Origin of the sequence: Neolewinella persica DSM 23188 (genome assembly GCF_000373105.1) — a bacterium.
Lineage (GTDB): Bacteria > Bacteroidota > Bacteroidia > Chitinophagales > Saprospiraceae > Neolewinella > Neolewinella persica.
The window spans coordinates 1-57671 of record NZ_KB890491.1 but is presented as its reverse complement, the minus strand read 5'-3'; the positions used below and the strand labels follow the sequence as shown (position 1 = coordinate 57671).

44 protein-coding genes and 1 tRNA gene (1 of these 45 running past the window's edge) are annotated in these 57671 nt (G+C 49.1%); 20 read left to right on the top strand and 25 right to left on the bottom strand.

The annotated features are described in order from the left end of the window. A protein-coding gene (locus B036_RS0125990) for an energy transducer TonB (protein ID WP_020571656.1) crosses the window boundary here: on the bottom strand, window position 1 shows a 1-nt sliver of it. It extends 431 nt beyond the left edge of the window; only 1 of the gene's 432 nt is visible here; only part of the start codon is in view: it crosses the left edge, with 1 base visible at window position 1; its stop codon lies off the left edge, out of view. A gap of 277 nt (window positions 2-278) precedes the next feature. On the opposite strand from B036_RS0125990, the gene B036_RS31190 reads away from it, so the two are divergent. After that, window positions 279-974 carry an SCO family protein gene (locus B036_RS31190; protein WP_020571655.1) on the top strand — a complete coding sequence of 232 codons (696 nt, stop codon included), beginning with the start codon at window positions 279-281 and terminating at the stop codon, window positions 972-974. A gap of 147 nt (window positions 975-1121) precedes the next feature. Here the strand turns inward: B036_RS31190 and B036_RS31185 are convergent, their stop codons facing one another. After that, the gene (locus B036_RS31185) at window positions 1122-1724 is read right to left on the bottom strand and encodes an HD domain-containing protein (protein ID WP_020571654.1); all 603 of its coding nucleotides are present in this window, start codon (window positions 1722-1724) and stop codon (window positions 1122-1124) included. 135 nt (window positions 1725-1859) lie between these two features. Here B036_RS31185 and B036_RS0125975 point away from each other — a divergent pair, with 135 nt between their 5' ends. After that, on the top strand, window positions 1860-3626 hold the full coding sequence (locus B036_RS0125975; protein WP_020571653.1) for an ABC transporter ATP-binding protein: 1767 nt from the start codon (window positions 1860-1862) through the stop codon (window positions 3624-3626). A gap of 320 nt (window positions 3627-3946) precedes the next feature. Here B036_RS0125975 and B036_RS0125970 read toward each other — a convergent pair whose 3' ends face one another. The 8 genes from B036_RS0125970 to B036_RS0125925 all read right to left on the bottom strand — a co-directional run bounded on the left by B036_RS0125970 (window position 3947) and on the right by B036_RS0125925 (window position 12756). After that, window positions 3947-4720 carry a LytR/AlgR family response regulator transcription factor gene (locus tag B036_RS0125970; protein WP_020571652.1) on the bottom strand — a complete coding sequence of 258 codons (774 nt, stop codon included), beginning with the start codon at window positions 4718-4720 and terminating at the stop codon, window positions 3947-3949. Then, window positions 4717-6651 (bottom strand): tetratricopeptide repeat-containing sensor histidine kinase, encoded by a 1935-nt coding sequence (locus tag B036_RS0125965; RefSeq protein ID WP_020571651.1) that lies wholly within the window; start codon window positions 6649-6651, stop codon window positions 4717-4719. Before B036_RS0125965 ends, B036_RS0125970 begins: the two co-directional genes overlap by 4 nt. Window positions 6652-6984: 333 nt before the next feature. Then, on the bottom strand, window positions 6985-7593 hold the full coding sequence (hisH, locus tag B036_RS0125955; protein ID WP_020571649.1) for an imidazole glycerol phosphate synthase subunit HisH: 609 nt from the start codon (window positions 7591-7593) through the stop codon (window positions 6985-6987). Between the two features lie 86 nt (window positions 7594-7679). Beyond that, window positions 7680-8816, bottom strand: a complete 1137-nt coding sequence (gene hisB / locus B036_RS0125950; RefSeq protein WP_020571648.1) for a bifunctional histidinol-phosphatase/imidazoleglycerol-phosphate dehydratase HisB — start codon at window positions 8814-8816, stop codon at window positions 7680-7682. 110 nt (window positions 8817-8926) lie between these two features. After that, a complete protein-coding gene (gene hisC, locus B036_RS0125945; protein WP_020571647.1) occupies window positions 8927-9961 on the bottom strand; it encodes a histidinol-phosphate transaminase in 1035 nt (344 codons plus the stop codon). Between the two features lie 269 nt (window positions 9962-10230). After that, window positions 10231-11526: a histidinol dehydrogenase gene (hisD, locus tag B036_RS0125935; protein ID WP_026232360.1), complete on the bottom strand. Its 1296-nt coding sequence runs from the start codon at window positions 11524-11526 to the stop codon at window positions 10231-10233. Between the two features lie 65 nt (window positions 11527-11591). Then, window positions 11592-12458, bottom strand: a complete 867-nt coding sequence (hisG, locus tag B036_RS0125930; protein ID WP_020571644.1) for an ATP phosphoribosyltransferase — start codon at window positions 12456-12458, stop codon at window positions 11592-11594. Between the two features lie 225 nt (window positions 12459-12683). Next, window positions 12684-12756, bottom strand: a tRNA-Phe gene (locus B036_RS0125925). Between the two features lie 343 nt (window positions 12757-13099). Between B036_RS0125925 and B036_RS0125920 the strand changes: the two genes are divergently transcribed. Continuing rightward, window positions 13100-14002, top strand: coding sequence for a M90 metallopeptidase family protein (locus B036_RS0125920; RefSeq protein WP_044103865.1), 903 nt, complete (start codon window positions 13100-13102; stop codon window positions 14000-14002). A 179-nt stretch (window positions 14003-14181) separates the two neighbouring features. Here the strand turns inward: B036_RS0125920 and B036_RS0125915 are convergent, their stop codons facing one another. The 3 genes from B036_RS0125915 to B036_RS31180 all read right to left on the bottom strand — a co-directional run bounded on the left by B036_RS0125915 (window position 14182) and on the right by B036_RS31180 (window position 17998). Next, a complete protein-coding gene (locus B036_RS0125915; RefSeq protein WP_020571642.1) occupies window positions 14182-15561 on the bottom strand; it encodes a D-alanyl-D-alanine carboxypeptidase in 1380 nt (459 codons plus the stop codon). A 265-nt stretch (window positions 15562-15826) separates the two neighbouring features. Further along, window positions 15827-16570 (bottom strand): response regulator transcription factor, encoded by a 744-nt coding sequence (locus tag B036_RS0125910; protein ID WP_020571641.1) that lies wholly within the window; start codon window positions 16568-16570, stop codon window positions 15827-15829. Window positions 16571-16597: 27 nt separating this feature from the next. Beyond that, the gene (locus tag B036_RS31180; protein ID WP_020571640.1) at window positions 16598-17998 is read right to left on the bottom strand and encodes a sensor histidine kinase; all 1401 of its coding nucleotides are present in this window, start codon (window positions 17996-17998) and stop codon (window positions 16598-16600) included. Between the two features lie 326 nt (window positions 17999-18324). On the opposite strand from B036_RS31180, the gene B036_RS0125900 reads away from it, so the two are divergent. Beyond that, window positions 18325-19059, top strand: a complete 735-nt coding sequence (locus tag B036_RS0125900; RefSeq protein WP_020571639.1) for an RDD family protein — start codon at window positions 18325-18327, stop codon at window positions 19057-19059. A gap of 44 nt (window positions 19060-19103) precedes the next feature. On the opposite strand, the gene B036_RS31175 is transcribed toward B036_RS0125900, so the two are convergent. Further along, complete coding sequence (locus B036_RS31175) at window positions 19104-21554, bottom strand: alpha-L-rhamnosidase-related protein (RefSeq protein ID WP_020571638.1); 2451 nt, start codon at window positions 21552-21554, stop codon at window positions 19104-19106. A gap of 664 nt (window positions 21555-22218) precedes the next feature. Between B036_RS31175 and B036_RS0125890 the strand changes: the two genes are divergently transcribed. Continuing rightward, on the top strand, window positions 22219-23334 hold the full coding sequence (locus tag B036_RS0125890) for a COX15/CtaA family protein (protein ID WP_020571637.1): 1116 nt from the start codon (window positions 22219-22221) through the stop codon (window positions 23332-23334). 141 nt (window positions 23335-23475) lie between these two features. On the opposite strand, the gene B036_RS0125885 is transcribed toward B036_RS0125890, so the two are convergent. Continuing rightward, on the bottom strand, window positions 23476-23850 hold the full coding sequence (locus tag B036_RS0125885; RefSeq protein WP_020571636.1) for a hypothetical protein: 375 nt from the start codon (window positions 23848-23850) through the stop codon (window positions 23476-23478). Between the two features lie 285 nt (window positions 23851-24135). Here B036_RS0125885 and B036_RS31170 point away from each other — a divergent pair, with 285 nt between their 5' ends. The 11 genes from B036_RS31170 (at window position 24136) to B036_RS0125825 (ending at window position 40661) form a co-directional block, all read left to right on the top strand. Beyond that, on the top strand, window positions 24136-25359 hold the full coding sequence (locus tag B036_RS31170) for an NRAMP family divalent metal transporter (RefSeq protein WP_020571635.1): 1224 nt from the start codon (window positions 24136-24138) through the stop codon (window positions 25357-25359). Window positions 25360-25700: 341 nt separating this feature from the next. After that, complete coding sequence (locus tag B036_RS0125875) at window positions 25701-29042, top strand: DUF4175 family protein (RefSeq protein ID WP_020571634.1); 3342 nt, start codon at window positions 25701-25703, stop codon at window positions 29040-29042. Between the two features lie 208 nt (window positions 29043-29250). After that, window positions 29251-29640, top strand: a complete 390-nt coding sequence (locus B036_RS0125870; protein WP_020571633.1) for an ATP-binding protein — start codon at window positions 29251-29253, stop codon at window positions 29638-29640. Then, complete coding sequence (gene ybeY, locus B036_RS0125865; RefSeq protein ID WP_020571632.1) at window positions 29640-30080, top strand: rRNA maturation RNase YbeY; 441 nt, start codon at window positions 29640-29642, stop codon at window positions 30078-30080. Before B036_RS0125870 ends, ybeY begins: the two co-directional genes overlap by 1 nt. A 269-nt stretch (window positions 30081-30349) precedes the next feature. After that, on the top strand, window positions 30350-32815 hold the full coding sequence (thrA, locus tag B036_RS0125860; RefSeq protein ID WP_020571631.1) for a bifunctional aspartate kinase/homoserine dehydrogenase I: 2466 nt from the start codon (window positions 30350-30352) through the stop codon (window positions 32813-32815). Window positions 32816-32820: 5 nt separating this feature from the next. Then, window positions 32821-33777, top strand: coding sequence for a homoserine kinase (locus tag B036_RS0125855; protein WP_020571630.1), 957 nt, complete (start codon window positions 32821-32823; stop codon window positions 33775-33777). A gap of 83 nt (window positions 33778-33860) precedes the next feature. Then, entirely contained in the window at window positions 33861-35195 is a 1335-nt protein-coding gene (gene thrC / locus B036_RS0125850) for a threonine synthase (protein ID WP_020571629.1), read from the top strand. Window positions 35196-35735: 540 nt separating this feature from the next. Further along, window positions 35736-38069 carry a M1 family metallopeptidase gene (locus B036_RS0125840; RefSeq protein WP_044103864.1) on the top strand — a complete coding sequence of 778 codons (2334 nt, stop codon included), beginning with the start codon at window positions 35736-35738 and terminating at the stop codon, window positions 38067-38069. 283 nt (window positions 38070-38352) lie between these two features. After that, the gene (locus B036_RS0125835; RefSeq protein WP_020571626.1) at window positions 38353-39459 is read left to right on the top strand and encodes a diphosphomevalonate/mevalonate 3,5-bisphosphate decarboxylase family protein; all 1107 of its coding nucleotides are present in this window, start codon (window positions 38353-38355) and stop codon (window positions 39457-39459) included. 162 nt (window positions 39460-39621) lie between these two features. Next, window positions 39622-40080 carry a mobile mystery protein A gene (locus tag B036_RS0125830; RefSeq protein ID WP_020571625.1) on the top strand — a complete coding sequence of 153 codons (459 nt, stop codon included), beginning with the start codon at window positions 39622-39624 and terminating at the stop codon, window positions 40078-40080. Further along, window positions 40071-40661 carry a mobile mystery protein B gene (locus B036_RS0125825; RefSeq protein WP_026232359.1) on the top strand — a complete coding sequence of 197 codons (591 nt, stop codon included), beginning with the start codon at window positions 40071-40073 and terminating at the stop codon, window positions 40659-40661. Before B036_RS0125830 ends, B036_RS0125825 begins: the two co-directional genes overlap by 10 nt. A gap of 229 nt (window positions 40662-40890) precedes the next feature. On the opposite strand, the gene B036_RS31165 is transcribed toward B036_RS0125825, so the two are convergent. Then, window positions 40891-43119, bottom strand: coding sequence for a S9 family peptidase (locus B036_RS31165; protein ID WP_020571623.1), 2229 nt, complete (start codon window positions 43117-43119; stop codon window positions 40891-40893). A 289-nt stretch (window positions 43120-43408) separates the two neighbouring features. On the opposite strand from B036_RS31165, the gene B036_RS0125815 reads away from it, so the two are divergent. After that, a complete protein-coding gene (locus B036_RS0125815; protein ID WP_020571622.1) occupies window positions 43409-44362 on the top strand; it encodes a lipid A-modifier LpxR family protein in 954 nt (317 codons plus the stop codon). Here B036_RS0125815 and B036_RS0125810 read toward each other — a convergent pair. Beyond that, window positions 44331-44720, bottom strand: coding sequence for a rhodanese-like domain-containing protein (locus tag B036_RS0125810; RefSeq protein WP_020571621.1), 390 nt, complete (start codon window positions 44718-44720; stop codon window positions 44331-44333). The two genes, B036_RS0125815 and B036_RS0125810, sit on opposite strands and share 32 nt — an antisense overlap. 300 nt (window positions 44721-45020) lie before the next feature. On the opposite strand from B036_RS0125810, the gene B036_RS0125805 reads away from it, so the two are divergent. After that, the gene (locus tag B036_RS0125805) at window positions 45021-45590 is read left to right on the top strand and encodes a hypothetical protein (RefSeq protein WP_020571620.1); all 570 of its coding nucleotides are present in this window, start codon (window positions 45021-45023) and stop codon (window positions 45588-45590) included. Between the two features lie 230 nt (window positions 45591-45820). Here B036_RS0125805 and B036_RS0125800 read toward each other — a convergent pair whose 3' ends face one another. Continuing rightward, the gene (locus B036_RS0125800; RefSeq protein ID WP_020571619.1) at window positions 45821-46174 is read right to left on the bottom strand and encodes a rhodanese-like domain-containing protein; all 354 of its coding nucleotides are present in this window, start codon (window positions 46172-46174) and stop codon (window positions 45821-45823) included. Window positions 46175-46357: 183 nt separating this feature from the next. Between B036_RS0125800 and B036_RS0125795 the strand changes: the two genes are divergently transcribed. Continuing rightward, the gene (locus B036_RS0125795; RefSeq protein ID WP_020571618.1) at window positions 46358-48820 is read left to right on the top strand and encodes a zinc-dependent metalloprotease; all 2463 of its coding nucleotides are present in this window, start codon (window positions 46358-46360) and stop codon (window positions 48818-48820) included. Window positions 48821-49020: 200 nt separating this feature from the next. Further along, the gene (locus B036_RS0125790; RefSeq protein ID WP_020571617.1) at window positions 49021-49485 is read left to right on the top strand and encodes a GNAT family N-acetyltransferase; all 465 of its coding nucleotides are present in this window, start codon (window positions 49021-49023) and stop codon (window positions 49483-49485) included. Here B036_RS0125790 and B036_RS0125785 read toward each other — a convergent pair. The 7 genes from B036_RS0125785 to B036_RS31155 form a co-directional block, all read right to left on the bottom strand. Continuing rightward, window positions 49482-50372 (bottom strand): haloalkane dehalogenase, encoded by an 891-nt coding sequence (locus B036_RS0125785; RefSeq protein WP_020571616.1) that lies wholly within the window; start codon window positions 50370-50372, stop codon window positions 49482-49484. The genes B036_RS0125790 and B036_RS0125785 overlap by 4 nt on opposite strands. A gap of 9 nt (window positions 50373-50381) precedes the next feature. Continuing rightward, a complete protein-coding gene (locus tag B036_RS0125780; RefSeq protein ID WP_020571615.1) occupies window positions 50382-50741 on the bottom strand; it encodes a VOC family protein in 360 nt (119 codons plus the stop codon). A gap of 12 nt (window positions 50742-50753) precedes the next feature. After that, window positions 50754-51086 carry a hypothetical protein gene (locus B036_RS0125775; RefSeq protein WP_044103863.1) on the bottom strand — a complete coding sequence of 111 codons (333 nt, stop codon included), beginning with the start codon at window positions 51084-51086 and terminating at the stop codon, window positions 50754-50756. 52 nt (window positions 51087-51138) lie between these two features. After that, window positions 51139-52776 (bottom strand): S41 family peptidase, encoded by a 1638-nt coding sequence (locus B036_RS0125770; RefSeq protein WP_026232356.1) that lies wholly within the window; start codon window positions 52774-52776, stop codon window positions 51139-51141. Window positions 52777-53055: 279 nt separating this feature from the next. Continuing rightward, window positions 53056-53691, bottom strand: a complete 636-nt coding sequence (locus B036_RS0125760) for a VOC family protein (RefSeq protein ID WP_020571611.1) — start codon at window positions 53689-53691, stop codon at window positions 53056-53058. A gap of 57 nt (window positions 53692-53748) precedes the next feature. Beyond that, a complete protein-coding gene (locus tag B036_RS0125755) occupies window positions 53749-54153 on the bottom strand; it encodes a hypothetical protein (RefSeq protein WP_020571610.1) in 405 nt (134 codons plus the stop codon). After that, a complete protein-coding gene (locus tag B036_RS31155) occupies window positions 54150-57563 on the bottom strand; it encodes a Ser-Thr-rich GPI-anchored membrane family protein (RefSeq protein WP_319922334.1) in 3414 nt (1137 codons plus the stop codon). The genes B036_RS0125755 and B036_RS31155 overlap by 4 nt, the downstream gene beginning before the upstream one ends. Window positions 57564-57671: the final 108 nt, after the last annotated feature.

Here is a 57671-nt window from a genome sequence, read left to right as displayed (position 1 = left end):
TGGTGGATGGTGTTTTATCTAAAGACGAAGGGCTTAGCGAAATTCCATATGGTTTTTCAGAAATAACGGTAGCCTGACACCCTTCCTTTTAAAAGGGTGTTTCTTTGCCGGGCGTAAACCCAATTGTTGCTTATCGAAGGTTTGGCAAATTAGAGGTTGACCTTATGGAGGACAAAGCTCTACAAGCTAACAGGATGCCCGCTACCCCTCGTAGCGGCCACCACCACAGTCTAACAATTTGGTTTACGTCCCCTTTGCCACCGCTTAACCGTATAACTATGCGCCTTCATTTCTTTGTCTACTTCTCCTCTCTACTCTTTTTTGTCAGCTGTGGAGACCCTGGCCACGCTTCGGTCGAGAGCGATGGCAAACCGGATTTCTACCGTCGGCACGCTCAGGATAAAACGACTGGCGAGTACCTCGTCGACTCCCTGACCTACCCTGGGAATCAGCCTATTGATCCCGTAACTGGAGAAATAGATCCGCAACCGGTTCCGGACTGGACGTATGTTGATCAACTCAACCGCCCCTTTGGGAATAAGGACCTTTTGGGGAAAGTGTACGTCGCAGAGTTCTTTTTTACTTCATGCCCAACCATTTGCCCGAAAGTGAAAGGCCAAATGCTGCGTTTGGAAGAAGAATTTGCCAACGAACCGGATTTTGCTCTCGTCTCTTTCACTATAGATCCGAAAAGAGACACACCGGAACGAATGAAGGACTACGCTGAAAAATTAGGCGTTAAAGACATGGATCGGTGGCGCTTCATCCATGGTGATAAATTTGAAATTGCTGACCTCGACCAACATTATCTCAGCATTGCAGAAGAGGACGCAAGTGCTCCAGGTGGCTTTAACCACAGCGGCTACATCGTCCTGGTAGACCGGCAGGGCTTTGTTCGCTCCTACGCCAGCGGACTGGACCCCGAGGAAGTAAATTACTTAATGGACGACATTAAATTACTTCTTAACAAGTGATAAAAAGTTAAAAAACGGTCACAAGTTGCAAAAAACGAGTGACGGAAGTATCTTTCGGATGCAGCTCGGTAACTGGCCGGTTAGTCTGTTTTTTTATGAGAGACAATTAAACCAATGGCGTCAGCCCCGATAGGGCTGGCGCCTTTTTTATAGGTGCTCAATTTCCCGCATCAGATTTTTTCTTGCGGGGCCTTCCCAGCTTTCTCGAAAATAGGGATGATAATAAATATTTGGCTGGTTGATAAGGTGCAATAATGCTTTTTTGCGCCCCGGCCGATATAAGAACCCAGGATATAAGGAGAACTCTTCCCGGATGGCGTGGGCGTAAGCGTCGTAGCCGTCGGCTGGACGAGCCAATACCGCCAGGTCGAGATCGACGATTAGTCCCTCATCTTTATTCTGGGGCCGGTGCGTCTTGGTCGCCATGATCAGATCGCGGCAATAGGCTTGTCCTGCAGTGCCGACCCCGGCAGCTTCGAGGGCGACAACTGCCATGTCTGCACTACGGGCTTCGTTGTCGGCACGTCCTGCGCGATAGACAATATCATGATAAATAAGGGCGATGCCGAAGATGGGCGGGGCCGCGGGTGCAAGGTCTGTTGGAATACCGTGGTAGTGGCCCAGCATTTCCGTCAAATGATCGAGGTTGTGGTAGGCACGGCCAGCGTACGCACGGGCAATGTCTGGCCAGGCAGACCTTGCTTCAGGGTTGATGGCGAACAGACAATCCTTGTAAAATTTATGGAGCATAATTTTTCATTGATCCGATGCTAAGTTACCTCCACTGCCTAAAAACCTTTTCCTGCACCTGCGGCCGCGCCCAAATAAGCCACTTTATTCCCTGGTTTGCTTCATCTTTATCCGCCAACAGGCGTTACTCCAAAGATGGCCCCAAAAGACGATTCCAAAAAGTTTGACCTCGACACCCTCATGCGGGTGCTCACCCTGGCATTACCGTATAAAAAAGTAACGGCCCTTGCAGTGCTTCTCGCAGTGCTCCTGGCTCCATTGGCCATTGCCCGGCCCCGGCTGATTCAGAAGATGATCGACGACTACGTCTTTGTAGGCGATACCGACGGGCTAACCTTCTGGGCACTGGTTATTGCCGGCCTTCTGATCATCGAGTCGCTCTGCCGCTACGCCTTCATCTACAGCTCTAACTGGCTGGGCCAATCCATCATTCGCGACCTCCGGGTACGTGTCTTCAGCCACATCAACAGCCTTAAATTGTCTTATTTCGATAAGACCCCGATCGGCACGTCCACTACTCGTACCATCAGCGATATCCAGAGCATCAACAGTATTTTCTCCGAAGGCATCATTACTATCCTCGCCGACCTGCTCTCGATTATTGCCGTACTGGCAATTATGATCTCTACCAGCTGGCGACTAACCCTCATCTGCCTCACCACCATGCCTTTCCTAATGCTGGCCAGCTATATATTTAAAGAGGCGGTTAAGAAATCGTACCAGCAAGTCCGGACCCAGATTCAGAAAATGAATGCCTTCTTGCAGGAGCGCATCACCGGTATGCGGATCGTCCAATTCTTCAATGCCGAAAAACAGGAGCGGGAATCTTTTGCCGAAATCAATGGCGGTTTACGCAAGGCCAACATCAATGCCATCCTTTACTACGCCGTATTCTTTCCTACAGTCGACCTCATTGCTGCCGCCTCCCTCGCGCTGATGGTTTGGTGGGGCGCGCAGGATGTGGCTCGTGCAGGAGGTGTCACCCTCGGTGCCCTGGTCGCCTTCCCGATCTACATCAACATGCTTTTTCGCCCGATCCGGGTACTTGCTGATAAATTCAACACCCTGCAGATGGGCCTGGTGGCCGCCGAACGTGTGTTTGGGGTACTGGACCGTACGGACCAGATTGAAAATACCGGCACCGTGGTGCCCGAAAAACTGGAGGGCCACGTCAGTTTCAAAAACGTTTGGTTTGCCTATGTCGGCAACGACTGGATATTGAAAGACCTGAGTTTTGAGCTCAGAAAAGGCGAAACCCTCGCCATTGTGGGCAGTACCGGTTCTGGGAAGACCACAATTACCAACATCATCAACCGCTTCTATGAATACCAGAAGGGGGATATTTATGTCGACGGAACTCCGCTACGTGATTACGAGATGTATGCCCTACGCAGCCGAATGGCGATGGTACTACAGGACGTATTCCTTTTCACTGGCACGGTGCTCGACAACATAAGCCTTCGGGACCCAGATATCACCCGGGAGGAGGTAATTGCCGCTGCTAAAATGATCGGTGCTCACGAGTTCATCGAAAAATTGCCTGGTGGCTACGACTATGACGTGCAGGAACGTGGTGCGACCCTAAGCATGGGCCAGCGTCAGTTGATCTCTTTTGTCCGTGCCCTCGTCTTCGACCCCGACATCCTGATCCTTGACGAGGCCACCTCCAGCGTTGACCCCGAAACGGAAGGTGTGATCCAACACGCCATCGAAAAACTGATGGATGCCCGCACGAGTATTGTCATCGCCCACCGGCTTAGCACCATTCGGAACGCCAATAATATTATGGTGTTGGAAAAAGGAGAGATCAAGGAGATCGGTCCACACGACGAACTCGTTGAGAAAGAGAACGGACGGTACCGGGAGCTGTACGAAATGCAGTTTTTGGAGGCTGCGGAGTAGCTTTAGTCCGGTTCTTCTGCCTTACTACTTAATACCGGGAGCGTTTGTCTAAAATACAGTAGCCCGCTACTTGCGTTACGGGCCACTGGTTAATAGGAAAAGGTGTTTATTTCAAATGGTGGCTTAAATGCCATAACAGGGTCTTAGAAAAAATCGGACTCTTTTTATATTAGCCCATAAATAGAAACACACTAAGAACAACACACTCGTATAAGCGAGGGATTGTCCGAACGTGACCGACTTTTTCTATTTTTTTTAAAAAAACCCAATTCCTTTTCCTCAGCGATTTACTACTCACGCCTGGCCTTGGGGAAGTGCTGCTAAAAAAGCCTACGGTTTTCTTTTATCCTGGATTCCAATTCCAGCCTTTTGGCTTTCGCAACGGGTAGCGCTTTATCGTCTTCCATGACAATGGATCCCCCTCCTGTCCTATCTATGCGTTTGATAAACCGTAAGTTCACCAGGGCCGTATTATGACCGCGAATGAAACTGTAGCCTTTGAGGAGGTTTTCGTAGTATTTGAGGTTCTTGGAAACAATTAGGACATCTCCCGAAACAAAATGGAAGTGAGTATAACTTCCGTCTGCCGTACAGTACATTATGTCCTTGATGTAGACCATTTCGTACCCATTCTGCGTTGCCAGAGCGATCTTGTGTTGACCGCGATTAAAGTTCTGAACGTGCATCATCATTTCCTCCATCGATAAGTGAAGTGATTTTTGTCCAATGCGGCTTACCGCATGGGTTACCGCATTTCTTAGCTTATCAATTTCGATTGGTTTAAGTAAATAATCAACAGCCATGAACTCAAATGCCCTTAAGGCAAAATGATCGTGGGCAGTGACGAAAATGATTTCAAAATCGATGGTATTTAGCCGATTGAGTAAGGTGAAGGCGGTTTCAGCACCCAATTGAATATCAAGAAAAACCAATTCTGGTCGTTTCCCTTTAATCAGGTTTTCGGCCTCCCGAAGATTGGAAGCAACACCGATGATCTCTACTTCGGGGCAAAATTCCTTTAGTAAAATGTTGATGTTTTCTCTACCATTTGCTTCATCATCAACAATGATAGATTTGATACTTTGAGATATCATAGAAGGTTATTTTCAGCACGAAAGGGTAAGTAAATACAAACACTGGTTCCGGTAGCCTCATCGTTTTCATAATGATCCAAGACTTCAATTCTGGCACTATTATACCCCAAACTCCGAAGAAACTCCAGCCTTTCTTCGCTGTTAATAGAGGCTATTGAAAGGTGAATATTTCCTTCTCTTTGAGAAATCTTGTTTGCGGCAACCCGGCCCCGGCCATTATCGCGGACCTCACATTTAAGGCCATCCTCGTAAGGCGTTAGGGAGACAATAAGTTCACCTTGTCGTTCCATCCCGGAAATGCCGTGAATGATCGCGTTTTCAATAATTGGCTGAATCATCATGCTTGGTATTTCACTATTGATGTTCAGCAAACTATCCGCAACTTCAACCTTATAAACAAAGGCTTCGCGAAAGCGCATTTTTTCCAGTTGCAGGTAGGTCTTTATAAGGTCGATTTCTCGATCTAGTTCAATATGTGTTTCGGTAGAAGTCCGGGTAATGATTCGGAGTAGCGCGGCAAATTTCCCCAGGTAATTGTAGGCTTCCATCTTCTCTGACCTCAGCACATAGTTTTGGATGCCCGCCATGGCATTGTAGATGAAGTGTGGTTTCATCTGTGATTGTAGCACTTGTAGCTTAGTTTCTGCAATGACCTTTTTTTGTTCGGCCATTTTAATTCGGTTACGGAAATAAATGAACGCGAAGCTCCCTCCAAGAATACCAAACACTCCAACGCCCCAATACAGGCGATTAAGGTAAGTTCGCTGTCTTTTAACTTCTATCTGTTGAAGACGCTCAATCTCCCGATCTTTTTCGTTGATCGTCTGCTGCGTTTTCAATACCTGCAGCTCCTTCTGCTTTTCGGCTCCAAACTGTTTCTTATCAACTTCGTGAAACTTTTTAAAAGCCTTGAATGCAGCTTTATAGTCCCCTTCCATCTCATAATACTGCGACCAGCTCTTTTCACAAAAAGATTTACCGAAACCGAAATCCAGTTGCTCTGCCTGCACACATCCTTTTTCTAACGAAAAAAGGGCATTCAAGTAATCTTTTTTACCAAAATAAGCTTCGTACAGGTTAAAATTCAGCACACAGGAAGCCATCGATACCCTATCTGCCCTAATGCTTTGCTCCCCCGTAAGCTCGGCAATTGCCTCATCGTATTTCTTAGATGAAATTAGAAAGAAGGTATAGTTGAGTTTCCCTAATGCTTCTACTTCATAAAATTCGTTATCCCGGGCCATCCGCAGTGCTTCTTTCATGATGATCATGGCAGAATCCTGTTTTCCCGATAAGGAATAATAAGCAGACAGCGTTATCCTACCCAGGCAACGTATTCCCGGATCGTCTATTTCTTCACCTATATCTATTGCTCTGAAGAGGTATCCTTTTCCAGTTTCAACATCTTTTGCGTTGAAGTAAATACTGGATAATGCCCCCAGTGCCCACCCCATGGCCATTGAATCTTTCGCCTCCTGGGCAAGACCGAGTGCCTGTTGTTGGTACTCAATGGCAACGGTGTAGTTGCCGATAGCGTAGTTAATTCGACCAATTGCCGCCAGAACTCTTGCGGCAGCAGATAGCTCCCCTGCTGCTTTAAAGTCCCTAAAGACAACTTTGGCGCAATGCAAAAGGGTATCCGAGGAATTGAATGCCGGCTCCCAGACTCCCTTTGCATCAAACCAGACTTCTAACTCTCTTACCGCCGGCCCCGACAGCAACAGTGGTCTGAGTACGCTCAATAAAGAATCAGGATTTTCTAAATCTGCAAGAATCGGATCCTCCAAATCAACAGATCTGCCTTGGTTGACAGAACTGGTAGTAGCCCCAACCTCCATTGCGCTTTTTCCCTCATTCTTGCAACTAGCAAGAAAGATGAAGAGTAGGCAAGACAGGCCAATCCCGATTATTTTGTTGAGGCTTAGTTTCATGTAGGACAGTAGAGACAATGCATAGTTAACGATTCTAAAAGTAATAAGGGTCAAAAAAAACAACCGTTCCCTCATCAAAAACACTCATTTCTATCTAAAATAGTACCTGAGTGAACCCAAAGTACACCTCTATGAATTGGCTATGATACAGGTAAAATACTATCTCCATATTTACATCGCATTATTGTTAAACAACAATACTGTTTTTGAATTCCACTATGAACAGTGTTTAAATATGAGAGACATTTTGACACACTCAGTGGCGATCCTCCTTCGGAAGATCGCCACTGTTTTTTTAGGTATGCAGCAAAAACAGGCTTAATTTAGTTTTCACTAACGCTTCGCCTGGAGCTTTACTTTCAGGAAATCCCGTAGAATAGCTTCCCCTGCTAAGGCCGACTTCTCCGGATGAAATTGGGCCGCAAAGAAATTTTCTTTCCTCAACATTGCCGCATAAGTGATGCCACAATAGGTCGTTGTCGCGATTGTGTGCGGTCCAGGCTCCACGTAATAACTGTGGACATAGTAGCAGAAATCACCGTCTACTTCATTACTTACCCAATCATTATTCTCCAACAGTTTTACGTTGTTCCACCCCATATGAGGTACTTTATCACCATTTGTGGGCCGAAACAGCTTCACTTTTTCAGGAAAGACGCCAATGCAGGGAACGTCTCCTTCTTCACTATGACTACACAGGAGTTGCATGCCTACACAGATTCCAAAGACCGGTTGCTTTAAAGAGCGAATAAGGTCCGCCAAGCCAGTATCATTAAGGTGCTTCATCGTAGAAGCAGCTGCGCCTACACCTGGGAAAATCACTTTGTCCGCTTTCCGGATCACTTCATGATCATCCGTCAATACGTGTTCCACACCGATACGCTCCAGCGCGTAAAGGACAGATCGGATATTGCCGGCATTGTAATTAATGACTGCTACCATAGTAAAGGAAGAAAGGGTTAAAGGGAAGAAAAGGTAAAGAGGAAGAAAGAAGAGCAACCTTTCACCTTTGCCCCTTTCCACCTTAATTAAAGCATGCCCTTCGTACTGGGCAATCTCATGTTGTCCACATCCCGGCGTTTAGCGGCTTTAATCGCCTTTGCCAACGCCTTGAAGGTCGCTTCAATTATGTGGTGTTCATTTTGCCCTGCGGCTTTAATTGCCAGGTTGCATTTAGCGCCGTCGCTGAAGGACTTAAAGAAATGATGAAACATCTCGGTAGGCATATCTCCAATCTTCTCGCGCTTATAGTCGCAGTCCCAGACTAACCACGGGCGACCACCAAAGTCCAGGCGGACATCAACGGTAGCTTCGTCCATCACCAGGTTAAAACCATACCGTTCGATGCCCAACTTATCGCCCAGCGCTTGGCCGAAGGCCTCGCCCAAAGCGATCGCAGTATCCTCAATGGTATGGTGCTCATCGATATGGAGGTCTCCGTCAACCTTCACCCTCAGGTCACAGCCCGAGTGGCGGCCCAACTGATCAAGCATATGATTGAAAAAGCCCAGACCGGTATCCATGTCTGTTTTTCCCGTACCATCAAGGTCGAGCTCAATCCTGATGTTGGTTTCTTTCGTGGCCCGATGGATGTTTGCCGTACGGCTCTCCAGGCGCAGCAGCCGGTAAATGTCTTCCCAGTCGGTAGTACGTAAGGCAATTGTTTCATCCAGACCAGCTAATTGGTCAGCATCCAGCTCCTCTGTACCAAGTTCAGGGTCCGTAGCAATCCATATGCCCTGCGCGCCCATATTCTTAGCCAGTTGGATGTCCGTCAGCCGATCCCCAACCACGTAGCTGTTGGCCAGATCGAAATCTCCCTGCATATAATGCTCGACCAGCTTGGTTCCCGGTTTTCGCGTAGGTTGGTTATCTGCCGCAAAAGTACGGTCAATAACCTGCTCTGAAAAAGTAATCCCCTCTGCTTCCAGTGCTCGCAGCATGGCATTATGGGTCGGCCAGAAATTCTCTTCCGGGTAGCTGTTGGTGCCCAATCCATCCTGATTAGTTACCATCACCAAGGTGTACTCCAGTTCACGGACAATCCGGCCTAACCAGCGAAAAACACCGGGGTAGAAGTTGAGCTTGTCAATGTGATCTACCTGATAATCAGCTGGCTCAAGAATGAGGGTACCGTCACGGTCGAGGAAGAGAACTTTTTTCATACTGTATTGACCGACCTGAGCCGATATGTTTAATGGGGCGAGAACGCAGGATGCAAAGAAAGGAGTTATAAAGAGCAAAGTGACCACTAAGTTCAATGGCTCTACAGCACTTATAGTGTTCGCAACGCTTCTAACAACCGATCATTCTCCTCCTTTAACCCTGCAGTGATGCGCAGGCAATTAGCGGCGTTAGGTTGGTAGCTTTGGTTACGAACAACGATGGCATTGTCCAGCAAGTGCTGGTACACCTTGTCCGAATCCTTAAATCGAATCAGCAGAAAATTAGTAACGGAAGGGAAGATATATTCCACGCAATCAAGCTTAGGCAACTCTCTTTCCAGTCGTTTACGTTCTTCGATCAGGGTACTGACTTTTGCTTTCATCTCCTCCGGTTTGCTGAGTGCTTCCAGTGCAACGCCCGTCGTTAGCACGTTGATGTTGTAGGGCATTTTGATGGTGTTCAGCATCTGGATGATAAAAGGCGAGGCAAAAGCGGCGCCACAGCGGATGCCGGCCATGCCCCAGCCTTTGCTCAGGGTTTGGGTGATGATCAGGTTAGGGAATTCTTCCAGTCGGGGGAGGAAACTCAGCTCTGGGACAAAGTCAATGTAGGCTTCGTCAAGGACCACGATCCCGGGAAAGGTTCTAATCAAATCCTCGAGGACGGCGCTGTCCATGGCGTTACCACTTGGGTTATTGGGGCTGCACAGCCAGAGAATTTTGCTGCGATCATCCCAGCTTGCCTTCAGCTCTTCTACGGGGATGGTAAAATCTGGTGCCAGATTTGTGGCGCGGAACTCGGCGTCGGCAATCCCGGCGGCTACTTTGTACATCCCGAAGGTGGGGGGTAAGGCGTGTACCGCATCTCCGGCGTTGCAGAAGATGCGGGTGATCTGGTCCACCAGTTCATCGGAGCCGTTGCCAAAAACGATCTGGTCGGGGTTAAAATTTTTGAACGCGCCCAATGCCTGGCGCAGTTCTGTGGACAGCGGATCGGGGTAACGGTTGCGGCCAGTTGGCCAGGGACTTTCGTTGGCGTCCAGGAGGACGTCGGCCCTGCCTTTGAACTCCGAGCGGGCACTTGAATAGGCTTTGAGGGTGAGGAGGTTGGGGCGGACCAGGTTTTTTATGTCTTTGTTTGCCATGATGATGTGGGGAGGGGGGGCTCCCCGGACTTCGCTCGACCCTTTGGGTCTCACTGCGTCCGGGGTGACTATGGTTTGATCCCTACGGGATCGGATGTGGTGAAAAAGTAATGTACTAATCGTCACTTTTTCCTTTATCCACCAGCACTTTGGCGAAAAACTCCGAACGGCCCGTAGGTTCGTTTTCTTCTCTGAAGCAAATCATTTTTTTCAAAATTTTTATCCGGCGCGGACGCGGGTGCAAAGATGGTTGTTTAGCGGCAATGGCTTTAGCCGTTTTTGTGTAAATCTGCCAACCGCAACGTCACCGCCCGAGCATGCCCCAATAGTTCCTCTGCTTCAGCCATTATTTCCACCGCCGGGCCAAGTACTTTCAGCCCCTCCGAGGTCAACTCCTGAAAGGTAATTTTTGTAACAAAGCTATCGAGACTTACGCCAGAGTAGTTGCGGGCGTAGCCGTAGGTTGGCAGGGTGTGGTTCGTCCCGGAAGCGTAGTCTCCGACCGACTCCGGCGTGTAGTAGCCCAGGAATACGGAACCTGCGTTTTGGATACCGGCTGCAAAAATGCGCGCATTTTCCATGCTCAGTATCAGGTGTTCGGGGGCGTAGGCATTGATGTAGTCGAGTTGATCCTGGACGTCTGAAAAAACAAGGATCAGGCTATTGGCGATGGAAGCACCCGCCATTTCCCGGCGCGGCAGCTCCGCCAGCTGGCGTTCAACTTCTGCCCGTACTTCCTTTGCCTGCTCTTCCGTATCTATTACGAGAACCACCTGGCTGTCTGCTCCGTGCTCCGCCTGGGCGAGCAGATCTGCGGCTATCCAGGCAGCCTTTGCACCTGCGTCTGCGCCCACCAAAACTTCCGAAGGCCCTGCTGGCATGTCGATCGCCAACCCATCCAGCTGCGCCAGCTGCTTAGCTACGGTCACGTAGGCATTCCCCGGGCCAAATAGCTTGTATACCGCCGGCACACTCTCCGTACCATAAGCCATGGCCGCGATGGCCTGGGCGCCACCCAGCCGAAAGATCTTCGTCACGCCGCACAAAGCCGCCGCGTAAAGTACCGCCGGGTGAATCTCCCCCATCTTCCGGTTCGGCGGAGAACAAAGCACGACCTCCTTACACCCCGCTATTCTGGCCGGTACCGCCAGCATCAATACCGTGCTGAACAGCGGTGCCGTGCCGCCGGGAATGTACAGGCCTACCTTATCGATGCCCCGTGTTTCCCGCCAGCAAGAAACGCCGGGCATGGTCTCAATCTCCGTCACCTTCGTTTGTTGCGAAAGGTGAAAGGTCTCAATGTTTCGCTTTGCCAGCTGGATGGCCGTGCAAAGTTCCGGTGTTAACTTGTCTTTGGCCGCTGCAATTGTTGCTGCGTCTACGGCCAGTTCGGCCAATTCCACTTTATCAAACCGGGCGGTGAAATCCCGCAGGGCGGCATCTCCACCGGTTTTTACCGCCTGCATGATCTCGGCTACGGGGCCACGAAGGCTGCTGAGGTCTTTGGCGGGGCGCTGGAGGAGGGCGGGCCAGTCGGAACGGAGTGGGTTGTTGTAGATTTTCATGTTTACTTTGTTCCGCAGCATGGCTGCTGCAAGTGAAATAAAACGGCATGAATGCCGTGGAACAATTAAAGAATCATCTTGTCAATTGGTACGATCAGAATGCCTTCGGCGCCTTTCGTCCGCAGCTCATCGATGATCTCCCAGAAGCGTCCTTCTTCGATCACGGTATGTACGCTGCTCCAGCCTTTTTCTGCCAGCGGTAGTACGGTGGGGGAGCGCATCCCGGGAAGCAGGGCTGCAACGTCGTCAACTTTGTCCGTCGGCACGTTCATCAGCAAATACTTCTTATTTCGGGCGGCCAATACTGATTTTATCCTGAACAACAACCGGTCCAGCGTCTCCCGCCGCTCGGCGTCAATCATCGGACTGGCGGCAATCACTGCCTCGGACTTCAGGACAACGTCCTGCTCCTCCAATCCATTTTTAAAGAGGGTAGAGCCGGTAGATACCAAATCGCAAATGGCATCCGCCAGGCCAATGTTCGGGGCGATCTCTACAGAACCGGAGATCTCGTGAATGTCTGCCTTAATGTTATTGCGATCAAGAAAAAGCTGCAGACTTACGGGGTAGCTGGTCGCAATACGCTTGCCGTTCAGATCTGCCGGCCCTCCGTAAGTCATCTCCTTTGGCGTTGCCAAAGAAAGGCGACACTTGCTGAAGCCCAACTTCTGGACTATTTCCACCTCCTTCTTCTTTTCGATGATGGTATTTTCTCCAATGATACCAATATCTGCAACGCCATCCTGAATGTATTGCGGGATGTCGCTGTTACGAAGATAGAGCACTTCAATCGGGAAGTTTCTTGCCGCAGCCTTCAACTGGTCACGCCCATTATCAATTTTAATGCCGCATTCTTTCAACAGCTGGATAGATTCGTCCAACAAGCGGCCCTTTTTTTGAACGGCAATGCGGAGAGGTTTTACGGTAGACATGTTTACGTTAAGTTATTGGGGTAAAATAAAAAAGGCCCGTTGGCGCTATGCCGACGGACCTTTAAGAGATAATTCTTGGTGAATGTTCACTTCCATTCACGCATTTACCGCTCGCCGGCGTGGCAAGAGAAAATTGCGTGATGATGATGGAGGTTGAACATGTATACTTAAGTCTAAAATGCAAGAACGGAAACTGGCTGGGCCAGTTTCCGTTCTTTACTTGGGTGGTGTAGGGCGGAATCGAACCGCCGACACATGGATTTTCAGTCCATTGCTCTACCAACTGAGCTACTGCACCAAGTTAATTTATTCAAATATTTTTTGCCGCCTTTAGATTCGTGAATGATAGCGACAAACTCTCCTTTTGGTCGACTTTACCGCTATCATTCACGAATCGCGGCAAAAAATATTTGAATGTGCTCTTTACAAATAACCGAACCGTGAATTGCGATCATGTACCACAGGCATTCCTGCTAGAGCGACGCAAAGTTACGTTCATCAGACTGACTTAGGCAAGCTATCAGCGTTTTATTTTACGTGCCGGTATTGTTCTAATACCTGAAACCGGGGATAAGTTCCGGGGAATGATAACTTTATGGCCGCTAACGCTGCTGTTTGGTTTTTAGATAAAATTTGCCGTGATGGCACGTATTTTTCGACAGAATGCGTTTTCTGTGTATCTCGGTTGCCTTTTCAACCTACTCATCGGCTTTTTTTCACTACCTCCCCATATGGATCCCGTTCGTGCTATTACTATTTCCGGGCTTTGTCTTGCTGCTCTTGGCAGCATCCTGCGGTACACCACCAGAAGCGGTCAGTATGATTGGATGATCCTGCTGCCGGTCATCATGATCGGAGGAGCTCTGGCACTGGCTCCGCAGCTACGTTGGTGGTATTGGAAAAAACATGCCCCAGACCTGCCCATTGAGCTAGCCCCGCTACTGGAGCGTTTTGACTTGTACCGGCGACTGGGCCTTGAAGATAAACGAGAGTTTCGCCGACGCACTTTTTTACTACAGGAACGCTTTCATTTTCACGGGCAGGCCATTGAGGAGATTCCGCCCGATATAATCACTATGGTTGCAGCATCCGCGACAACCGTAGGCTTTCATCGCGAGGATTTTTTGCTGGGAGACTATGAAACGGTTGTTTTTTACCGGCACTATTTCCCCACACCAAAGCACGAAGTACTTCACTGTAGTGAACTTCACCCCGAAGACGGTGCCATCATCTGGACCCTCAATGTTTTTCTCCGTTCCTGCATCGAGCCAAAAAAGTACCTGCACCTTGGCCTATACGAGTATGGTCGGGCGATGCTCAGCCTGGAGCCTGAGTTGAAGGAAAAATTTGATGCCCTGGCACTTGATTACCCCGGCGTAACAAAATTGTCAGGCTTTTCGGAAGACATCCTCAAGAAATATATTGGTCTACCAGAACTGGACCTTTCGGCCATCACCCTGGTCTTTTTCTTTACCCATCGGGTAGAGATGGAAAAGCTGCGGCCGGAGCTGGCTGTGGAAATTTCTGGTTTACTGGAGAAGTGAATTAGAGAATGGGGGATTGAGAGAATGGGGGGAATACTACTCGCTTACGCTCGCAGGGTACTCCAACATTCATTACGAGCGTAAGCGAGCACGTAACCGCGGCAGCTATTCTTCCATTCTCTAACTCTCGCATTCTCTTGGGCGCGGCCGCAGGTGCAAAGAAAGGTAACCTCACCTGCCTACAAATTCTCGTAGCACCACCCAAGTGTTTTCTCCATCTCATCGTAATATCCCCGGTTGCTGCCAACAAAATTATTATGCATAAAGCTGAAGGCCAGCCATTTTCCCCGTTTTGTTTGCAGCAGGCCGCTAAGGCAAACCACGCCACTAAGGGAGCCTGTTTTGGCCCATACGTATGGTTTTCCCTTGTTATTGAAACGTTTTTCCAGCGTTCCGGAAACACCTCCCTGGGGCAGTAAGCTCAAAAACCTATCGCGGCCGACCTCTCGATCCAGCCCCATCACAACCCGCGCAAGGTTGCGGGGCGTCATCAGGTTATAACGGCTGAGGCCACTTCCGTCAACCCAACGAATATCTTCCACACCAATGGTTGGCAGCAGCGTGTCTTTGGCATAATCGATTACAGAGGTGATCCCTGGGCGACCGTACCGACGCGCCGAAGCTTGTACGAGTAGTTGTTCTGCGATGAAGTTATCACTATTAAGCAGCAGTTTCCTGAACACCGTATCGGGTAGGGAAACGTCCAGGCTGTTGAAGGTACCGGAAACAGGGTAGGGGGCTTGGCCGTACGAAATACGCTGTTGCGGAAAAGTGGCCGCCAGTTCGTTGGAAATCAGCTGGTCAGAAAGGTGGAGGGGGCGTTCGACAGGAAAGTCGCTCGCTTCCATAAAAATTGGATTGACGGTAAAGTCATTACCAAATTCAGAGCGACGAATTCTTTCGTCCTGGTGATCCACCTGACGGATGGCCCCGGCGATGGAAATGGGCGCGCCCATCAATATTTGCCGGCCTTCGGCATCTACCGGGGAGAGGTCAAGAAATAACCTGTTTCCGTAAACGGGCATAACGGATCGCTCATAGACGTAGCCATCATTGTAATCGTCCCAGCTCCAACCGGCGCCATACCTGGGTATATCTTGCCCCTCACCAGCCGGAAAATGTAAGACTACCGGCTTTGTTTGATTAGCGAACCATGGGCCAGCTTCATCAAAGGAAGCAAAAGAAGGGTGCATGAGTAAGGGATAGCCAGTACCCCATACTTCAAAGTGATCGTTATACTCCTGGTAGAATAATGCCGGTGTCCGGTGCCCCAGTATTTTGTTGGCCAGATAAAAGGTAAGCAGCTTGACGTTACTGGCCGGGACGAAGTGCCGATCGGCATTGTGCCCATAGAGGGAGGTTTGGAAATCTAGGTCATAAAGTACAAAGCCGGTATGCCCCTGAGCAAAGACTTCACTGTACTCCACCAGTTCCTGTAGCTCGCGGGTATCCCGGCCGCTAAGTTCCTGCTGTGCCTGCACCTGCGTCCCCGCCCAGAAAAGCAGGAAAAAAGACGCGGCTAATTGAAGTAAATTTTTAAATCGTTTGGTTGAAAACATCGGTAGTGGGAAAGTAAAAAGTGAAGCAAGACCAGCCAAGACCGGCCCAAAAATTTAGTGTTATTCACTTCAAGTGCTGCTACTCAGTAGCCCATAATAAAGGAGCCGGAGACTAAGCCCCGGCCCATAAATCATAATCCCAAAAACTAAAAATATGCGTGCCGCAAATTGGGCACAGTGTCTTAATTTGGTCCAAATGTAAAAACTTTCACACGTTAGCCGGCCTCCGGGAGCGATTTTTCTGATGTAGGTACCCTAAAAAAAATCAAGCATCCTCCTTTTCGCTCCTGATTAAGAGCTGAAAACCGTTGCCATGAATATTGACAATTTCAATGTTTTCGTCGGGCTTAAGGTACTTCCTCAGCTTCGTTACGAAGACGTCCATCGAGCGGGCGGTGAAGTAATTGTCTTCGCCCCAAATCTTGGTCAACGCTTCATTTCGGCTAAGGATGTCATTTTTATTGATGGCAAACAAGCGAAGTAGTTGCGCTTCCTTCGGACTGAGCTTATCCTTACTTTTTTCGCCACCGTTATCGGTGTGGGTTAAAATACGTAAGGGAAAATTGAAATGGAACTGCCCAAATTCAAATTCGGTCTGTTCTTCTTTGGGGTCTGCCGGAGCCTGGCTGCGCCGGAGAATCACGTTCATACGTGCGAGCAGTTCTTCGCTGTTGAAAGGTTTAGTGATGTAGTCATCGGCTCCGATCTCAAATCCGTTGAGGATATCTTCTTTCATTGCCTTGGCCGTCAGGAAAATGATCGGTGTGTCCTTGTCGCTCTCACGTACTTTTTTGGCAAGTTCGAAGCCGCTTAAGCGTGGCATCATCACGTCAAAAATACAGACATCCCATTTACTTTGGCGGTAGGCTTCGAATCCGGCAAGGCCGTCGGTTGCCAGGGTTACGTCGTAGTCGTGTACTTCGAGAAAGGAGCGGAGAACGTCGCCGAAATTGCGATCATCCTCAACCAGTAAAATCTTGGGGGCAATTGCCAGGGTAGCGTCACTCATGATAAAGGTCGATTTTTAGTTATGGGGTTATTTTGTTCCTTGGCGGTAAGGAAAAGTCACGATGAAGCTACTTCCTTTACCTAATTCACTTTTTACATTAATGGTTCCGTTGTGTACCTCCGTGATGGTTTTTACGTAGGAAAGGCCGAGGCCAAATCCTTTCACGTCGTGCCGATCACCGGTATGCACACGATAGAAACGATCAAAAATGTTTTTTCGCGCCTCACGACTCATTCCGAGACCATGATCCTTAACAGTAACCTCTACACCCTTCGATACATTGCGCGTAGACACCAGGATTTTTGGTGCATCCGGCGAATATTTATTGGCATTGTCCAATAAATTATTGATCAGGCTCGAGATGTGGGTCATGTCACCCTCCACAATTGCGGGCTCTGCCTGGAGGTCTGTCTCTATTGTTCCGTCCCTGGGTTCCACTTGCAACGAGATGTAAACGGCGGCATCAGTAATCACATCATTGAGATCAACAGGACTTAGGTTAAGGTTAAGTTTAGATTTATCGAGCTTGGCCATTTGCAGCACCTTCTCGACCTGATCGTTCATCCTTTTATTTTCCTGTTTAATGATGCTCGCAAACCGTTTTACTTTTTCCGGATCGCCGGAAACCCGTGGGCTCACAATACTGTCCGTGGCTAAAGAAATGGTCGCAATGGGCGTTTTGAACTCATGTGTCATATTGTTGATAAAGTCCGTTTTCATCTCTGAAAGCTTCTTCTGAAACAGAATGACGTAGATCGTGTAGATGAAACACCCCAGTATGATGCTAACGAAGAGTAGACTAGCTCCCAGGTTGTACCAAATGGAGTTAAAAATTACTTCCTCTTTTCGTGGGCTGTAAGCAATGAGATACCCTCTTACTTCAGCATCATCGTCAAAAAGGGACACCCGGTAAACGCTGCGCATCAAATCGGTATGCCGACTGGTATCCGTGCCGATTTCGGAAAGCCGACGCCCGTTTCTAATGATGAACTCTTTGCGCCGATTATCAAAAACGCCGTACTCCAGCTTTTCATCAAGATTAGCGTTGGCAAATTCTGTTTTCAGCTTTTTATCGAGCAAGTCACGGTCGATCCGGTCGATCAAGTCGTAATTGGCATACTGCGCCAGTGCCTCCAGGCGTGGCGCAACGCTGCTGCGGCCAAGCAACCCGCCGGGTCCACCCGCCAAGCCGGTATTGAGGCCGCGACGAAGATCCTTAAAACCCGAATTCACCTGAGCATCGATCAACGCAGCTTCCTTTTCATACTGTTCTTCGGAAGCTGCTTTAAGGGCATCTTGTACAGCTTCATCATACCGCTGTTCGTTGACCTTCATGGCCGTTTGTATCATGTCCAGCTGCAACAGTAAGACGCCGCCAATGGCCGTGATGATCAATCCTATGATCAGGTAGATAGTTTTCTTACTCATGAATATTGAGGTCAGCGTGCCAGTGATAGTTGTCAATTGGTTTACGGCACTGAGCGCTTGTAAAAGCTTGTGTAAAGACAAAGTACGTTGTCGATCAAGAAAAATTACATTTCCTTACTCGTTTTTAAGGGTTCATTAAACAATAACTTTCCTGGTTGAGAATGAGTGATTGTGGTGCTGAGCGAGTCGAATGAGCGAAAGCATAGCCTTAGCTATGGTTTTGACCGCACGGTGAAGCCCAGTGTAGCAAGCGCCATTCGCAAACCGGAAAGTTATTGTTTAATGAACCCTGTTAGGTATCCTAACGGTATTCGTACCTTGCTGTCATGGAATCCGTCACGATTCAGACTACCCAAAACGTCAGCATTGATTACCCGCTGGCCAGCGCTGGCTCAAGAGTTGGTAGCTTCTTTATTGATGCCACCATTTATCTGATCGCCTACGGCATCCTGACGGTATTACTTTCCAGCCTCATTAATAGTTTTGATGCTTTGGCCATCATTGGTCTTTTTATCACCTTTCTATTCCTCGCTTATTATTTTTTTCTGGAAATGTTCAGCCGTGGACAAACCTTGGGCAAGCGCATCATTGGTCTGCGGGTGATCCGGCTCGACGGCCGGGACCCCACCCCCGCAGATTTTCTGACCCGCGCCATCTTCCTGCTTCCTGACGTTATTTTTTCTTTGGGCATCCCCGCCGTCCTTCTCATCGCCAGCGGCCGGTATAATCAGCGACTCGGAGACATTGTGGCCGGTACCGTAGTCATTCAAACCTCCATCGCCACCACCTTCACCCTCGAAGAAATCATGGCCATCACCAACCGGGAAGATTATGATCCGGAATTTCCCGGGGTACAACGCTTCACCAACAACGACATGATGATCGTGAAGCGTGCACTGCAGCGCATGCGCCGCTACGGTAATACCGCCCACCGGCAGGCAGTCCGCCAGCTGGCCGTTAAAATTGCAGATCAATTGGAATTAGATAAAAAAGAAGTCAAGTATACCCCGGAGAAGTTCCTGGAGGTGGTATTGATGGACTTTATTGTACTGACGCGGTAAAAGAGAAAAAGAGAATGGGGGAATGGCGGAATAAAGCTCGTCCATTACTCCATTCGTATTTTCACTTTATTCAGGCCAGCATTCAAGGGGAGTGGCTCGGTAGTAGCAGTAAATTCTCCCCTCACTCCTTTCGGTAGGGTGATATCGTAGAAAATTTCCTTTCCTACCGTTCTGGCCTTCACCATAATCTCACCCACCGGATGAGCCACGGTAGCCGTATAATCCAGGTCAACCTTCGCAGGCCGTATGGCAACTTTACTGAAACCCGGAGCTGATGGCCGAATTCCCGCCAGGGTGGCCAGTAAGTCATAATTTGGGCTGGCGCTCCAAGCGTGACAATCGGAGCGGGTTTCTCCTGGTTTCTCGGGGAAGGTGGTAAACCCCTGATCAAGGTAAGCCGCCCAGACCTTGAGTTGATCAACGTAAAGATCCGCCCGGCCAGTTTGGTAAAGGGCCTGAATGAGGTAGAAGCGGAAGTATTCCGATACCTGGGTGAGGGATTTGTCGGAAAGGACTTTATTGAGAAGGGCTTGTTGGTAAGTTGGTATTCCTTCACTTCCACTTAACATAATTTGTGGCGCGGCCGCAGGTGCAAGGTCGGTTAAGAGGGCCAGTATATTGGCGTGCTGACTGAAGCTTTTTCCCTTTGGGGTATCACTAAATATTTCCCGGTCAGCATTCCAGCAAAGTCGGGTAACCGCCCCGGCAATTCTGTCGGCCTGGTAGCTGTAAGCATTGGCCCGGCCCTGATCTCCGAAGTATGCAAAAAGCTTTGACGCCGTCCGCAGCGCACTGACGTACTGCAAACTGAGGATACTTGAACCACCCTCCAGATCGGGGACGCCGCCGTCGCGGCGTACATTGTTCCATGGCCATTCCGGGGTCCAGTCCACAAAATTCCAGTAGGGCGTTGGGCCGACCAGGCCGTTGGGCAGCAGTTGCTGATCGTACCAATTGAGCACCGACCGGACACCCTCTAGCCGTTCGCGGACAAATGCCGTATCCGGCCGGTGCATCCAGTAATCGCCCACCATTTCCACCCAACTCAGGGAGTACGGCGGGATGACCTGCGGGACGTTGCTGGGGTACCGGCTTTGGGTCAATCCCTCCGTCATCCGGCTTTCGTCGAACATCTTGATCGCTTTGCGCATCAACCGGTCATCTCCCGAAACGTAAAGACTGATCAACGCCTGAATTCGGGTATCACCCACGTACTGCAGCTGCTCGTAGTAGGGGCAATCGACGTACGTTTCCTGGGCGCACATGCGGGCGGTTTGCCAGCCTACTTGCCAGATTTCGTTGGTGCGGTGGGTGTTGTTGGGGTCGGTGAAAGCAGCTATTGGTACAAAAGGGTAGGCAAACTCTTCCGAAAGAATATCTTCTATAAATAGGGTATCCTCTGCAGTCTTAATGGCCAATTCTAGGTAGCGTCCAGTCCTGAACCAGGGAGTACTGTAACTTCTCCTGTCCCCCGCTAAGATAAAAATGTCATAAACCCCTTTGATCTTTTTACCTTCAATTTCATCGCGGTTACCCTTGTCCCCATTTTTATCAAATAAGCTTTCAGCATAAGTAACTTCGACCGTTGCCCCCTTCCCTTTGTTGAATTGAAAAGTGTGAAAAGCATTCACCAACTGAGGAAACTGAAAGAGTATACGACGTTCGCTATTGGGTAAAATAACGTTGAGTGGTACTGTGTCAGGCGTCGTCGGGTGGTTAGTAAACTTTTCATCAACCCTTACGGGGAGCGGCTGATCTAATTGGCTGCGAATAAACTCAGGTATCTCCCGTTCCACCAACCCCCAGTAAATCTCCGTCCCCCCAGCCGCCGGGCTCCCCCGGGTGATGGTTTTTGCCGGTAGCCAATCTCCATCCTCATAGTTTTCACCTTCCCAACCCCAGGGCATTTTTTCCCCATCGATCCAAAGTTGGGGCCCGGCGACGTAGTAAGCGCCCAGTCGACTACCCGCCCCGGTAATGGGGGAGTAGGCCTGGTTATGGTACGTTTTCCACTGCTCGTCCGTCTTCAATTCCTGCAGAACGGATGATTTTGGCTGAAACAGGAACCCCAGCCGGTAACTCTCCTGGCTGTAGGGCCGGTCGATTCCGTAATTCCAGACGATGGCGGCGATGACATTTTTCCCCGTCCTTATATATGGTCTCAGATCGTAGGTCTCGTAACGCCAGTGGGCGAGGTCGCCGCGAGAGGGGCCTTCGCCTACCCACTGGCCGTTGACGAACAATTGGTAGCGGTTATCGGCGGATACCATGACCGGGAGGCTGTCGGGCAAGACTTTCAGTTCAAACGTCCGGCGAAAGTTGACGACGGCGAATTCGGTGGCGGGCGCAGTGGGGTGGGTGATCCAGCTGGCGGGCCAGGGGTTAGCCGTCCAGTTTTGGGCGGTGCCGGAGTTGCTCGAAAAGCCCAGGATCAAGATCACCAGCACTTTCCATAAATACTTGAGTCGGGAGGAGGGGTCAGCTTGCTTTATCATACCATTAAGATGCGAAAAATGAGAAAAACTAACGGAGGAAGGCCAAGTCCGTCATTAACAAGAACTCCGCGTTGCTCCTTTTCTCCTCTGCTCCGCGCGCGAACTCTCAGACATTTTCGCGCGGAGAAGTAGGAGCACCGGAGATGCGCGGAGAAAAAAAGATAGTGGACTGAGGGCTTCAGTAGATCGATCAAGGCCAACAATACCCAAATTCGTTCTCCACACTGCCAACATTACCCATACGTAAAGGCCTTGTTAACCAGTGGTTTACTAAAACCCGTTTTCCCCACGCTGCGCGTGGACAACTGTGCACAACCCTGCACTTATCCACACCTTGCACCTGCGATCGCGCCAAAAGGCCGAGTTATCCACATTTCCACAATTTTACCGAGGTTGAGTCCACACCATACTGACATAGTGGGGTCATAAATCCACACTCCGACGCGAAAAAGTTATTCTGTTGACAATGCAAACCGACAATGTGGATAATTTTGTGATCCCGCATCAATCAGGGCTTTACGTTGTTAGGCCGACGTGGAAAAGCCCCGTGAAATGGGCATAACTAAAGGGAAGAAGAAACGGAGACCTTTTTCTCCCCGTTTCCACAGCCTTAATAACGATAAAAGGATTTAAATTTTAAAAAAGTATTAATAACTATTAAGAGATGGGCGAAACGGAAAATATCCTGGAAGGAAACGGAAAAACGAAAGGAGGAAGTTATCCCCGTGCGGTAAAGATTTGGTTGATCGTGGGGCTCATCATGGTGGTGGGCCAGATCGTGATTGGGGGAATTACCCGCCTGACGGAGTCGGGCCTTTCCATTACCGAATGGGAACCGCTGACCGGGGCAATGCCGCCACTAAACGCGGCCGACTGGCAGACCGAGTTCCAGAAGTACCAGGCCAGTCCTCAGTACGAAAAGATCTTTGCTGATATCTCCATGGACGATTTCAAGTTCATCTACTTCTGGGAATGGTTCCACCGGCAGTGGGCCCGCTTCATGGGATTGGTCTTCGTGGTGGGCTTCCTGGTCTTTTGGCGTAAGGGATGGCTCGACCCTCCGCTGATGCGTCGATTGGGCGTTGTGGTGCTCCTGGCGGCCACCGCAGCCAGTTTCGGATGGATCATGGTAGCGAGCGGATTGATCGATCGCCCCTGGGTCGATGCCTACAAATTAACGCTACACTTAAGCTTGGGAATTATTCTCTTTTCCTACCTTTTGTGGACAACGTTGAAGGTTGTGCAGCCTAACGTCCCTACTTTTCCACAAAATAATGTGGACAAGTGGCGCTGGCCCATAAATATCGTGCTGGGCGTACAGCTTATTCTGGGTGGAATTATGAGTGGTGCAAGGACCGCATTAGTCTACCCAGAATGGCCACTTATGAAAGGAAAGTTTGTTCCTGCTGCAATAACCGACATTTCTGCATGGAGTGTGGATAACCTTGTGTACTACGAGGCATCTCCCTTCCAACCAGCCTTAATTCAATTCTTGCACCGCATGACCGCTTATGGTCTGATAATCATCGTTTTAATCTACTTATACCAAGCCTTTACTAAGGTTCGTAGCCCATTGTTAGTAAAAACTAATACCCTGTTGATAATCCTGTTGATAACTCAAGCTTTACTTGGAATTGCTACGGTAGTCAACAGTTCAGGGCAGGTTCCCGTCGGCCTCGGCGTCGCGCATCAGGTTGGTGCCATTGCCTTGGTGGGAATCGTCGTTTATTGGAATTATATCCTCCGTCCTGGTACTCTGTTAAGAACTGTGGATAAATAGGTGGAAAAAGGCGATTAATAAATTTGTAAATGTTAAAGCCGGTCCGTATGGAGCGAAATTTCGCGCTTATTTCAGCCCTATATTATCTGTACGCAAATAGTGTGTGAAGCTCATTTGGGCACGATAACATTGTCTTTACGCTTACGCTGCATTTTCGGCCCAATCCCCTTTTCGCACCCGAATGAAACGACCACCGAGCAAGATCAGGAGGAGAAAGTGTAAAAGCATGGCACGGGAGTCTGAATTGTAGATGGCCTGAATCACGGTCATCCCAAGATGGAACACCGTCAGGCTTCCGAGGATCAGGCCGACGAATTCCTTATTGCCTTTTTTCAGGTAAGCGAGTAATGAAAGTCCGGCCAGGAAGCAGGCGGCTAATCCGTACATCTTCATCAGCATTACGTAACTCTCTCCTTGTCCGTCGGCAAAACCGGGAATGAGTTCTGCGGCTCCGGGGTAAAATAAAAGCAGGAGGCCTACGCTGGCTTCAATTAGTGTGTGTAGCAAGAGGATCATGGGAATTAGCGATTGAGCTGAAGATCAATATGACGGTACAGTAGCGGTAACAAGTGTTAAAAGACTAAGTTTGTTCCATGCACCCCGACGCAAACATAGCATTTTACCACCCTGGCTTCGCTCGGTGAACGGCGGCAATCAAGAGGACCCGTCCGGCCCAGGGCCGGACGGAAAGGCTATGAGAAACCGGCTCCCGATCGGAGTCGGGGGGCATAAGTGTCGCGGTGTGATTTTGTCCGCACCGCTGCAGCAGTTATTCCATCATTCTTTCTTCAACTATTCACTATGTCTTCCTGGTCTCGTGCCGTCGTCTGGTCCCTCATCGCCGCCGCCTTTATTGGTCCGGGTACCGTTACTACCGCCGCGCGGGCGGGCAGTGAAGGCGGCTGGGGGTATTTACCTTTCGTTTTACTGGCTGCCTTTGCCGGTTTTTTGCTGATGGAAATGGCCGCAAGGTTGACCCTGGTGAGCGGGCAGACCTTAGGGCAGATACTTGGCACGCGTCGCCGATGGTTGGCCATTGCATGTTTCGTGGCGGTGCTGTTAGGGTGCGTTGCCTACCAGGCGGGAAACCTGGTGGGCGCATTGGGTGGTTTACAGCTCTTTTTTGGGCTGGAGCGCTGGTGGGTATTGGTGTTGGGGGCCATTGCCGGGGTCGTATTATGGCCAGGAGAAACGAAATGGATCGCCCGGGCACTGGCCGGTGTGGTTATTATCATGGCGGTCGTATTTATCGTGGCGGCCATACAGTTGTTTTTGGGTGGCGCATCGTTTGCCGGAAATAATACGGTGGCGACCGGTACGGTGATTGGTTTGGTGGGCACTACGATTGTACCCTACAATTTTTTCCTGGCGGCGGGGCTCAGCAAAGGGCAGCAATTGGGCGATATGCGGAACGGCTTGTTGTTGTCCTTTTTAGTTGGTGGCATCATCACGTTGTGTATTGTTTTGGTGGGGAGCGTGGCTACGTCGTTTACCAATTTTTCCGATTTGGCGCGGACGCTGGATGCTGTATTGGGAGATTGGAGCAAGGTGGTGTTGGGCATCGGTCTTTTTGCTGCTGGCTTTAGCTCTGCGGTGACGGCGCCGTTGGCAGCGGCCATTGCCGGCCGGGAATTGCTGGTTCGGGAAGCAGGAGAACATTCCGTTGTGAAACAAGTCTGGTTCCGAATGATCTGGGGTGGGGTGCTGGTCGTCGGCTTATTGGTTGCGCTGCTGGAGATCGACATTATCACCGTCATCCTGGCGGCCCAGGTTGCCAACGGACTTTTGCTGCCGCTCATCGCGGCCATTGTTTTGGTCTTTGCTAATGACCGGTCGTTACTGGGGGGTAAGGTGAATGCGCACTGGCAAAATGCGGCGGGGTGGCTAGTTGCTTCTTTCCTGGCGTATAAGAACTTTGAACTGTTATTGGAAAAAGTTCTGGTATCCGGTATTGGGTTCTGGGCTGAAGCCTTGACCCTTGTTTATGCGGTCGGTCTGACCTACTTTATCTACCGGCGCCGGTGAAAACAAGCTTCACCCCGGTCGGACGGCTACCCGCCAGGGAACGCAGTTCCCCAGCGGGGGCCGTCGGGCCGGCGATGTGCCGCAAGTTCTGACCCCGTCCGACGGACCTGATTTGAGCGCCGCAGGCGCTAACCAGTATCCGTCCGACGGGACCCCTGCTCCTTAACAACTCCTTTGCACCCGCGCCCGCGCCCGCTAAAAACCCGTCTTTTAACGACAAAACCCAATATCTCACCCCAAAATTTTAACACGCTATCCACCGTTCTCTTACAACAATACTACAGTTGTAATCTTTTCCTTATTTTGGAGTTCTTTTCTCTGTGTACAGTAAGCTTTTTATTATGCCCCAAACCAATCACTACGATCAGTTGATCCAGAAGCTCGACAGCTTCACTCGGAAATACTACCTCAATTCGGTTATCCGAGGCTTGCTGTACACTACCGGCCTGGTGCTGGCCTCTTTCCTGTTGGTCAGCTTGCTGGAGAGCCAGTTCTTTTTTGAGACGGGTACCCGCAAGATGATGTTCTACGGGTTCGTCGGCCTTAGCCTGGTCGCCTTAGGTGGCTGGGTACTGCTGCCGTTGGCCCATTACTTCCGTTTGGGCGAAGTGATTAGCCACGAAAAAGCTGCGGAGATGATCGGCAGCCATTTTACGAACGTGAAGGATAAACTGCTCAACGTACTTCAGCTGCGCCAACAGGCGAGTGCCGGTGGCGATACCAGTTTGATTCTGGCATCCATCGACCAAAAAGCATCGGAGATCAGCCCCGTATCCTTTCCCTCCGCCATCGATCTGAGCAAAAATCGCCAGTACCTGAAGTATGCGCTTCCCCCCCTGCTGCTGCTCTTGGTTATTCTATTCGCGGCTCCGAGCCTCATTACTGATGGCACTAACCGCTTGCTGCGGAACAACGAAAAATTTGAACGTCCGGCGCCCTTCTCTTTTGTGGTCGACCAGGGCGACGAGTTGGAAGTGATCCAATACGGTGATTTCCCGCTGACGGTCAAAGTTGAAGGAGATGTCCTTCCTTCCGAAGCCTACATTGAGGTTGATGGCTACCGCTACCGCCTGCAGAAAGAGAACGCCAACACCTTCAGTTACCAGTTCAGCAACGTACAGGCTGATACTGAATTCAAACTGTCGACCTCGGAAGTAGAAAGTGACGAGTTCACCCTATCCGTATTACCGAAACCCAACATCGCCGCTTTCACTGTAGAGTTGGATTACCCGAATTACCTCGGTCGGCGCGACGAACAGCTGGCTAATATCGGTGACCTGACGGTTCCTGCCGGAACCAAGATCAAGTGGTCTTTTGACACAGAAAATACCGACAACATCGATCTTCGTTTTGCCAACGAAGCGGAATTCACCCCCCTTCGCCGCGACGGCTCCGACCTCTACAGTTTTGATAAGCGGGCGATGAAGAATGATCGTTACACCCTGTACATCGGTAACGAACGCCTGCCGCTGGCCGATTCTGTCAGCTATGGCCTCTCCGTCATTCCTGATCTTTATCCCCAGATAACGGTAGAATCCTTTCCTGACAGCACCGACGAAAAACTTCTTTTCTTCCTTGGCGAAGCCTCCGATGATCACGGCGTAAGCAAACTCAATTTTGTTTATCGCATCAAAAACGGAGAAACCGGCGCTGAAGGAGATGAGCAGCGCGTCTCCATCAGTGGCCCGGCCGGGAAGCAAACCCGCTACGACTACGTTTGGGATTTAACCAACGACCTGGCGTTGAACCCCGGCGATGAATTGACCTACTACTTCGAAGTATTTGACAACGACGGTGTCAACGGCGCAAAGTCTGCCCGTACCGGTGTCATGGCTTTCCGCAATCCAAGCAAAGAAGAACTGAAAGAGCAGGAGGACCAGAACGACAGCAAGGTTAAAGAGGAACTGAAAAAAGCCCTCGAAGCAACCAAAGAGCTGAAAAAGGATACAAAGGAACTGCGCGAGAAAATGTTGCAGGAAAAGGAGTTGGACTGGAAAATGAAAAAAGAGCTCGAGAAGCTCGCCGAGCGTCAGCAAGAAGTGCAGAAGCAAATCGACGAAGCACAGAAAGCATTCCAGGAAAACATGGAAAAGCAGCAGGAACAGGACGAGCAGATCCTTGAAAAGCAGGAAAAACTTCAGGAGATGTTCGAGAAGTCGCTCGATCAGGAAATGCAGGACCTGATGAAGCAGATCCAGGAATTGATGGAAGAGCTCAACAAGGAAGAGGCCCTCGAAAAGATGGAGGAGATGGAGCTCGATGACGAGCAGACCGAAGCCGAGCTGGATCGCATGCTGGAACTCTTCAAGCAACTCGAAGTAGAAAAAGAAATGCAGGACCAGATCGATAAACTTGAGGAACTGGCAAAGGAGCAGGAAGAGCTTGCTGAGCAAACGGAGAAGCAGGAAAAGCCTCAGGAAGAGCTGGAAAAAAAGCAAGAAGAGATCAAGGAAGAATTCGAGAAACTTCAGGAGGAAATGAAGGAGACCGAAGAGAAAAACGAAGAACTCGAGAAGCCGATGGACATGGAAAATGACCAGGAAAAGCAAGAAGAGGTCAAGAAAGACATGGAAGGTGCTCAGGAAGACATGGAGAAGCAGGAAAACCAGGAAGCTTCTGAAAAACAAAAGAAGGCCAGTAAAAAAATGAAAGAAATGGCAGAGTCCATGGCCGCTTCCATGCAGAGTATGCAGCAGGAAGGGATGGAAGAAGACATCGCTGCCCTTCGTCAGTTATTGGAAAATATTGTCGACCTCAGCTTCGATGAAGAGGAGGTGATGGAACAACTTGATATTACGACCGTCAATACCCCACGGTATGTAGAATTGGTGCAGGATCAGTTCCAGATCAACAACGACTTTGAATTGGTAAAGGATTCCCTGAACGCACTGGCGAAACGAAATTTCCAAATCGAAACATTCATTACCGAGAAGGTCACTGAAATCAAAGGAAATCTGAAAGGTACCGTTAGTGAACTCGAAGAACGGCGTACCCCTCAAGCCCGGGCTATTCAACAACGGGCAATGACTGGGCTCAATGATCTGGCGCTGATGCTCAGCGAAAGCATGGAAAACATGCAGCAGCAAATGGCCGGAATGATGGCGGGTGACCAGCAATGCGAGAACCCCGGTGAAGGCAAAGGTAATAAGCCGGGTAAGCCAAGTAAAAACCCCGGAAGTGACAGTCAACGTAGCCTCAACGATGCCATGGAAGGCATGAAGGAAGGCTTGGAAAAAGGAAAAGGTGAAGGCGGTTCGGCTAAAGAATTCGCTGAAATGGCCGCCCGGCAGGCAGCCCTGCGCAAAGCGCTGGAAGGCAAGCAAAAAGCCAAACAGCAAGGCGGTGAAGGCACCGACCCCGAACTGCAGGAAATGATCGACAAGATGAACGAAGCAGAAGAAGACCTTGTAAATAAGCGGCTCACCAGTGAGATGATGAAGCGCCAGCAGGAGATACTGAGTAAAATGCTTGATCACGAAAAAGCGGAACGTCAGCAGGAAATGGACGAAAAACGTAAATCTGAAACGGCGCAACAACGCCGCAAGGAATTACCCCCTAGCCTGGAAGAGTACATGAAAAAACGCAGAGCTGAAATAGAAATGTTCAAGCGGGTAACGCCTGAATTGAATCCATATTTCCAGGGATTGGTTGACGAGTACTTCCGGTCTTTACGAGGGAATTAGTAGCCATACTTCTTCACATTTTGTTTTTCGCTTTGCGAACCTTATACTTGTTTTTACGTAATTAGGATGATAGTCAATGTGACGCTTATGAATTTTAGCGTCTATATCTTGTAAGTCAACCAATTACAACCTTTTCCCGTGGTTGTGATGTTTACATTAAAAAGTCTTCCCCTTGTCATCAGTCAGAAATCAAACAGCTCAAACATATATGCTTCAGCTAGCTTCGGATCCCAGCAACATTAATAAGGTGGAAGGTTATGTGAATCAGATTGCTGATCGCTACCAACTTGACCAGGAAAAGCATGCCAATCTTTTGATTAGCCTGACGGAAGCGGTTAACAATGCCATCATTCATGGCAACAAACAGGACCGCACTAAAACAGTAAGTATAAAGCTGGCTCAAACCCGCAACGGCCTTGCCGTGCAGGTAACTGACCAGGGGCGTGGTTTCAACTACAATAAATTACCAGACCCTACGTCTCCCGAGCGCCTTTGCGAATGCGGCGGTCGTGGCGTATTTCTGATGAACCAGCTTTGTGATAAGCTACGCTACATCAATGGCGGTACCACCGTCGAAATGCAGTTTCGCCTGAAGTAATGGCAACCGAAATTTTGTTCCACCTTGAAGAGGGAGGCACTCTGCTTCCTGAGAATCTTCATGCGGTAACTAGCAAATGGATCGAATCGGTTATCGTAGAACGGGGTGGACAAGCCGGTGCGATCAATTATATTTTCTGCGGCGATGATTACCTCCTTCAAATGAACGTGGAATACCTGAACCACGATACCCTGACGGACATCATTACCTTTCCTTACGAACACTTTCCCCTCGTTTCCGGAGACCTTTTTATTTCTACCGAGCGGGTTACCGATAACGCAACTGATCGGGCAATCAATTATTCGGAAGAACTGCACCGAGTCATTATTCATGGGGTCTTGCACCTTTGCGGACAAGGAGATAAAACCGAACAAGAAGCTGAAGAAATGCGGCAGCTTGAGGATTGGGCCTTAAGTCTACGACCTGATGCGCTTTTATAGAGTCACAGATCAGCACTGGTTTAAACTCTGTGCATCCGCTTAATATGGGATGCTATCCTATTGATAAGGCGGGTACGCAGGATGCAAAGCAAGTTTTAAAAAGCAAGGTCCCTGCAACGCCTAACTGATCGTAAATACCCAAACCCTTGTCCACCATATACCCACGGATTTTCCACATCTTTGCGTAATTTCTAAGCAATTACCCCAAGTGTTCTGTCAATAGTCAATGTTGACCGTTTACTAGTACGGGAGCCAAGTGATAAATTCCCATGAAAGTCCTTAAGTTCGGCGGTTCCTCCGTCGCTAAGCCAGAGCGGATTCGCGGCATCGTTGATATCCTCAAAGATTACTACGCAGCCGGTGATCACTTCACCGTAGTCTTCTCCGCCTTCGGTGGAGTGACCGATAGCCTGATTGAGATGAGCCGCCTGGCTGCAGCCGGCGATGACCGGTACGGAGAGGCATTCCAGGCTTTCGCTGACCGACACCAGAAAGCCATTTCTGACCTGTTACAAGATGGCCACCTGTTGGAAGAAACCTCTGCCCAAATGCGGAAGTCCCACGACGTACTGAAAAATCTACTCTACGGCGTTTTTCTCGTCCGTGAAGCGAGCAGCCGTACTATGGATTATGTGCTCAGCTTCGGTGAGCGCTCTTCTGCCTACATCATTTCACAGACCCTGCAGCAAGCTGGTATTCCTGCTGAATTCCTTGATGCGCGTAAGGTTATCCGTACGGATAAAGCCTTCAGTGCAGCGAAGGTTAATTTTGACAAGTCCTACGAACTAATTAATAAATACTACGCAGAACACACTAAGGTTCAGGTAGTTACAGGTTTTATCGCTTCTGCTAAAGGAGGGCTGACTACTACATTAGGCCGTGGAGGGTCAGACTACACTGCTTCCTTGATTGCTGCCGGACTCAACGCCGATGCGATCGAGATATGGACAGACGTAAGTGGTGTACTGACGGCTGATCCCCGCCGGGTGAAGAAGGCGTTCACCATTCCGAAACTTACTTATGCGGAGGCCATGGAAATGTCCCACTTCGGGGCTAAGGTAATCTATCCGCCCACCCTGATGCCCGCGTTGAAAAAGCGTATTCCACTCTACATCAAGAACACGTTTGATCCGAGTTTTTCGGGGACCAAAGTCAGTGAAGAAAACAACCCCGACGATGGAGTAGCCGTAAGGGGAATTAGCTCGATTAATAACGTTGCCCTATTGACTTTGTCCGGTAGCGGCCTGTTTGGTGTTCCCGGCATCAGTGCCCGCCTGTTCAGTGGGCTGGCGCAGAAAGGAATCAACATCATCCTTATTACCCAGGGCTCCAGCGAGCACGCCATCAGTTTTGCGGTGCAACCCTCTGATGCAGATCGGGCTAAGGAAGCTGTAAGAGATGCTTTTGCCTATGAAATCGATCGAGGCGTAGTGAATGCAGTGAAGGTGGAGCGTGACTTAAGCGTCATCGCCATCATCGGTGAGAACATGCGCTACCAACCAGGTATTTCCGGCCGCCTGTTCCAGGCGTTGGGGAAAAACGGGATCAATGCCGTTGCCATCGCTCAGGGCTCCAGCGAACTCAACATAAGCGTAGTTATCCCGAAGGAAGATGAGAACAAAGCACTCAACGCTTTGCATGAAGCTTTCTTCCTCTCTGAGTATAAAACACTTCACCTCTTCGTGGTTGGTGTCGGCTTGATCGGTGGAACTCTCCTACAACAGATCCGGGAACAGAACGAATACCTTCGTACTAAGCTTGGAATGGAAGTTAAGGTAGTTGGCATGGCTAACTCCCGTAAGATGATCTTTGCTGAAGATGGCCTTGACATCGACGAAGAATGGATGGACCACCTGATGGCCAAAGGTACGGACGCCGACCTGGCCGTCTTCGTCGGCCGGATGCGTGACCTAAACCTCAGCAACAGCATCTTTGTAGATAATACGGCCAACGATAAAATTGCCAGCTATTACCCCGGTATCCTCGATGAGAGCATTAGTATTTCAACACCGAACAAGGTAGCCAACTCATCAAGCTTTCTGCAGTACCAGCGGTTGAAAGCAATCGCAGCCAAACGAGGCGTTCAGTTTCATTACGAAACCAACGTTGGTGCTGGCTTGCCGATCATTTCTACTTTACAGGATCTACTGGATAGTGGGGACCGCATTCGGAAAATAGAAGGCGTACTCAGTGGATCGCTTAGTTTCATCTTCAATAACTTCGATGGTAGTCGCCCTTTTCATGAGATAGTTAAGGAGGCAAAAGAGAAAGGCTTCACGGAGCCAGACCCCCGCGTAGACCTCTCGGGCAAAGACGTAGGTCGTAAGATCCTCATCCTCGCCCGCGAAACCGGAATACCGATGGAGACGGAGCACATCAAGCTGATTGGTTTCTTACCCGAAGGAGCAATGGAAGCAGAGAGTGTCAACGACTTTTTTACGGTACTGGAAAACAACGCCGATTATTTTTCTGGCCTGCAGGCCGATGCGGCAGCTGAAGGAAAAGTACTTCGCATGATTGCTACTCTTGAAGGAGAGGAAGCTAGCGTTGGTATTCAGGCAGTAGATTCAGATAACCCATTCTACGGACTGAACGGCAGCGACAATATGATTGTCTTCACCACCGACCGCTACCGTGAGCGTCCTCTTGTCGTACGAGGCCCGGGGGCTGGGGCTGAAGTAACGGCCGCCGGCGTTTTCGCCGAAATAATTAAGATCGGTAAATTCTTAAGTTAATCGCCATGAGTAAGGAAGTACGTGTATTTGCTCCGGCTACGGTAGCCAATGTTGCCGTAGGTTATGACATTCTTGGCTTCGCCATTAATCGGCCGGGAGATGAGATTGTAGCCCGCTTCAATCCGGAGTTAAAAGGGCTTAAGATTACGGCGATTACCGGTACAGGAGATAAGGTCCTGCCTTTCGATATTGAACAGAATACCGCCGGTGTTGCCGCTCAACGGTTACTCGAACACCTTGGTATGACCGATATTGGTATAGAACTGGAGGTGCACAAGAAGATGCCTTTTGGTTCCGGCTTAGGGTCCAGTGCGGCAAGCTCCGCTGGTGCGGTCGTTGCTATTAACGAATTACTTGGCGCTCCCCTCTCCCGTGAATCACTCCTGTATTTTACTGTTCTCGGTGAGGTAGTTGCTGATGGTAGCTTCCATGCTGACAACGTTGCACCTTGTTTAGTAGGCGGTATTACGCTGATTCGCTCAAATGAATCGCTGGATATTCACCACCTGCCGGTTCCGGCTAATTTACATGTTGCGGTTATACATCCGGAGCTGGAGATACTTACTAAGGATGCTCGTGCCGTACTTTCTGATACCATACCGCTGAATACAGCGGTACACCAAATGGGAAGTTTAGCCAGTTTCATTGTCGCGCTATATACCAATGACCTTCCTTTGTTGGGCCGTTCTCTTCATGACTTTATCATCGAACCCCAGCGGAAGCAGTTGATCAAAGGCTTTGATGATGTGAAAGCAGCAGCTATGGCACGTGGTGCTTTGGGGTGCAGCATCAGTGGTGCCGGCCCTAGTATGTTTGCTATTTGTGATTCTGGTTACCTCGCACAGGCCGTCGGTCAGGGAATGATCGAAGCTTTTGCCGCACACGGAATAGATAGCCAGCTCTATGTTTCGCCGATCAATCAAGAAGGCGTTGTCGTTCTTTCCTCAGAAGCAACCTCTTAACTAATTAAGTTCAAGTAGATATTAGTGACTCCGTCTAAGGAGATTACCCAACACTCACTATCTATTACCCCACTCCCACTAATATGCAGTTCTACAGTACTAATGACCCCTCGCATAAAGCAAGTCTTTCCGAAGCCATCTTTCGTGGCTTGCCTGCTGACAACGGCCTGTACATGCCTGAGCACCTTGATCCCCTACCCCAGGAGTTTTTTAAAGAGTTGCCTTATATGTCTTTTGCTGAGATTGGTTACCGCGTTAGCCGACACCTACTCGGTGATGATGTGCCCGATGCAGAGCTTAAAGCACTGGTGTATGATGCCGTCAACTTCCCCGCTCCGGTAATAAAACTGGACAATCAACGTCGGGTACTTGAGCTCTTTCATGGTCCAAGCCTGGCCTTCAAAGACTTTGGAGCACGGTTTATGTCCCGGCTCATGGGATACTTTAATAAGGGGAATGATAAAGAATTAGTGATCCTGGTCGCTACTTCTGGTGATACTGGAGGTGCAGTAGCTGCCGGGTTTTATCAAACACCCGGTATAGAGGTCGTTATTCTTTACCCAAAAGGGAAGGTAAGTTTACTGCAGGAAAAGCAGCTGACTACCCTGGGACATAACATCCATGCCCTTGAGGTAGACGGTACTTTTGATGATTGCCAGGCCATCGTAAAGAAGGCTTTCCTTGATCAACAGCTGCGCAAAGAGATACGCTTAAGCTCCGCCAACAGTATCAATATATCCCGGCTGATCCCGCAGACCTTTTATTACTTCGAGGCTTACAAGCAGCTGGGCGCTAACGGTGACCCCATCGTGTTCTCTATACCTAGCGGTAACTTCGGCAACCTTACCGCAGGATTACTAGCCCAAAGAATGGGACTTCCGGTCAGTCATTTCATTGCAGCAACCAATGAAAATAATGTAGTTCCGGAATTCCTGGAGTCAGGAATTTATACCCCGAGGCCTTCCGTAGCAACGCTTTCTAACGCAATGGACGTAGGCGCTCCCAGTAATTTTGCCCGGATGTTGAATTTGTATGGACACATCAATGGTCTGAATCCGCTATCCCCTTCTACCCATGCCGATATGCGCGAGACCATTACAGGCTATGCTTACGATGACGCAACCACCGAACAAGCGGTTCGTGAAGTAAAGGATCGCTTTGATTACATCATTGACCCTCACGGTGCAGTTGGTTACTTAGCGCTTACGGAATGGCAGAAAACCCACCCAAATACTCGTGGCGTGATCTTGGAGACGGCCCATCCTAGTAAGTTTAAGCCTGATGTTGAACGAATCCTTGGCCATGAGATTGATGTGCCCAAGAGGTTGTCCGAGCTGGAGCACAGGGAGAAAGTGGCTATTCCAATGGGTGTTTCCTATGAACCAGTTAGAGACTGGTTGCGGGAGAAGTATGGATAAGCAAGATTAACTTGTGCTTGATAAGCCCGATGTTCCACGTGGAACATCGGGCTTCTTGTTTGTAATTCAATCATAATGTTCCACGTGGAACATTGCTTTTTTTGTGGCGGGTGCGCAGGTGCAGTGGAATGTATTGAGGAACAAGGAGGGGAGTTTGTCCGACTGGAGTCGATACTATGTTAGAAAGCTACTGCGAGCTAAATGTGTCTCCACTTCTGCTCGTTCCGTCCGTTTAGGTTGCGTTCTCTCCGTATTGCCTCTGTGCCTCCCTCGGTGCAGTCCTTCTGTGAGAACCCCGCCTCGTACTGCTGACCAAGCTGTAAATAGTCCAGTTGTTTGGTGTCATCGCTCATATTCGGACTAGCAATCTTCAGCCTTAAGGTCGCTCTTTGCTTAGGATATTTCCTTTGCACCTGCGACCGCGCCATCTGATTGCAAAAATGTAGACTAAAAGAGTAATTCACCTGACCGAAAACACCTGGGCTGAATTCATGTTGTAGGGAGTAGCTATCTTAGCATCCTTAATCAATACCCACACAAATGACCAGATTTAGTCTATTATTCTTGTGCCTGTTTCTCGTTGGCGGCCTTAGTGCGCAGACGGAGAACGTGAACAAGAATCCATTCCGCCAACTCTATACCGAGTTGCCTACGCCCAATGTTTACCGTAATGCAGCTGGTGCACCAGGCCATGAGTACTGGCAGCAGCAGGCAGATTATGAAATGGATATCCGCCTCGATGATGCGAAACAACGGATCTACGGTACTTCTAAGATTACCTATCATAATAACTCTCCAGACGCCCTGGACTACCTATGGATTCAGCTGGACCAGAACGTACGTGCACTAGATAGTGACACCTACAAAATCGGTACGAGTAACGTCAATGAACGAATGACGCTCAATGCGCTCTCTCGCCTGGAACCTACGTTTGACGGTGGCTTCAAGATCGATTACGTAAAGGATGGAAGCGGTAACGCCGCCAATTACACCATTGAGAAAACGATGATGCGCGTTGACCTTGCTAAAGCATTGAAGCCCGGTGAGTCAACCGAGTTGCAACTGAAGTGGTGGTACAACGTCAATGATCGCATGAAAGACGGCGGTGGTCGCTCCGGCTCCGAGTACTTCGAAGAAGACGACAACTACCTTTACACCATTGCTCAATTCTACCCTCGGATGGCAGTGTACATCGATAACGAGGGCTGGCAAAACAAGCAGTTCCTTGGTAGCGGTGAGTTCACCCTGACCTTTGGAAACTACAGCGTGAAGATCACGGTACCCGCCGATCACCTGGTAGCCTCTACCGGTACGCTGCAAAACCCAAATGATGTACTGACCAAACAGCAGCGCAATCGCCTCGAAGAAGCAAACAAGGAATTTGTTCAGCCAGTCATCATTGCTACACAGGCAGAAGCCGTTGAGCGGGAAAAGACTAAAGTAACAAAGGAAAAGACCTGGCACTTCCAGGCCGAGAACGTACGTGACTTTGCCTTTGCTACCAGCCGTAAATTCATTTGGGATGCAATGGCCGTAAAGCAAGCTGACGGAAGTACCACCATGGCCATGTCTATGTACCCCAAAGAAGGTAACCCACTCTGGGAACGGTTCAGCACAAAGGCCGTAGCACACACCCTGAAGTGGTACAGCCACTACACCTTTTCTTACCCCTACCCCGTTGCATGGTCAATCAACGCCGCCAGCATCGGTATGGAGTACCCAATGATTTGCTTTAACTTCGGCCGTGTCGAAGATGATGGCACTTACAGCGAACGGACCAAGTACGGTATGATCGGCGTGATCATCCACGAAGTTGGCCATAACTATTTCCCGATGATCGTCAATTCTGACGAGCGGCAGTGGACCTGGATGGACGAAGGCCTCAACACCTTCCTGCAATACCTGACCGAGCAACAATGGGAACGCGACTACCCTAGTCGTCGTGGCCCTGCACATAAGATCGTTGATTACATGAAGGGTGATAAAGCTTTTATCTCTCCGATCATGACCAACTCTGAGTCCATCTACCAGTTTGGTAATAATGCGTATGGTAAGCCTGCTACCGGCCTGAACATTCTTCGGGAAACGATCATGGGCCGTGAGCAGTTTGACTACGCCTTTAAGAAGTACGCTAATCGTTGGAAGTTTAAGCACCCTGCTCCGGCTGACCTGTTCCGGACAATGGAGGATGCCTCTGGCATTGATCTCGACTGGTTCTGGCGCGGTTGGTTCTTTACGACCGATCATACGGACATCGCACTTGCCAGTGTTGAGCCTTTCCGGGTAAATACCCACAACCCAATGGTTGAAAATGAAATGGCGAAGAAGGCGATAATGGATGGACCTGAAAATATCAGTGACATCCGCAACCGGGAAATTGCTAAAACTTATGACGAAGAAGATCCATCTCTTCGTGATTTCTACACCGACTATGATCCCCTCAAAGCAACCGTTCTCGATACCGAAGAGTACGAAGCTTACCTACGGGGCCTCAGCGATGCTGAACGGGCAGTACTGGATGCTAACAAGTTCTACTACGAATTGACTTTTGAGAATAAAGGTGGCTTGGTAATGCCGCTCATCGTTGAATTCACTTTTGCTGACGGTACCTCAGAAGTACAACGGATTCCTGCCGAAATCTGGAAACTTAACTACAAGAAGGTAAGTAAGGTATTTCCTTTCGCTAAGCAAGTGACCAATATTGAACTTGATCCTTTCCTGGAAACGGCTGATACCGATCGTAGCAACAACTACTACCCTTCCCAAACTGAAACCAGTCGTTTTGACCTTTTTCAGAGCCGTAGTCGTGGCGGAGGTGAAAACCCCATGCAGCGTGATCGCCGGGCTAAGGAAAAAGAAGGCTCAAACCGCTAACTGATATTTTGTAGCAGTTAGCTACAAGAGCATGGCTCGATATTTTACACATTCGAACTCTACGGCCGCGTCCGTGAATAATTGCGAAGCGAAGGTTCAAAGTTGTTGAACCAAAGATGGATAAATAACCTACTTCAATTTTTATCCCTTAGGGTCGGGCTTTTTGCCCGGCCCTTCGTATTTAAAGTAAAAACTTTATTGTGGATATAATATTACTGTTACTTAAGCAGACGGTAACAACTTGTCCGTATTTTGCAGACTTAGGAAATCCAGCCTCCAGCATATGACCGATTATAAAAACTCCAGCCTTACCCTCATTACCAGTGAGATCATTCCCAGTGCCATTCGCTGGCGGAGCCCCTCTAATATCGCACTTGTCAAGTACTGGGGAAAGCATGGTAATCAGCTCCCCAGAAACCCGTCAGTCAGCTTTACCCTATCTGGCGCCGCTACGGATACTACGTTGGAGTATAAGGCGCGTATGGAATCAGGAGAAGGCGCTGATGTGGTACTGTACCTGGATGGGGAGAAAAATGATGGATTCACCAAGCGTACGAAATTATTTCTGGAGAAGCTGTTTCCAATTTATCCCTTTTTGAAACAACTTAGCTTAACTATTAAGACAAGCAATAGCTTTCCGCATTCGGCTGGTATCGCTAGTTCTGCTTCGGGGATGAGTGCCTTAGCGTTGTGCCTGGTCAGTTTGGAGGAAACATTGTTTGAGCCCTTTACGGATCGCGCTGAGTTCCTGGCCAAGGCCAGTTACCTCGCACGATTGGGCTCAGGGAGTGCCTGCCGGTCGGTATATGGCGGAGCAGCCGTGTGGGGTGCTCTGGCGGCCCTGAAAGGCTCCAGCGACGAGTTTGCGGTGTCTGTGACGGAAAATCTGCATCCTACGTTTCAGGACTACCACGATGACATCCTGCTGATCTCTAAGTCGGAGAAATCGGTAAGCAGCCGTGCAGGGCACGGCCTGATGGAAGGTAACCCCTACGCAACGGCCCGTTACGCCCAGGCTACGCGCCGAACGGACGAAATGCTCACCGTATTACGACAAGGAAATGTAGACCGTTTTGGTGAGATCCTGGAGTCGGAAGCACTGACCCTGCACGCTTTGATGATGAGTAGCCACCCACCTTACGTACTGATCCGACCTAATACCCTGGCGGTGATTGAGCGCATTCATCTCTTCCGGGAGCAGACCGGCCACCCACTTTACTTTACGCTGGATGCTGGACCAAATTTGCACCTGCTATACCCTCACTCCATTGCTGAGCCGGTGAAACACTTTATCCGCGAACAATTGCTCTATTTCTGTGAGGATAAGATGTACCTGGCTGATCGGGTAGGTAAAGGGCCGGAGCGGCTGGAAGTGAGTGATCAACGGTAAGATGGTGTCCAGAATTGGATAGAAAAGTAATCTTAAGACAAGGTATAGATTGACTTAATTTTTATTTAGTCAAGCTTTATCTTGTCTTTTTATTATATTTGTCAAGTTAAAACTTGACTTTTAAGCTTATTTGTCAAGTTATTAGTTGACTAATAATTCTAAATGAGTAATAAATTACTGGTTTTGAGGGTGATAAGTGAAAAGCTTAATCAATACGCTTCGCTTCGGTCGGTGGTACCCCCTGATGTGGGTTGGATATCCAGTATAAGACAGTCGTTAAACATGACGATGGAACAACTAGGCCGTAAGCTCAAGGTCACGAAGCAAGCCGTCAGTCAAATAGAAAAAAGAGAAAGTGAAGGCACACTCACTCTTAACGGATTGCGGGATGCGGCTAATGCAATGGACATGCAGTTGATCTATGCGATCGTACCTAAAACGGGAACACTGGAAACGTACGTGGAACAGCGGGCCTTCGAATTGGCCAGGGAAACCTTATTGGAAGTAAATCAGCAAATGAGATTAGAAGCTCAGGCCGTGGATGATGAACAACTCAGCGCGGTAATTGCTGAGGCGGCTGCAGAGTTGGTCCGCAGCGTAGACCGTCAGTTATGGGACTAATGGACCCGCCGGAGGAAGGGCAGACTTTGGTCAGTGAGGAAGAGAAAGCTGGATTAAAAATCAAGATGATCACCTTGCAACGTGAGTTGGATGTATTTGAGTTACAAAACATTGCTAAAGCCCGGAAATGGGTGAAAAAGAAAAAGGTGAGTGCAGTAGATGTATTGAACGAAGCCTTTCTGAAAAAGCTCCATCAGCACATGTTCGACGATGTATGGAAATGGGCGGGGAAATTCCGGCAATCGGAGAAAAATATCGGTGTACCGTGGGTCCGGGTTGCCCGCGAAGTAAAGGTACTGTGCGATGATGCTCAATTTTGGGTAGAACACGAGACTTTTCCCCCAGAAGAGATTGCGCTACGGTTTAAACACCGTTTGGTCAGTATCCACTGCTTTCCGAATGGAAACGGCCGGCATGCCAGGATGATGGCCGATGTTTTGATGGAGCAGGTTTTCGGATTGGCTGTATTCAGCTGGAGAGCCGGTGACCTGATAAGTGCCACAGAGGAGCGAAAAATGTACATCGCTGCCCTACGCGCTGCTGATCGGGGAGATATTGGGCCGTTGTTGGATTTTGCTTAGAATTATCAAAAAGGTCTTTGCCCGGAAGCAGCACGGGGCAGGCAACCATGTTACCTGCCCCTGCTTCTTAAACCATTATTTGCACCTGCGCCCGCGCCCCTTTAAAGTATTCAGGAATAAGAATTCAGAATTTAGTATCCAGTACTCAGATTTCAATATTCAAGAACCAATGTCTGAAACCTGAATACTAATGCCTGAAATCTAAATACTAAACCCTGAATACTGAAACCTAATTATCGCTTGGCACAATCTGCAGTTCCATCTTCTCCTTCTTTACGCCTGGGCCAATGCTTTCCAGCAAGAAATTGGTCATCTTGGTGTAGAGGTGCTGCCGGGTCGGGCCACCGTAGATACCGTGATTGCGGTTGGGGTAGAAGTAGGTGTCAAATTGCTTGTTGTTCATGATCAACGCGTTGGCCATCTCCGCCGTATGCTGAAAATGAACGTTATCGTCGCCCATACCGTGCACCAAAAGCAGGTCACCCTTCAGGCGGTCTGCATAGTGAATGGGGCTGTTTTTATCGTAACCATCCTTATTCTCGGCGTAGGTACGCATGTACCGCTCGGTGTAGATGCTGTCGTACCACTTCCAGTTGGTAACTGGTGCTACTGAGATGGCAGCGGCAAATACATCGTTGCCCTGGAGGATGCCATGCAGGGCCATGAAGCCTCCGTATGACCAGCCGAAAATTCCGATTTTATCCTTATCAATGTAATCGAGCTCACCAAGGTACTTGGCAGCAGAAATCTGATCTTCGGTTTCCTGCTTACCCAGCGTTAGATAAGTTTGCTTTTTCATCAATTCGCCACGGGCACCGGTACCCCGGTTGTCCACTACGGCTACTACGAACCCTTGCTGAACCAGCATCTGGAACCAGGCCATATTCTGACCACGCCAATTATCCATCACCTGCTGGCTGCCGGGGCCACCATAAACGTGCATCAACAGTGGGTGCTCTTGTCCGTCGCGCATGTTGCCCGGCTTAATCATGTAGCCATTAAGCGTGGTTCCTTCCTCCGTTTTAAAGTCGAAAAACTCAACGGGTTGGTAGCCGTAAGTCTTCATTTTTTGTTGGAGTTCCATATTGTCGACAATCTGACGAACAGCGTCGCCTGCGCCGTCCATTACCGTCACGGTGCTGGGGGAGTTTATCGTAGAATGGGTCAGCACGAAGTAGTCGTAGGTATCAGAGAACTGAGCAGAGCTGACACCGGGCTGCGCGGCCAGCGGACGGGGTAGGTCCCTGCCTTTTAAGCTTTTGATGTAGACTTCCCGGCGCATCGGACTGTTTTTTGCTGCCTGGAAATATAGGTTGCCGTCGTGGAGGCCGTAAAAATCGGTAACCTCCCAGTCTCCGGAAGTAATCTGAGAAGACATCCCTTTCTTCATTTCGTGCAGATAAACGTGGTTGTAGCCCGTTTTCTCGCTCGTCCAGATGAATTCTTTGCCGTTGGGCAGGAAGGTAAGGTTGTCGTGTACGTCGACGTAGTATTTGTTCTCTTCTTTTAGGAGGGTCGACTGGCGATCTTCGGTCAACTCAAAAAGCAGTAGTTCCAGCTTATTCTGGTGGCGGTTCATGCGCTGCGCCGTGAGCTGATCTCCTTTGGTGGTCCATTGCACGCGGGGGAGGTAATGCCACTCGTCTTCCGGGGAGGTATTAACGGTGACCAGGTCTTTGGTTTTGCCGGATTTAACGGCATAAGCATGCAGGCTTACGGTACTGTTTTCCTCTCCTACCTTCGGGTATTTGAAGGTGTTGTATTCCGGGTACATTCCGTTATGGAAATCGGTGTAGGTAAATTCCTTTACCGCAGATTCGTCGAACTTAAGGTAAGCGAGGTAGCTACCGTCGGGGCTCCAGTGAATGGCACGGCTGAAGGAAAATTCTTCTTCGTAGACCCAATCGGAAGCGCCATTAATGACCTTGTTAGTTTCGCCGTCAGAAGTTACCTGGGTCATTTTACCGTTGGCCAGTTCTTTGATCCAGATATTGTTGTCGACGACAAAGGCCACCCGCTTGCCGGTAGGGTCCAAAGTCGCCAACCGGTGCTTTTTATCGTTGAAAACCGGTGTGAGTTGCTTCGATTTAAGGTTGTAAACGTAGAAGAATGACTGTGAACTACGGCGGAAGAGCTGCTCCGTTCCGGTAGCGAGGAGAAGCTGTGATTCGTCAGTACTCAGCTGGTAACTTTGAATAGCACCGGGGAACCCGGCGGCGGTCAGGTCCGCACCGTCAACCAGAACACCGGAGCGGTTGCCCGATTTCAGGTCATAACTGATCACTTTATTGCTTTCCAACCGGGCGAAGGAGCTTCCGTCCTGCAAAAAATTAAAGCCACTCACACCGTCTCCGGAAAAGACATAGTTCTGCCAGATGTCGGCAACGGAAATGGCCTTTGTTTGGGAAAATGTGGTGGAACTCAGAAAGAGTAGTAAAAGGAGAGGGAGGTAACGCATTTGGTTAGCTTGAGGTTAAGTTGCCAAGATAACGCTGAAGGAAGGAACTCTATCGTTAGGGGTTCTTTAAAACTGTAGATTTTTCATCCTACGCCATAAGCTATACCGTCATCAGATCGTGGAACTCCAGCTTTGAATTTAACTGAAGGGAGGTATCCGGCTTCGACAATAATACCGGTCCACAATTCCCATATTATTTAATTTCTTTATATTTAACGTTCAAATCCCTACACCTCTACAGTTACGTAGGTTAGTTTTTTGCGGGTCTTCCCAGTTATCCTCCCGCGGTATGTCAAACGTATTATTCCGAATCGGAATGCTCATTGCGGTGTGTTCTTCTTTTCTGACGGGTCAGCAGACCTGGGGTGGAAGTTATCTTTCATTGGACGTGGCCAACGACGTTTTCTACCTACCAATCAAGACCGATCAATATTTCACCAGTGGTATCAGCCTGGAGTTAGGCAAGCAGGAAGCCGGGCGGTCACCATTTCGTCAATTAGGTTTGGCCACCCGTACGCAGTACTGGCGGTTTACCCAGAATATTTTTACGCCCAGGGAAATTATTTCTCAGCAATTACAAGCTAACGATCGACCTTTTGCCTCCTATTTAGTCGCTACCCGGGGCAAGACTTATACGGACGAAGACCTTGGGTTTCACCTTGGTCGGTCAATCACCATCGGGGTATTGGGAAAGTACTCTGGCGGGGGAAACATGCAGAATGCGTTCCACGAGATGGTCGGCTTTGCTGATCCACTGCCGGGCTGGATCAACGAGGTAAAACCAGACGCAATAGTCAATTATCGCCTGGAAATTCGTCAGGCCTTTCGGCCAGCTGGCCGTGTAAGCCTGACCACCGGCGTTGTTGCCCGCCTTGGCACACTGCATACGGATATGACGACTGCTTTACAGCTTAGGCTGGTGGCGATCAAGCGTAATGAGCATCGTTTTCTGACCTTCAAATTATCGGGAGATGCCCGCCTGGTCGGGTACAATGCAACACTTACCGGAGGATTGATCAACCGGGATGAGCGGTACTTCGGTATCATCCGCCCTACCCGCATTGTTGGGCAGGCAGGTTTTGAAGGCGCTCTGAATTATGATGTCCTGGAGCTGCGCGGAGGTATCCGTCACCTTAGTAGAGAATTCGATGGCGGGCTATCGCACGCCTGGGCCTGGATTGGGATAACGGTGATGCCGGGCTGGCAAAGTATCAAGGATTCCAGGCGGAATAACCGCCTTTGAGGTTATACACTTTTGCGAAGCCGGCATCGTTGAGCATCCCGCAGGTCTTTCCGCTGCGGCCACCAACGGCACAGTAAACTAGGTAGGTTTTGGTGGGGTCAAGCTGTTTTACCTGCTCGGCAAAATCGGGCGCACGGAAATCCATTTCAATCGCTCCGGGAATAATTCCTTTAGCCGTTTCGGCGGGGGTGCGGACATCGAGTAAAACGGTGTTCGGGGCGCCGATCTTTTCGGCAAACTCTGCGGGGGTAAGGTCTTCGTAGGCCGGAGCTGCTTCTTGCGCGGCGGCGTTTTCTGGGGCGGGGGCGCAGGTGCAGAGGAAGGTTAACAGGAGCAGGGGGAGGAGACGTTGGAGCATGGTTTGGGGAGTTTGGCCTTTTGGGGCTGGGTGTACGGAGGAAAAGGCTGCGTTGGTTATTCCCTGGTTTTGGGATACCCGCGCAGGTACGCGTAATGCGTGTAGCCCATTCTTCTGCACAATTCTATTTTGATCCTATTGATAACAACATTCTTTGCTGTCTGTTGCCGCTTATTTGGAAGATTTACTTAGCAGCTTTTAGGTAGGAGAAAGTTTAAATTCAAAATAATTTATAAAGAAGGGTAAGCTTATCGAAACACCAGCAATATAGAAACGAATCATTTAACTAAAAACAACAAAATGAAAACGATTTATTTTTTTGCTACCCTGGCAGTTTTTGTATTATTTGCCTGCGAAAAAGAACCACAGGTTGAAGAGTGGTCAAATTCCATTGCTTTCGAGATGGAAGCAGATTCCGACAAGCGATTTGTTCAAATCGATGAGATAGGAGAAACCCGATTACTCAACGAAGAAGAAGCCTTTAATTCAGATGTGGCTATTGATTTCGTATGGGAATTAAATGAAACAGGAAAGAAGGTAGTTCTACTCTCGCCGAACCACCCAAATGTAAAAGAACGCTACCCCAATTTGGCTGATAAATTAAGTGCAACGGCTGAATTCAAGAGTAATTTTTTGACAGAAACAGAAGTACTGGATCTAAGAATAAACGGCTCTAAAAAGAAACTCCAAAGTATTTATAACGGAGCTGAAGCATCACCAATTGAAGGCCTTATGGAGGTGGATGATAACACTGGTGTTTCAATGTTGATGGATAAATACAGAAACCAGGTTTTAATTTGGAAATATACCTACGACAGTCAGGGAAGAATGCTCTTCGCTGCCGTAGTAGGTGTAGAATGGCGTCCGTAAGCCAAAGAGGTAATGTATACCTGAACAAAAGCCTTCCTCGATCTTGTATTGAGGAAGGCTCTTTTTATAGCAGAAAGCATGAAGTGTTTTATTTATATAATCTTAATTCAGCTTAGGCATGCTCCTAAAAGAACACTCAGAATCACAAATGAGCAGCTCAATGGACATCCATGCCTCTCAATCGAGCAGCGAGTCCTGCGGGTTCGTTACACGTAATTGCAGGGGAACCCTCACTCCGAATAAGCATTTATCCCCCCATCCAAGTGAATCAACTTTTCAATCCCCGCATTGCGCATCAGCGTACAGGCGCGTACGGATCGCCGGCCACTGCGGCAATACACCAGATATTCGGTAGCGGGGTCAAGGGATTCGAGCTGTTCCAGAAAGTCAGGGCCCAGGTAGTTGTAATTAACTGCGCCTTTCAGGTGGTAGGCGGTGAACTCATCTTCAGATCGTACATCAATCAGGGTACCCGGAGGTGCCTGTGCCCGGAGTTGGTCAAACTCGGAGGGCGAGACATTACGCAATTGCTGCTTGAGCAATTGCCAACGGGGAATGGGGCAGGCGGGAGGGCCGTCGTTCATGATGATTCTTTAGCTTTTATTAATGCTCAAGGTAACGCTTTGGGTAGGCTTCTGGTTATTTTGTTCCCCGACGGTGTAGTGAGAGATGGCCTTATAATTGTCAGACGACCGCCGTACGGTTGGGAAGGGGTTTTGCTATTGCACTAAGACAGCGTACCTTCCTTCAATAATTACATTAAACCAATGAGAACCACCCTCCTCCTTCTTTGCTCCTTAATCTTCCTCCCCTGCACCAGCGTCCGCGCCCAAAAAAGCGAGGCTAAGAAACCGCCTACCATAGCTGTTAAAACCGAAGGCCTGGAAAAAATGCCCGGCTACTTCGATTTTTACTACAGTGATGAGGAAGGGAAAATTTATCTGCACATTGACCGCTGGGAAGATGATTTTCTCTACGTTAACAGCCTGGCCGCCGGTTTGGGCAGTAACGATATCGGATTAGATCGTAACCAATTAGGTAGCACCCGCGTGGTGAAGTTTGAGCGCGTTGGGGGGCAGGTTTTACTGAAAGAACATAACCTGGATTACCGGGCGGTGAGCGACAACCCCGACGAAGCCGCCAGCGTCCGGGATGCCTTTGCTCAATCCATCATCCACGGATTCAAGGTGGAAGCCAAAACCGGTGACGCGGTACTGATCGACCTTACACCCCTCTTGCTTTCCGACGCCCACGGCGTGGTTAGTCGCCTGAAACGAGGGAAACAAGGCACTTACAAAATCGACGCCAGCCGCAGTGCGGTCTACCTCGATAAGACAAAAAATTTTCCGCTGAACAGCGAGTTCGAAGCCTCCATCACTTTTACTGGTGAGGCAACTGGCCGCGAGCTTCGCTCCGTAACCCCCACCAGCGGAAGTTTCACCCTGCGCATGCACCACAGTTTTGTGCAATTGCCGGACGACAACTACACGCCACGAATATTTGACCCACGATCCGGGTACAATTCCCGCAGCTACGCCGACTACGCTACCCCGATCAGTCAACCACTCATTAAGCGCTTCATCCCCCGGCACCGGCTGGAAAAAAAGGATCCCTCCGCCGCCATGAGCGAACCAGTGGAACCCATCATTTATTACCTCGATCGTGGAGCACCAGAACCCATTAAATCTGCCTTGCTCGAAGGCGCAAGTTGGTGGAACCAGGCGTATGAGGCGGCGGGCTACAAAAACGCCTTTCAGGTAAAAGTGCTGCCAGAAGGTGCTGATCCGCTGGACGTCCGCTACAATGTTATCAACTGGGTACATCGCAGCACCCGGGGTTGGAGCTACGGCAGTTCCGTTACTGATCCGCGAACGGGTGAAATCATTAAAGGACACGTATTGCTGGGAAGCTTACGCGTTCGACAAGATTTCCTGCTTGCCCAGGGCCTGATCAAAGCTTACAAAAACGGGAGCACGCCCGACCCTCGCCTGGAAGAAATGGCCCTGGCCCGACTGCGCCAACTGAGTGCGCACGAGGTTGGCCATACCATCGGCCTGGCGCACAACTTTGCGGCTTCCACCAATGACCGGTCTTCCGTAATGGATTATCCTCATCCCTACGTAACCCTCAAGAATGGGGAAGTTGATTTCAGCGATGCCTACGAGGTGGGGATCGGTGCGTGGGACAAACAGACCATCAAGTATGGTTATTCCGACTTCCCCGCAGGAACCGACGAAGCAGCTGAACTGGCAAAAATCCTCGCCGAGAATGAAAAGATGGGTTTACGCTACATCAGCGACTCCGATGCCCGGCCACAAGGTAGTATGCAACCCGAAGCGCACTTGTGGGAAAACGGCGCGGACCCAATCGCGGAGATGGATCGCCTGATGGACCTGCGTGAACATGCACTTAATAACTTTGGCATGGACAACATCCCGGACGGTATGCCGGTCTCTGAACTCGAAAAAGTACTCGTACCGGTTTACCTGATGCATCGCTACCAGGTAGAAGCAATTGCCAAGCAGGTTGGTGGCTACCACTACTCCTACGCGGTGAAAGGAAGTGGCGCTAAAAACCTTGTTCGCCCCGTTGCTGCCGGGCGCCAGCAGGCGGCGATCGATAGGTTGCTGAAGTCAATGTCGCCAGAAGCCCTGAAGCTTCCAAATGATTTGCTGGGCCTGATTCCTCCGTCTGCCATGGGGTATTCCCGGGACCGTGAGCTGTTCAAAACACATAACGGCGGAGCCTTCGACCCATTAGCAATGGCCGAAACGGCGGCAGATAATAACCTGACGTTTTTGCTGCACCACCATCGGTTGGCACGGGTTGGAGAACAGCACGGACTGTATCCGGAGGTGGGAACGATGTCTCTCGAGAATTACCTGAATAAGGTACGGGACGAGATATTTAAGCAAGTGTGGAAGGAACAATCTGAGCACGAGAAGCAAATTGCGGAGGTCGTTGAAAAGCGGCTGGTGGCGCATTTGCTCGGGCTTGCAGCTAATAAAGAAGCAGCTGAACAGGTGCAGGCTGGTGCGCTATACGAGCTAAAGCGGATCAGAAATGCTTCAGCAAATGCTCGGGTAGAGAATGACGAAGGACACACTTCTCACTATTTATACATTACTCAGCAAATCGAAAATTTTCTGGCTGATCCTACGAGCGTAACTGTACGCTCAGCTCCGGGCTTGCCCGATGGTTCCCCGATTGGATGCGAGGGGCTACATTAAGAAGGTCGGGTGGAGCGACTGTGTACGACTCCTTCAAGAAAATTCGCGATCCATCCAAGAAGGTTCGTGACACAGTCGCTCGAGCCAGCTGATTAGGCTTATGAAATAATCTGTTGCTTCTTTTTGGGCGCGGCCGCAGGTGCAAGGAAAGTAACCAGCCCAATCTTTTATTGCTCATTTATTATTCGATCAATCAGGCAATGTCTTTATCTACCATTACGCTTATTCGTACGAACGCTGCTAGCCCGGATTTTCAAAAATTGATCAAACTTCTCGATGCCCACCTGGCAGTAACTGACGAAGACGAGCATGATTTTTACAATCAATATAACGGAATTGATTCCATCAAGTATGTAGTGATGGCTTATGCTGGGGAGACCGCTGTGGGATGCGGCGCGATAAAACATTATGATAAGCAGACGGTGGAAGTGAAACGGATGTTTACCAGCCCCGAACAACGGGGCAAAGGCATTGCGGTGCAGGTCCTGAATGAGCTGGAAGCCTGGGCCGTAGAACTGGGGTATAGCCGCTGCTTGCTGGAAACGGGCAAACGCCAACCCTACGCCATTCGGTTATATGAGAAACAAGGTTATACCGTAGTCCCGAATTTCGGGCAATATGCAGGGATGGAGAACAGTGTTTGTATGGAGAAGGGAATTAGTTAGCCGAAAAAAGCCACCAAAGCCACCACCAATTCCTCCCCACAATCTTCCTGCAGGAAGTGACCTCCGTTAGCTAAAATCTGGTGCGGTTGCCCTTTTGCTCCCGGGATCTTATCCTGCAGGTATTTTTCTGCACCTTTAGTAATGGGGTCCTTATCGCTGAACAGGGTAAGAAAAGGCACGTTGAGCTGCATCAGCCGTTGCCATGCTTCGCGGTTAGCAGGGGAGGCAGGATCATTGGGTGTGATGGGGACTAACTGCGGGAAAATACGTGCACCTGCTTTGTAGGATTCGTCGGGGAAAGGGGCGTCGTAAGCGGCAAGCTCGGCGTCGGTCAACTTGGTTACCGTACCCATTTGCAGGAGATCTCCAATGGGGAAAGGGTTCAGGGTCTTGGACATGGCCAGCCACTGGTGGAAACCCGGGCCCGGATCCTGGTCGCCCGTGGGCAGGAAGGTATTGGCCGCAGCCACTGCGGCAAATCGGGCGGGGTTGTCCGCCAATAGTCGCAGTCCGATGAGGCCACCCCAATCCTGAACGAAAAGGTGAATCCCCGTCAGGTCAAGGTGATCGAAGAGTAATTCCTTCACCCAATTGACGTGCCAGCCGTAGCTGTAATCTGATTCATTGACGGGTTTATCGGAACGGCCAAAACCAATGAGGTCTGGTGCGATCACCCGAAAACCAGCGGTACTCAATCCGGCGATCATCTTGCGGTACAGGTAGCACCAATCGGGTTCTCCGTGAAGGAGAACAACGACTTTTTCTCCGTCCGGGTTAGCGTCTACGTAGTGCATGCGCAGACCGCCGCTGACTTCTACATAGTTCGGGCTGTAGTCGTAGTCAGGCAGATTTTTGAAACGGTGATCAGGCGTGCGTAGAAATTCCATGCGGTAAAGCTACTCTACATCTTCCATCACGAAGATGGCATTTTTGTTAAGGTCGTAGAAACCAAACTCGTTGGTACCCCAGGAGGTATTCATCCTTAGTTTGTCCGGGGTGACGGTACCACGTTGCACAAATTCTTCGAAAATTGGTAGAATCCCCTTTACCCAAATCCGAATTACACCCGGGAAGACGGGGTCGTCGTCGTTACCGTGGTGCCACTGCAGGTGAAACTCCATATTCTCCCGTTGCATGATGGCGTAGCCTTCCTGATCGGTGACGTTACGGAAACCGGTTTTCTCTTCGTACCAGGCGATGTCGCGGGCGAGATCGCCGGAGGAGAGGACTGGGATGACGGCTTGAAAGGTAGTCACAATAGAAGGGGATTATTCTGGATTCAATGCCAGGGTTAAAGTATCTAACGAACTGGGTGGAAAACTCATTTCTAAAACCTCATAGCCTGGTTTTGTGAAAGTCATCTTCAGGTCTGGTGGATTCCATCCGCCAACGAGATTATAATAATCTATAAAGCCAGTGCTGTCTGAGAAAATAGTAATGTTTTCGTTCGACTCATGCACCCTTACCGAATCAATGGGGAGCTGCGTTTCTTCATCGACGATAATGGCCTGGAGGGATTGTACGTAGTCGCAGCCCGAAGCCAGCGTCAGGGTTATGACGATTAGTGAGAAGATACCGGCGGTTAGGGCTGGTTGGGCCATTCTTTGCTCTTTAATTCCAATGAACTGCACCTGTGGCCGCGCCTGAAAACTTTTACGGCTTCAATAGTTTCGCATATCGAGCCGGATCATTCAACACCGCAATTGCTTCCTGCACCTCTTTATCGTTCCTCAAGCCCATCTGTACCTGGCCGCGCTGGTAGAAGTAGCGACCGGCAATTTCCTTTTCGATGATGTTGATAATTTCGTTTTTGTAGCTCTGGATGGCGGCCAGCTGTTCTTTTTCAACCTGAGCTTCAATGGCCGCCAATTGGTTACCGATGTCAAAGCCTTCATCTTCGGCCTGCTGCTTCGCTTTCGCCAGTGCTTTTTCTGCTTTGGAGGTGTACTCGAAATCACCGCGCTGGAGAAAACTAAGGAAGCCATCCCACTCCTGGAAACGAAATGCAGAAACAGAATCAATGGTTGGGTGCTTGGTCACCCATTCGTTGACGAAATCGAAAATCACGTGCTCATCAAGCAGGCCCTGGGTAATTGCTTTGCCGCCCAGGACGGGCAATTCGATATCGGGGGCAACGCCACCGCCGTCGAGGACCTTACGACCTGCTTGCGTTTTGAAAACGGCGCGCTGATCGTCCGGAATGTCAAACGGTTTACCGTCCCGGTATTCCAGCGCCTGGATGCAGCGCTGGCTGGGGATGTAGTATTTCGCCGTGGTGATTTTTACCCGGCTACCGTAGCCCGTTTCCATAATATTCTGGACCAGGCCTTTACCGAAACTGCGTTGGCCAATTAAGACTGCACGGTCAAGATCCTGTAGGGCACCGCTTACGATCTCGGAGGCAGACGCTGATTTGCCATTAATGAGTACGGCAACGGGAAGCTCCAGATCCAGCGGGTTACCGTTGGTCTTATAGCTGCGATCCCAGTCGCGGACTTTACCCTTAGTCGTTACGATCAATTCGTCCTTTGGGACGAAGATGTTGACGATGTCGACGGCTTCGTTCAAAAGACCGCCGCCATTGTTGCGTAAATCAAGGACGACGCCGGAAAGGTTAGGGTTTTCAGCGCGCAGTTTTACCACCGCGTCACGAACGTTCTTCGCGGCCTGTTGGGTGAAAGTAGTGAGGGCAACGTAGCCAACGTTATTGGCCAGCATACCAGAATAAGGAACATTGGGGATACTGACGTCGCCGCGTAGTAACTCCAGGTTCTTTTTGCCGACGCCAGGGCGGTCAACCGTTAGTTCCATTGTCGTGCCGGGGAATCCGCGCATGATTTCCTCCAGCTGGTCGCGGTTATAACCTTGCGTCTCCCGACCATCGACTTGCAGAATACGGTCGCCGGTTTTCAGGCCGGCGGCATCCGCTGGCTGGTCCTTAAACAAGGTCATGATGGTGGGCAGGTCATCGATGTATTCGATGTCGGCGCCAATCCCCTGATACTTGCCACTTTGGCGAAGCCGCGCGAGTTCGACGTCGGTTTCACTGATGTAATTGGTGTAAGGGTCCAGTGAACTGACCATCGCCTCGATGCCGGTACGCATCAGTTTGTTCGGCTCAATGTCGTCGACGTAGTAGGTATTCACTTCTTTGTACACGTTGGTGTACACTTCGATCGCCTTCATTATTTCGAAGAACTTATCATTGACCGGGCTTACGGTTGCTGCGGTGAAAACCATGAATGCTAGACCAGCTGCAAGGCCAGTAAATACTTTTTTGCGCGACGACATGCGATTACTTTTTGGGGACATACTTATGGATAACGTTTGAAGCGGGAGATAGATTATCTGGCGCGGACGCGAGTACAGGGGAAGGTTTTAGAAGCAAGGGGTTGGCTACGAAAACGTGCGGTAAAAACGAAAATAAATGCTGTGGCCAATAACGAATCATACAACGAAAACGAGGGGCTGCGCTTGATCCTGCGGATCTGCGCTGCCCCCCTCGCTACGCAAGACGCCTCTCCAGGGCTCAACGGCAAGGCGCTGCTGCCGCTCGTGGCGGCTACCGCCTTATAGCTCGATGATTCCTTTGGGACATTCAAGCTTCATCCGTAAATCAATCTGAGGTCCTTTTTCTACGCGTAAGCCTACCCCCAACTGTTCAAGCACAGAAAGGACCATTTCTGGTTCCGGGTGCGTAGCGTAGACTTCCACCAGGGAGCAACCCATATTGGGCAGGACCTCATGGGGGTGGACGTCGCTTTTGCGCCAGTCGACCATGAACGGGAGGATATCTACTTCCGGTTCCGCCGTCGGCAGAATCATCTCCCAGCGGAGCCAACCGCCGCTGGCGGTTTGGCGCGAACCACCGAAGATAGTGCCCATTGCCTCGTCGTAAGCCCGGAGCGTATTGCTGTCGGCGGGTAGAGCTTCAGATTTTATGGCCCAGCGGGTCATCCGGGCCCGGGTCAGGCAATCGACGCCCATCCAACGGGGTGGAGAAATGGCGGTGTTGTTGTCATCTGCTGCCAGGATCTCCAGGTAGGCACCGTTGTCCAGATTGACCAGGGCGTTCTTCGTTCCCTGGGTGTCGTGGTACCCGCCGAAGACGGGACGGATGCCGAGTTTGGCTTCCAGGTCATCAATGGCGGCTTCCAGGTTGGGGACGGTGTAGACCAGGTGGTCGATGGGGCGGGTGGGGAGCATTAAAAGGAAACAAATTAAGAATTACGGATAGCTTTCGAAGGAAGACCTTTTCTTTTCTTAGATAGTTTTTTCTGTTTTGAAGATAATCTGTTCATTGTTAGCTATAAATCTGAAGACGAGACTGTCTCTGAACTTAACTCCTGTAAATTCGAAATCAAAGCCAGGGTCTGGTAATACCTCTAACAATATTTCCTCTCCAGATGCTTCTGCCGTACAGAGGAAATCAGCTTCTTGTCTGGTATCTAAAAAAGTCAGCGTAACTCTTCTGAGGTCCTCTTGATTATCTACTTCATTCCTCACAATGATCTCAATATCGCCGCCTCTACTTTCATTTGGTATGAGATACTCCCCGAGGTATACTCCATCTACAGTGTTTACGTCTACAACGTTAACATCATCATCCTTACATCCGGTTTGCCACAGCAGAACCATCATTATCACTAAAAACGAATATTTTTTCATAGCACGAATATTTTTATTCTTTCAATAATTTTTCCATTCTTCAGGATTAAGATGTAGTATCCAGAAGGTAGTCCTGATACTTCGATCTGATGTTGCTGTGTTACGAAGAGTCCTTCTTTTTGGATCTGGCCATTAAGGTTAAACAGTTTGTAACGACTTAATAGTGCATTATCATCAGCAAGTTCTAAGTGTATGTATTGCTCCTTCACAGGGTTCGGGTAAACCTTGAATATGGGTTTAGAGGCATCGCTCTCATCAATAATTTCCTCCTCAGCATAAGATCGGAGTGCTATTGTTGTAATAAAAGCTCTGTCTATACCATTTTCTGCGTCGGAAACTATGTCTATTCCTTGTTCATACAGAATAAAAGAAGTTGCTAGTGATGCTGTATTTACAATGTTGACTAAGTCAATCAAACCAGTTCCAAATCCAGCTAAGCCTAATAACACTTCTGCGGGAGGAGCTGCACCCGATGCGCATGCAATGGAGCCTAATGCATCAATAATATCAACAATCATTCGGGCGTACCTCCTCGCAGCAGCATCAAGTTCAGCTCCTTGTAATCGTCCATATATGCCACCGTCAAAACATCGTTCACCATTAATATTAACAAGAGGTAAGCCATTAATGATATCAAAGAAAGGAAGGTCATTCAACCTGTGCCCGCAATAAAGGATATTTAGGTCGACTCGTTGCTTTAGTTCCGAAAGGTTTGAGTTTTCAGGACCTAAAACAGCATTGTAGGCAGTTGAAGTAAATCCGTCAAAGTCTCCTTGTTGAACTCTTGCTACTATCCTCTGTTGGTGAGACGCATAGACTGTTTTTAATTGATTTCGTTCACGTTCTCCGAGTAAACTACTCATTTCTCGGGCTACTATTATTGCTACTTCTTTATTAAACTCTGAAGTGCCATTAGCTGCTGTGTATTGTCTGAGGCCTGCCCGATTCAAGTCTCTTAAAGCAGCAAACGCTAAATCTCCAACTTCTGCTGGGGCGCCAAAAAGGGAAAAGGTTTCTTTGATGGTTCCTTCGAATACGGAAAGTATCGCATCCATTGAAGCGGTTATAGCATCATCATTGACGGCTTCAATCCAATCGTCAATACATAAATCTCCACCAGTAAATACTTCTCGTAAAGAATTTGAATAAAGCATATCAATGACCATTGGCACCATTGACTTTATAACTTCGTCGTAGGCCGTAATTAAAGCTTCGCCTCTCAAAAAATGTGCCTGAACATATTTGGTTGCGATGAACGCGCGCTGCATAAGTTCAATCTTTTTTTTATGGTCTTCATCTACAACCAAAAAATCAGAAATTGCTAGTTGTAGCATATTATTTTCTTCGGATATCTCCGCCAAGAAATTTGCTGCGCTTATAAAAGAGTTGTACAGCGTTTTAGGATACACCAATGTCATATTACCACTAGATACAGAGTAGGTGTATGACAGTAGGTTGCCGGGTTCCGTTATCCTTACCGCATAGTTACTATTTTGCTGGAGTGGGAAAGAATATCCATCACTGAGATCTGAGTCTGTGAGAAGAACTCTTCCCTCTTGACTAATAAGTTGAGCAATTGCTGGTCCCTCCAGCCTGAATTCCCCTCGGTTTACATCAATATCTGAAACAATCCCGAAGACAACACCATCAGGAACGCTTCTATCTTCAATTGAGAAAACCGACGACGTTAGAGACTGTCCATCAGAAGTAGATAAGACGAATTGGAACCGGCCTTCTTCAAGGCTTTCGGGTATTACCCAATCAAGTTCTCCGGTATTCTGGATATCCGTAGCTATGGTATTGTTAACATTCTCTCCAATTATCCTTATGGAAGCTGTTCCTTCTGGAGGCCCTCCAGTCCATCTGATTCTAATGAAGTCATAAGTTTCAAATATTTCACCACCACTTGGATTTTGAAAAAATAATGCCCCAGACTGACCACCTTCGACAAGTAGGTGTATTATATCATTAACTGAAGCATCTTCTGAGTTTGCTACTCTGATATACAAGTTACCCAGAGGAACATCTGGTACTACAAAGCTTAGAAAGTTATTATTCGGTATAGCTCTAGCTATATCACTCCAAGATATTCTGTCGGTGGAATAGTCAATATTAACTTTAGAAACGTCCATTGAAGCAGACCATGTCATATTTATTATACCGCTTGGTTGTGTTATGGAAAGTTCTTCTGGCGTGAGTATTCTCACGTAAGAGTCCTCGTCATTGGAAAGGTGAAAAACTCTTGCTTCAGTTTCTACAGCATTACAAAGGTCACTTGTAGCAAGAATTCGCCAACGATAACTATGCCCCAATTGAAGGTTTGACAATGTAAACTGGTCCTGATTTGACACATCTACATCTTCTAATAAAACTATTCCTGAAGTTAAGTCTCTGACTTTTAACCTATATCTAGTATTGGCTTCCAAATTATTATTTACCCATCTTAATTCTATTGAATTTGTGGAAGGGATAGTGGTATATTCATTTATCGGAAATACTAATAACGGTAAAATGTTACACTCTCCTGAGTTAGTAACATTCACCGTAAACCAATTGTCACTCTCGTCACTAATTATTGGAGATGCCTCTGAATAAATACTCATCTTATAACGACCTACGGCTAAATCCTCAGGAATAAACCAGTTAAAGGTTTCTCTATTCTCAAGTCCTTCCTCAATAATCCTTGAAGCTCCCACTTGATTTTCTGGAGTGATTAATAAGGTAAATAAATGGTCGGGAGCTCCTCCTGCCCAAGAGACTTGAACGTTCTCTCCACGTCTAAAAACTTCATCCCCATTAGGGCTTACAAGAATAAGGTCCTGAGGAGAAGTACCGTTAATAGAGAATGTAGCATCACTATAGTCCAACCCCGCTCCGGCTGTTCCCGATTCATAAATCTTAATTCTATAATCGCCAGATATGAAATTAGCCGGGACCGTCCAGCTAAAGGCCCCATCATTTATGGCATTTTCTGAAATTACTGCTGTTGCAGAGGTTGAGAGGCCAGGAGTAATTTCAATAGTTACCCTTTGAGACGATCCTGAAGGGTTTTCCCAGGCAATTTGAATTTGTTGGCCAAAACTATACTCTTCTCCACCATTAGGAGAAAGAATTATTAAGCTGCTTGGTACACTATTTGCTGTTTCAATAGTGAAGGGACTATTGCTATAGTCGACCCCAGTACCGGTACCGGTTTCATAGACTTTAATCCGGTAAAGCCCCTCAGGTATAGAATTGGGAATGGTCCAGTTGTATACACCATTATTGTTCGTGCCATCTATGATTACTTCCTCAACTACGGTGCCAGTATTTAAAGTAAGTTCAATCGTTACCATATTTGCATTGCCACTCCAACGGATTGGCATTACGTCCCCCTGTTCGAAGATTTCACCGCCGTTGGGTTGTGTAATGGTGAGGTCTGCAGTAGAAGCCGGGGCAACGATCTGGAAAGTTGAGTTACTGTAGTCCAGCCCATCGCCCGTCCCCGTTTCGTATATTTTTATGCGGTAATTACCGGT

What these genes read in the sequence shown, in the direction of transcription:
- B036_RS0125915 (WP_020571642.1), bottom strand. Translation starts at nt 15,561, where the DNA reads ATGTTTTCAACCAAACGATTTAAAAATTTACTTCAATTAGCCGCGTCT.
- B036_RS0125970 (WP_020571652.1), bottom strand. Translation starts at nt 4,720, where the DNA reads ATGATATCTCAAAGTATCAAATCTATCATTGTTGATGATGAAGCAAAT.
- B036_RS0125855 (WP_020571630.1), top strand. Translation starts at nt 32,821, where the DNA reads ATGAGTAAGGAAGTACGTGTATTTGCTCCGGCTACGGTAGCCAATGTT.
- B036_RS0125785 (WP_020571616.1), bottom strand. Translation starts at nt 50,372, where the DNA reads ATGGAATTTCTACGCACGCCTGATCACCGTTTCAAAAATCTGCCTGAC.
- B036_RS0125795 (WP_020571618.1), top strand. Translation starts at nt 46,358, where the DNA reads ATGAGAACCACCCTCCTCCTTCTTTGCTCCTTAATCTTCCTCCCCTGC.
- B036_RS0125840 (WP_044103864.1), top strand. Translation starts at nt 35,736, where the DNA reads ATGACCAGATTTAGTCTATTATTCTTGTGCCTGTTTCTCGTTGGCGGC.
- B036_RS0125815 (WP_020571622.1), top strand. Translation starts at nt 43,409, where the DNA reads ATGTCAAACGTATTATTCCGAATCGGAATGCTCATTGCGGTGTGTTCT.
- thrC (WP_020571629.1), top strand. Translation starts at nt 33,861, where the DNA reads ATGCAGTTCTACAGTACTAATGACCCCTCGCATAAAGCAAGTCTTTCC.
- B036_RS31175 (WP_020571638.1), bottom strand. Translation starts at nt 21,554, where the DNA reads ATGATAAAGCAAGCTGACCCCTCCTCCCGACTCAAGTATTTATGGAAA.
- hisG (WP_020571644.1), bottom strand. Translation starts at nt 12,458, where the DNA reads ATGTCTACCGTAAAACCTCTCCGCATTGCCGTTCAAAAAAAGGGCCGC.
- hisB (WP_020571648.1), bottom strand. Translation starts at nt 8,816, where the DNA reads ATGAAAAAAGTTCTCTTCCTCGACCGTGACGGTACCCTCATTCTTGAG.
- B036_RS31165 (WP_020571623.1), bottom strand. Translation starts at nt 43,119, where the DNA reads ATGCGTTACCTCCCTCTCCTTTTACTACTCTTTCTGAGTTCCACCACA.
- hisC (WP_020571647.1), bottom strand. Translation starts at nt 9,961, where the DNA reads ATGGCAAACAAAGACATAAAAAACCTGGTCCGCCCCAACCTCCTCACC.
- B036_RS0125890 (WP_020571637.1), top strand. Translation starts at nt 22,219, where the DNA reads ATGGGCGAAACGGAAAATATCCTGGAAGGAAACGGAAAAACGAAAGGA.
- B036_RS0125870 (WP_020571633.1), top strand. Translation starts at nt 29,251, where the DNA reads ATGCTTCAGCTAGCTTCGGATCCCAGCAACATTAATAAGGTGGAAGGT.
- B036_RS0125800 (WP_020571619.1), bottom strand. Translation starts at nt 46,174, where the DNA reads ATGAACGACGGCCCTCCCGCCTGCCCCATTCCCCGTTGGCAATTGCTC.
- B036_RS0125805 (WP_020571620.1), top strand. Translation starts at nt 45,021, where the DNA reads ATGAAAACGATTTATTTTTTTGCTACCCTGGCAGTTTTTGTATTATTT.
- B036_RS0125965 (WP_020571651.1), bottom strand. Translation starts at nt 6,651, where the DNA reads ATGAAACTAAGCCTCAACAAAATAATCGGGATTGGCCTGTCTTGCCTA.
- B036_RS0125825 (WP_026232359.1), top strand. Translation starts at nt 40,071, where the DNA reads ATGGGACTAATGGACCCGCCGGAGGAAGGGCAGACTTTGGTCAGTGAG.
- B036_RS0125755 (WP_020571610.1), bottom strand. Translation starts at nt 54,153, where the DNA reads ATGAAAAAATATTCGTTTTTAGTGATAATGATGGTTCTGCTGTGGCAA.
- B036_RS0125810 (WP_020571621.1), bottom strand. Translation starts at nt 44,720, where the DNA reads ATGCTCCAACGTCTCCTCCCCCTGCTCCTGTTAACCTTCCTCTGCACC.
- B036_RS0125975 (WP_020571653.1), top strand. Translation starts at nt 1,860, where the DNA reads ATGGCCCCAAAAGACGATTCCAAAAAGTTTGACCTCGACACCCTCATG.
- B036_RS0125885 (WP_020571636.1), bottom strand. Translation starts at nt 23,850, where the DNA reads ATGATCCTCTTGCTACACACACTAATTGAAGCCAGCGTAGGCCTCCTG.
- B036_RS31185 (WP_020571654.1), bottom strand. Translation starts at nt 1,724, where the DNA reads ATGCTCCATAAATTTTACAAGGATTGTCTGTTCGCCATCAACCCTGAA.
- B036_RS0125770 (WP_026232356.1), bottom strand. Translation starts at nt 52,776, where the DNA reads ATGTCGTCGCGCAAAAAAGTATTTACTGGCCTTGCAGCTGGTCTAGCA.
- B036_RS31170 (WP_020571635.1), top strand. Translation starts at nt 24,136, where the DNA reads ATGTCTTCCTGGTCTCGTGCCGTCGTCTGGTCCCTCATCGCCGCCGCC.
- B036_RS0125900 (WP_020571639.1), top strand. Translation starts at nt 18,325, where the DNA reads ATGGAATCCGTCACGATTCAGACTACCCAAAACGTCAGCATTGATTAC.
- thrA (WP_020571631.1), top strand. Translation starts at nt 30,350, where the DNA reads ATGAAAGTCCTTAAGTTCGGCGGTTCCTCCGTCGCTAAGCCAGAGCGG.
- B036_RS0125790 (WP_020571617.1), top strand. Translation starts at nt 49,021, where the DNA reads ATGTCTTTATCTACCATTACGCTTATTCGTACGAACGCTGCTAGCCCG.
- B036_RS0125835 (WP_020571626.1), top strand. Translation starts at nt 38,353, where the DNA reads ATGACCGATTATAAAAACTCCAGCCTTACCCTCATTACCAGTGAGATC.
- B036_RS31180 (WP_020571640.1), bottom strand. Translation starts at nt 17,998, where the DNA reads ATGAGTAAGAAAACTATCTACCTGATCATAGGATTGATCATCACGGCC.
- B036_RS0125830 (WP_020571625.1), top strand. Translation starts at nt 39,622, where the DNA reads ATGAGTAATAAATTACTGGTTTTGAGGGTGATAAGTGAAAAGCTTAAT.
- B036_RS0125760 (WP_020571611.1), bottom strand. Translation starts at nt 53,691, where the DNA reads ATGCTCCCCACCCGCCCCATCGACCACCTGGTCTACACCGTCCCCAAC.
- B036_RS0125875 (WP_020571634.1), top strand. Translation starts at nt 25,701, where the DNA reads ATGCCCCAAACCAATCACTACGATCAGTTGATCCAGAAGCTCGACAGC.
- B036_RS31190 (WP_020571655.1), top strand. Translation starts at nt 279, where the DNA reads ATGCGCCTTCATTTCTTTGTCTACTTCTCCTCTCTACTCTTTTTTGTC.
- B036_RS0125775 (WP_044103863.1), bottom strand. Translation starts at nt 51,086, where the DNA reads ATGGCCCAACCAGCCCTAACCGCCGGTATCTTCTCACTAATCGTCATA.
- B036_RS0125910 (WP_020571641.1), bottom strand. Translation starts at nt 16,570, where the DNA reads ATGAGTGACGCTACCCTGGCAATTGCCCCCAAGATTTTACTGGTTGAG.
- hisD (WP_026232360.1), bottom strand. Translation starts at nt 11,526, where the DNA reads ATGAAAATCTACAACAACCCACTCCGTTCCGACTGGCCCGCCCTCCTC.
- B036_RS0125920 (WP_044103865.1), top strand. Translation starts at nt 13,100, where the DNA reads ATGGCACGTATTTTTCGACAGAATGCGTTTTCTGTGTATCTCGGTTGC.
- hisH (WP_020571649.1), bottom strand. Translation starts at nt 7,593, where the DNA reads ATGGTAGCAGTCATTAATTACAATGCCGGCAATATCCGATCTGTCCTT.
- ybeY (WP_020571632.1), top strand. Translation starts at nt 29,640, where the DNA reads ATGGCAACCGAAATTTTGTTCCACCTTGAAGAGGGAGGCACTCTGCTT.